The organism is Allobosea sp. NPDC055594 (assembly GCF_053618995.1).
The window spans coordinates 65,297-120,691 of record NZ_JBSHIO010000012.1 but is presented as its reverse complement, the minus strand read 5'-3'; the positions used below and the strand labels follow the sequence as shown (position 1 = coordinate 120,691).

The 55,395-nt window shown below is 67.3% G+C and carries 49 protein-coding genes and 2 pseudogenes; 32 read left to right on the top strand and 19 right to left on the bottom strand.

Annotated features, from left to right (window positions below; all coding sequences use genetic code 11):
* The 3 genes and pseudogenes from ACWGRX_RS21300 to ACWGRX_RS21290 all read right to left on the bottom strand — a co-directional run.
* Positions 1–140, bottom strand: a pseudogene (locus ACWGRX_RS21300) (UDP-glucose 6-dehydrogenase); the annotation flags it as partial.
* A gap of 92 nt (positions 141–232) precedes the next feature.
* A complete protein-coding gene (locus ACWGRX_RS21295) occupies positions 233–886 on the bottom strand; it encodes a HutD/Ves family protein (RefSeq protein WP_452119165.1) in 654 nt (217 codons plus the stop codon).
* Positions 855–1,610: a L,D-transpeptidase gene (locus tag ACWGRX_RS21290; RefSeq protein ID WP_291634037.1), complete on the bottom strand. Its 756-nt coding sequence runs from the start codon at positions 1,608–1,610 to the stop codon at positions 855–857. Before ACWGRX_RS21290 ends, ACWGRX_RS21295 begins: the two co-directional genes overlap by 32 nt.
* Positions 1,611–2,058: 448 nt before the next feature.
* On the opposite strand from ACWGRX_RS21290, the gene ACWGRX_RS21285 reads away from it, so the two are divergent.
* Positions 2,059–4,125 (top strand): methyl-accepting chemotaxis protein, encoded by a 2,067-nt coding sequence (locus ACWGRX_RS21285; RefSeq protein WP_452119164.1) that lies wholly within the window; start codon positions 2,059–2,061, stop codon positions 4,123–4,125.
* A 416-nt stretch (positions 4,126–4,541) separates the two neighbouring features.
* Here ACWGRX_RS21285 and ACWGRX_RS21280 read toward each other — a convergent pair whose 3' ends face one another.
* Entirely contained in the window at positions 4,542–5,954 is a 1,413-nt protein-coding gene (locus ACWGRX_RS21280) for an MATE family efflux transporter (RefSeq protein WP_452119163.1), read from the bottom strand.
* Positions 5,955–6,137: 183 nt separating this feature from the next.
* On the opposite strand from ACWGRX_RS21280, the gene ACWGRX_RS21275 reads away from it, so the two are divergent.
* The 3 genes from ACWGRX_RS21275 to ACWGRX_RS21265 all read left to right on the top strand — a co-directional run bounded on the left by ACWGRX_RS21275 (position 6,138) and on the right by ACWGRX_RS21265 (position 10,765).
* Positions 6,138–7,367 carry a M20 family metallo-hydrolase gene (locus ACWGRX_RS21275; RefSeq protein ID WP_452119162.1) on the top strand — a complete coding sequence of 410 codons (1,230 nt, stop codon included), beginning with the start codon at positions 6,138–6,140 and terminating at the stop codon, positions 7,365–7,367.
* Positions 7,368–7,536: 169 nt separating this feature from the next.
* Positions 7,537–8,949, top strand: a complete 1,413-nt coding sequence (locus ACWGRX_RS21270) for an amidase (RefSeq protein ID WP_452119161.1) — start codon at positions 7,537–7,539, stop codon at positions 8,947–8,949.
* Positions 8,950–9,166: 217 nt separating this feature from the next.
* The gene (locus tag ACWGRX_RS21265) at positions 9,167–10,765 is read left to right on the top strand and encodes an ABC transporter substrate-binding protein (RefSeq protein ID WP_452119160.1); all 1,599 of its coding nucleotides are present in this window, start codon (positions 9,167–9,169) and stop codon (positions 10,763–10,765) included.
* 45 nt (positions 10,766–10,810) lie between these two features.
* On the opposite strand, the gene ACWGRX_RS21260 is transcribed toward ACWGRX_RS21265, so the two are convergent.
* On the bottom strand, positions 10,811–10,936 hold the full coding sequence (locus tag ACWGRX_RS21260; RefSeq protein WP_291649996.1) for a hypothetical protein: 126 nt from the start codon (positions 10,934–10,936) through the stop codon (positions 10,811–10,813).
* On the opposite strand from ACWGRX_RS21260, the gene ACWGRX_RS21255 reads away from it, so the two are divergent.
* From ACWGRX_RS21255 to ACWGRX_RS21205, 11 genes are all read left to right on the top strand, one after another.
* Positions 10,890–11,831 carry an ABC transporter permease gene (locus ACWGRX_RS21255; RefSeq protein WP_291634049.1) on the top strand — a complete coding sequence of 314 codons (942 nt, stop codon included), beginning with the start codon at positions 10,890–10,892 and terminating at the stop codon, positions 11,829–11,831. The two genes, ACWGRX_RS21260 and ACWGRX_RS21255, sit on opposite strands and share 47 nt — an antisense overlap.
* Positions 11,828–12,745, top strand: a complete 918-nt coding sequence (locus tag ACWGRX_RS21250; RefSeq protein ID WP_291649980.1) for an ABC transporter permease — start codon at positions 11,828–11,830, stop codon at positions 12,743–12,745. The genes ACWGRX_RS21255 and ACWGRX_RS21250 overlap by 4 nt, the downstream gene beginning before the upstream one ends.
* A gap of 2 nt (positions 12,746–12,747) precedes the next feature.
* Complete coding sequence (locus ACWGRX_RS21245; RefSeq protein ID WP_291634052.1) at positions 12,748–13,737, top strand: ABC transporter ATP-binding protein; 990 nt, start codon at positions 12,748–12,750, stop codon at positions 13,735–13,737.
* Positions 13,734–14,768 (top strand): ABC transporter ATP-binding protein, encoded by a 1,035-nt coding sequence (locus ACWGRX_RS21240; RefSeq protein WP_452119159.1) that lies wholly within the window; start codon positions 13,734–13,736, stop codon positions 14,766–14,768. The genes ACWGRX_RS21245 and ACWGRX_RS21240 overlap by 4 nt, the downstream gene beginning before the upstream one ends.
* Before the next feature lie 32 nt (positions 14,769–14,800).
* A complete protein-coding gene (locus ACWGRX_RS21235) occupies positions 14,801–15,940 on the top strand; it encodes a diaminopropionate ammonia-lyase (protein ID WP_452119158.1) in 1,140 nt (379 codons plus the stop codon).
* Complete coding sequence (locus ACWGRX_RS21230; protein WP_452119157.1) at positions 15,937–16,872, top strand: N-carbamoyl-D-amino-acid hydrolase; 936 nt, start codon at positions 15,937–15,939, stop codon at positions 16,870–16,872. The genes ACWGRX_RS21235 and ACWGRX_RS21230 overlap by 4 nt, the downstream gene beginning before the upstream one ends.
* Positions 16,873–16,876: 4 nt before the next feature.
* A complete protein-coding gene (locus tag ACWGRX_RS21225) occupies positions 16,877–17,299 on the top strand; it encodes a WapI family immunity protein (protein ID WP_452119156.1) in 423 nt (140 codons plus the stop codon).
* Positions 17,296–18,462 (top strand): amidohydrolase/deacetylase family metallohydrolase, encoded by a 1,167-nt coding sequence (locus ACWGRX_RS21220; protein ID WP_291634060.1) that lies wholly within the window; start codon positions 17,296–17,298, stop codon positions 18,460–18,462. The genes ACWGRX_RS21225 and ACWGRX_RS21220 overlap by 4 nt, the downstream gene beginning before the upstream one ends.
* A 95-nt stretch (positions 18,463–18,557) precedes the next feature.
* Positions 18,558–19,064: a GNAT family N-acetyltransferase gene (locus ACWGRX_RS21215; RefSeq protein WP_452119155.1), complete on the top strand. Its 507-nt coding sequence runs from the start codon at positions 18,558–18,560 to the stop codon at positions 19,062–19,064.
* Positions 19,065–19,110: 46 nt separating this feature from the next.
* Complete coding sequence (locus ACWGRX_RS21210; protein ID WP_291634064.1) at positions 19,111–19,569, top strand: RidA family protein; 459 nt, start codon at positions 19,111–19,113, stop codon at positions 19,567–19,569.
* Complete coding sequence (locus ACWGRX_RS21205) at positions 19,566–20,645, top strand: D-TA family PLP-dependent enzyme (RefSeq protein ID WP_291634066.1); 1,080 nt, start codon at positions 19,566–19,568, stop codon at positions 20,643–20,645. The genes ACWGRX_RS21210 and ACWGRX_RS21205 overlap by 4 nt, the downstream gene beginning before the upstream one ends.
* 180 nt (positions 20,646–20,825) lie before the next feature.
* On the opposite strand, the gene ACWGRX_RS21200 is transcribed toward ACWGRX_RS21205, so the two are convergent.
* Positions 20,826–21,491 (bottom strand): GntR family transcriptional regulator, encoded by a 666-nt coding sequence (locus ACWGRX_RS21200; protein WP_452119154.1) that lies wholly within the window; start codon positions 21,489–21,491, stop codon positions 20,826–20,828.
* Positions 21,492–21,578: 87 nt separating this feature from the next.
* Between ACWGRX_RS21200 and ACWGRX_RS21195 the strand changes: the two genes are divergently transcribed.
* From ACWGRX_RS21195 to ACWGRX_RS21180, 4 genes are all read left to right on the top strand, one after another.
* Complete coding sequence (locus ACWGRX_RS21195) at positions 21,579–22,205, top strand: TRAP transporter small permease (RefSeq protein WP_452119153.1); 627 nt, start codon at positions 21,579–21,581, stop codon at positions 22,203–22,205.
* Entirely contained in the window at positions 22,205–23,473 is a 1,269-nt protein-coding gene (locus ACWGRX_RS21190) for a TRAP transporter large permease (RefSeq protein ID WP_452119152.1), read from the top strand. Before ACWGRX_RS21195 ends, ACWGRX_RS21190 begins: the two co-directional genes overlap by 1 nt.
* Before the next feature lie 32 nt (positions 23,474–23,505).
* Entirely contained in the window at positions 23,506–24,495 is a 990-nt protein-coding gene (locus tag ACWGRX_RS21185; RefSeq protein WP_291634074.1) for a TRAP transporter substrate-binding protein, read from the top strand.
* A 66-nt stretch (positions 24,496–24,561) separates the two neighbouring features.
* Entirely contained in the window at positions 24,562–25,518 is a 957-nt protein-coding gene (locus ACWGRX_RS21180) for a dihydrodipicolinate synthase family protein (RefSeq protein WP_291649967.1), read from the top strand.
* 231 nt (positions 25,519–25,749) lie between these two features.
* On the opposite strand, the gene ACWGRX_RS21175 is transcribed toward ACWGRX_RS21180, so the two are convergent.
* The 7 genes from ACWGRX_RS21175 to ACWGRX_RS21145 form a co-directional block, all read right to left on the bottom strand.
* On the bottom strand, positions 25,750–26,475 hold the full coding sequence (locus ACWGRX_RS21175) for a DUF1028 domain-containing protein (protein WP_291649966.1): 726 nt from the start codon (positions 26,473–26,475) through the stop codon (positions 25,750–25,752).
* Positions 26,476–26,593: 118 nt separating this feature from the next.
* Positions 26,594–28,396 (bottom strand): gamma-glutamyltransferase family protein, encoded by a 1,803-nt coding sequence (locus tag ACWGRX_RS21170; protein ID WP_452119151.1) that lies wholly within the window; start codon positions 28,394–28,396, stop codon positions 26,594–26,596.
* A gap of 24 nt (positions 28,397–28,420) precedes the next feature.
* Positions 28,421–29,308 carry an ABC transporter permease gene (locus ACWGRX_RS21165; RefSeq protein WP_452119150.1) on the bottom strand — a complete coding sequence of 296 codons (888 nt, stop codon included), beginning with the start codon at positions 29,306–29,308 and terminating at the stop codon, positions 28,421–28,423.
* Positions 29,308–30,252: an ABC transporter permease gene (locus ACWGRX_RS21160; protein ID WP_452119149.1), complete on the bottom strand. Its 945-nt coding sequence runs from the start codon at positions 30,250–30,252 to the stop codon at positions 29,308–29,310. The genes ACWGRX_RS21165 and ACWGRX_RS21160 overlap by 1 nt, the downstream gene beginning before the upstream one ends.
* 184 nt (positions 30,253–30,436) lie before the next feature.
* Positions 30,437–31,942 (bottom strand): ABC transporter substrate-binding protein, encoded by a 1,506-nt coding sequence (locus tag ACWGRX_RS21155; RefSeq protein WP_452119148.1) that lies wholly within the window; start codon positions 31,940–31,942, stop codon positions 30,437–30,439.
* A gap of 25 nt (positions 31,943–31,967) precedes the next feature.
* Positions 31,968–33,065 carry an ABC transporter ATP-binding protein gene (locus tag ACWGRX_RS21150; RefSeq protein ID WP_452119147.1) on the bottom strand — a complete coding sequence of 366 codons (1,098 nt, stop codon included), beginning with the start codon at positions 33,063–33,065 and terminating at the stop codon, positions 31,968–31,970.
* Positions 33,062–34,108: an ABC transporter ATP-binding protein gene (locus tag ACWGRX_RS21145; protein WP_452119146.1), complete on the bottom strand. Its 1,047-nt coding sequence runs from the start codon at positions 34,106–34,108 to the stop codon at positions 33,062–33,064. The genes ACWGRX_RS21150 and ACWGRX_RS21145 overlap by 4 nt, the downstream gene beginning before the upstream one ends.
* Before the next feature lie 293 nt (positions 34,109–34,401).
* Between ACWGRX_RS21145 and otnK the strand changes: the two genes are divergently transcribed.
* The 3 genes from otnK (at position 34,402) to ACWGRX_RS21130 (ending at position 38,688) form a co-directional block, all read left to right on the top strand.
* Positions 34,402–35,667: a 3-oxo-tetronate kinase gene (gene otnK / locus ACWGRX_RS21140; protein ID WP_291649955.1), complete on the top strand. Its 1,266-nt coding sequence runs from the start codon at positions 34,402–34,404 to the stop codon at positions 35,665–35,667.
* 136 nt (positions 35,668–35,803) lie between these two features.
* Positions 35,804–37,138, top strand: a complete 1,335-nt coding sequence (locus ACWGRX_RS21135; RefSeq protein ID WP_452119145.1) for a malonyl-CoA decarboxylase — start codon at positions 35,804–35,806, stop codon at positions 37,136–37,138.
* Between the two features lie 38 nt (positions 37,139–37,176).
* Complete coding sequence (locus ACWGRX_RS21130) at positions 37,177–38,688, top strand: malonate--CoA ligase (protein ID WP_452119144.1); 1,512 nt, start codon at positions 37,177–37,179, stop codon at positions 38,686–38,688.
* Positions 38,689–38,801: 113 nt separating this feature from the next.
* On the opposite strand, the gene ACWGRX_RS21125 is transcribed toward ACWGRX_RS21130, so the two are convergent.
* Positions 38,802–39,572, bottom strand: a complete 771-nt coding sequence (locus ACWGRX_RS21125; protein ID WP_452119143.1) for an MBL fold metallo-hydrolase — start codon at positions 39,570–39,572, stop codon at positions 38,802–38,804.
* Positions 39,573–39,817: 245 nt separating this feature from the next.
* A complete protein-coding gene (locus ACWGRX_RS21120) occupies positions 39,818–40,372 on the bottom strand; it encodes an NADPH-dependent FMN reductase (RefSeq protein ID WP_452119142.1) in 555 nt (184 codons plus the stop codon).
* A gap of 74 nt (positions 40,373–40,446) precedes the next feature.
* Here ACWGRX_RS21120 and soxR point away from each other — a divergent pair, with 74 nt between their 5' ends.
* Complete coding sequence (gene soxR / locus ACWGRX_RS21115; protein WP_452119141.1) at positions 40,447–40,908, top strand: redox-sensitive transcriptional activator SoxR; 462 nt, start codon at positions 40,447–40,449, stop codon at positions 40,906–40,908.
* A gap of 189 nt (positions 40,909–41,097) precedes the next feature.
* Here the strand turns inward: soxR and ACWGRX_RS21110 are convergent, their stop codons facing one another.
* On the bottom strand, positions 41,098–41,895 hold the full coding sequence (locus ACWGRX_RS21110; protein WP_452119140.1) for a creatininase family protein: 798 nt from the start codon (positions 41,893–41,895) through the stop codon (positions 41,098–41,100).
* 285 nt (positions 41,896–42,180) lie between these two features.
* Between ACWGRX_RS21110 and ACWGRX_RS21105 the strand changes: the two genes are divergently transcribed.
* The 3 genes from ACWGRX_RS21105 to ACWGRX_RS21095 all read left to right on the top strand — a co-directional run bounded on the left by ACWGRX_RS21105 (position 42,181) and on the right by ACWGRX_RS21095 (position 45,070).
* The gene (locus ACWGRX_RS21105) at positions 42,181–43,209 is read left to right on the top strand and encodes an ABC transporter substrate-binding protein (RefSeq protein ID WP_452119139.1); all 1,029 of its coding nucleotides are present in this window, start codon (positions 42,181–42,183) and stop codon (positions 43,207–43,209) included.
* Positions 43,210–43,373: 164 nt separating this feature from the next.
* A complete protein-coding gene (locus ACWGRX_RS21100) occupies positions 43,374–44,189 on the top strand; it encodes an ABC transporter ATP-binding protein (protein WP_452119138.1) in 816 nt (271 codons plus the stop codon).
* Positions 44,186–45,070: an ABC transporter permease gene (locus tag ACWGRX_RS21095; protein ID WP_452119137.1), complete on the top strand. Its 885-nt coding sequence runs from the start codon at positions 44,186–44,188 to the stop codon at positions 45,068–45,070. Before ACWGRX_RS21100 ends, ACWGRX_RS21095 begins: the two co-directional genes overlap by 4 nt.
* Positions 45,071–45,088: 18 nt before the next feature.
* On the opposite strand, the gene ACWGRX_RS21090 is transcribed toward ACWGRX_RS21095, so the two are convergent.
* Positions 45,089–45,979, bottom strand: a complete 891-nt coding sequence (locus tag ACWGRX_RS21090; RefSeq protein ID WP_452119136.1) for a hypothetical protein — start codon at positions 45,977–45,979, stop codon at positions 45,089–45,091.
* 102 nt (positions 45,980–46,081) lie between these two features.
* Between ACWGRX_RS21090 and ACWGRX_RS21085 the strand changes: the two genes are divergently transcribed.
* Genes ACWGRX_RS21085 through ACWGRX_RS21060 form a run of 6 tightly spaced genes read left to right on the top strand, consistent with a single transcriptional unit; the run spans position 46,082 to position 51,531 of the window.
* Entirely contained in the window at positions 46,082–47,293 is a 1,212-nt protein-coding gene (locus tag ACWGRX_RS21085; RefSeq protein WP_452119135.1) for an MFS transporter, read from the top strand.
* Positions 47,294–47,299: 6 nt separating this feature from the next.
* Positions 47,300–48,445, top strand: a complete 1,146-nt coding sequence (locus ACWGRX_RS21080; RefSeq protein WP_452119134.1) for an MlaE family lipid ABC transporter permease subunit — start codon at positions 47,300–47,302, stop codon at positions 48,443–48,445.
* Positions 48,446–48,480: 35 nt separating this feature from the next.
* Positions 48,481–49,293 (top strand): ABC transporter ATP-binding protein, encoded by an 813-nt coding sequence (locus ACWGRX_RS21075; RefSeq protein WP_452119133.1) that lies wholly within the window; start codon positions 48,481–48,483, stop codon positions 49,291–49,293.
* Positions 49,294–49,302: 9 nt separating this feature from the next.
* Positions 49,303–50,436 (top strand): MlaD family protein, encoded by a 1,134-nt coding sequence (locus ACWGRX_RS21070; RefSeq protein WP_291634121.1) that lies wholly within the window; start codon positions 49,303–49,305, stop codon positions 50,434–50,436.
* A gap of 4 nt (positions 50,437–50,440) precedes the next feature.
* The gene (locus tag ACWGRX_RS21065) at positions 50,441–51,049 is read left to right on the top strand and encodes an ABC-type transport auxiliary lipoprotein family protein (RefSeq protein ID WP_452119132.1); all 609 of its coding nucleotides are present in this window, start codon (positions 50,441–50,443) and stop codon (positions 51,047–51,049) included.
* A 29-nt stretch (positions 51,050–51,078) separates the two neighbouring features.
* Positions 51,079–51,531, top strand: a complete 453-nt coding sequence (locus ACWGRX_RS21060) for a hypothetical protein (RefSeq protein WP_452119131.1) — start codon at positions 51,079–51,081, stop codon at positions 51,529–51,531.
* An 88-nt stretch (positions 51,532–51,619) separates the two neighbouring features.
* Here ACWGRX_RS21060 and ACWGRX_RS21055 read toward each other — a convergent pair whose 3' ends face one another.
* Together ACWGRX_RS21055 and ACWGRX_RS21050 are read right to left on the bottom strand one after the other, a co-directional pair.
* Positions 51,620–53,095, bottom strand: coding sequence for a protein adenylyltransferase SelO (locus ACWGRX_RS21055; protein ID WP_452119130.1), 1,476 nt, complete (start codon positions 53,093–53,095; stop codon positions 51,620–51,622).
* Positions 53,096–53,224: 129 nt separating this feature from the next.
* Positions 53,225–55,395: pseudogene (locus tag ACWGRX_RS21050) on the bottom strand (hypothetical protein); the annotation flags it as partial.

Genomic DNA, 55,395 nt, shown 5'->3' with positions numbered 1-55,395 from the left:
AAGATCGGGATCTCGCCGCGGTTCAGCGCCGCGATCTTGCCGGCGTCCAGGTCGACGCAGATCACCTCATGGCCGAAATCAGCGAAGCACGCCCCGGAAACAAGGCCGACATAGCCCGAGCCAATCATCGTAACGCGCATAAGGCACTCTTATCCTGTTGCCCGGCGGGCCTGCCGGATGGCGCAGCCCCTATAGCAAATCGGTCGCCAGGCAAATTCGCGACGCGCTTGGCTCAGGCCGGAAGCGTGTCCGGGGTTGCCGGATAGATCGAGGCGATCAGCCCGCGTCCGGCCTCGCCGCGCAGCTTCAGCGGGCGCGCGGCCTCGATTCGCAGGCCCTGGTCATGAGCGAGCGGTGTCGCCGCGCCCTCGACCTCGAGGGCCAGCGGGCCGGCCGCCGCGTAGACGATATGCGTTCCCGGCTGGAGGAAGAGGGCCGAGCCTTCCTGCAGCACGCCGAGCGCGATTCTCGCTATGCTGCGGTCGGCGATCAGGTTGACGACCTCGACCGGGCCGTCCTCGAGCCGGCTGACGATGCTCAAGCCCCCGTCATAGCCGATCGGGCGAAAGGGCTCGCGCAGGGAGAGCTCACCGTCAGGCGTCTCCAGCACCAGGCCGCGACCGGTCACGACCACCTGCTGGCGATCATGGCCCGCATAATCCGAAAAGGGGGCCGCGGCCGAGATGGACGTACGGCCGAGCCGCCAGACCAGTCCTTCCTCGGAGCCCATGGCGGCGAAGTCACGGTAGCGCGCGGCGATGTCGATCGAGATACCGCCGCCATTCTTCCAGGGCGCCCGGCCGTACTCGGCCGGATCCAGCAGCGTCAGCGCGAGGCCGTCGGGCCCCGAGCTATCAGATGTAGTCGTCTTCGGGGGCGGGGGCATCCGTCTCCAGGAGCGGCTCGTTCGAGGGATTGCGGTTCAGCACGACGACCGGGGTGCCGGTCGGTACGCGGCTGTGCAGGTCGATGATGTCCTGATTGAACAGGCGGATGCAACCCGAGGACACCGCCTTGCCGATCGACCAGGGCTCGCTGGTGCCATGGATGCGGTAGAGCGTGTCCTGGCTGCCCTGGTAGAGATAGAGCGCGCGCGCGCCGAGCGGGTTCTCGAGCCCCGGCTTCATGCCGCCGGCCCAGGGAGCATTCCGCTCGGGCTCGCGCTTGATCATCGCGGCGGTCGGCGTCCAGCGCGGCCAGGCCGCCTTGCGCGCCACGGTGGCGCGGCCACGCCAGGACATGCCCTGCTTGCCGACGCCGATGCCGTAGCGGATGGCGCGGCCGTTCTCGCGCACGAGGTAGAGATAGCGCGCGGAGGTGTCGACGACGATCGTGCCGGGCGCCTCATTGGTGCGGTAGTTTACTTCCTGCCGCAGGAAACGCGTTTCGACCTCGGAAATGTCAGTGGCCGGCAGCGGGAACGTCTCCTCCGGCCGCTCGTCATACATCGAAAGGAAAGCGGCGTTCTGATGGATCGGCGCCCGCACCTCATAGGGCTGCTGCGCCGTGCTGATACAGCCGGTCAGCGCGACCGGTGCGAACGCGGAGGCGAGGGTGACGAACCGGCGGCGGGAGAGCTGGTCGGGGGCGGCAGGCTGGCGGGAGGGCATGAACTCGGCTCGTGAATAGGGCAACTGGCGGCGAAAACGATTGGAGGGCCGGTCGGTTCCAAAGAGCCGTGTCCGGCGGACGGCTTTTCACTTCGCGGTTTGGCATGGCGCTCGGGTGAAGACGATATGGCGAAAGTAAGGCCGCCGCAGAGCGTTGCCTGGATGCAACAGTTTTTCATGCGCCGCGCGCATGACGAAATTCGGCGGCTCGCGCTTGCGCGGGCGGCCCGCCCGGCCGCCCTACCGGGAAATTCGATCAGAATGTCGTGATATGCTCAGTTTAACAGCAGTTTAAGCGAGTTTTAAAGGTTGCTCGGCAAATCTTTCTTCAATCTTCGGGTTTCCGGCGGCGCGCGGCCATCGGACGGAGGCAGTTGACCCGCGGCCGCGTGCCCGGGGCTGGGGAGCGCGGGACGCGATGAAATCGATTCGCTTCAAGATTTTGGCGATGCTGGGGATTATTGCCGTCGGCGCGGTTCTGTCGGCCGGGCTTGGCCTCTATGCGCTTTCCCGCTCTCATGATCTCAATCTCCGCTCTGACGTGCAGGGCGAGATCACCTTGCTGACCGAGCGACTCAACACGCAGGTCTTTGCTGTCGTGATGGATTCGCGCGGCATCTACATGTCGAAGACCCCGCAGGAGGCCGAGCCCTTCGCCAAGACGAAGGAGGCGCGCTTCCCGGTGATGCGCAAGCTCGCGGCCGATCTCGTCGCACGCGTGCCGGTGGCGGAGCGCGAATCCGCCCTGAAGGTCCAGAAATCGGTCGATGAGTTCATCGCCTTTCGCGCCGAGACAATCAGGCTCGGCCGCGAGATCTCGACCGCTGCCGCCGACGAGCAAGGCAATAACGATCTCAACCGAGCCAATCGGCGCGCCCTGAACGACAATCTCGTCGCCTTCGCCAAGCGCAACGAGGCCGTCGGCGATGCGCTCGCCGAGGAGGCCGCCAATTTCACCCGGCAGGTTCAGTGGATTCTGCCGCTCTTGCTGTTCTCCACCCTGATCGCCTCGTTCGCTGCCGCCATGCTGTTCGCCCAGCGCTCGATCACGCGCCCGCTGCTCGATCTCGGGCAGGCGATGGACCGCGTCACCGCGGGCGACACGCAGATCGAGGTTCCCCACACCAAGCGCGGCGACGAAATCGGCGCCATGGCGCGCGCCCTCGCCGTGCTGCGTCAGAGCACGGAGCAGGTCGCGCTGCTGCAGGCCCAGGAGCGGGCGGCGGCGGAGGAGCGGTTGGCGCGGGCCGAATCCATGGCTCTCGTGGTTTCCGATGTCGGCACGGTCGTTGCCGCCGCCGCAGCCGGCGATTTCTCGGCACGACTGGCGCTCGACGGGGCCGATGCCGAGATGGCGAAGCTGGTCGCCGGCATCAACGAGATCAATCGCGTCGTCGACGCCGCCACCACCGAGTTCGCCGAGGCTCTCCAGGCGATCGCGGCCGGCGATCTCACGCATCGTATCGACAGCGCCTATCGCGGCCGCTTCGCCGATCTCAAGGGCGCGATCAACGACACCGCCGACAAGCTGTCGCTGACGCTGCGCACCATCCAGGCGACCGCCGGCGATGTCGGGCTTTCGGCGCGCGAGATCGCGACCGGTGCAGACGATCTTTCGAAGCGCACGGAGGAGCAGGCCTCCTCGCTCGAGGAGAGCGCCGCCACGACCGAGGAACTCGCGGCCTCGGTCAAGGCGTCGGCGCAGGCCGCGCAGCAGGGCGTCGTTCTGGCCGGTGAGGCCATGGCGGTCGCGCAGACCGGCGGGGGCATCGTCAACGAGGCGGTTTCCGCGATGGCCCGTATCGAGGACGCCTCGCGCAAGATCTCGGACATCATCCGGGTGATCGACGACATCGCCTTCCAGACCAATCTTCTGGCGCTGAACGCGGCGGTCGAAGCGGCGCGCGCCGGCGACGCCGGCAAGGGTTTCGCCGTGGTGGCGAGCGAGGTGCGTACGCTGGCACAGCGTTCGGGCGAGGCGGCCAAGGATATTTCCGGGCTGATCTCCTCCTCGAACACCGAGGTCGAGGCGGGCGTGAAGCTGGTCCGTCAGGCCGGCGATGCCCTGACCCGGATCGTCGATGCCTCGCGCAAGGTCCAGACCACGGTCTCCGAGGTCGCAGCCGCTTCGGCGGAGCAGGCCAACGGCATCGAGGAGATGAGCCAGACCGTGGCGCATATGGACGAGATGACCCAACAGAACGCCGCATTGGCCGAGCAGAGCGCCGCTTCGGCGGGGTCTCTTTCGGGCAAGATCGGCGAGCTCAATACGCTGGTGGCGAGCTTCCGCACCGGTGGCACCGCTTCGGCCGCGCCGCTCGCCGCTGCGCCGCAGTCGCGTGCGGCCGCCCCTGCCGCGAGCGAGGCCGACAGCGAGCCGCGGCGCCTGCGCCAGCTCGCGGAGGCCGCCTTCGCCCAGCAGAAAGCGACGCCGCGCCGCGAGCCGCGTCCGGTCGCGCCGATGCGCAAGGTCGCCAATTCCCGCCAGGGCGATGCCGGTTGGGAGGAGTTCTGAGGCACGGGAAAGGCCGGCTCCTGATCGAGCCGGCCCGGGCTCTACGCCAGGCCGATCCGAGGGCCGCTCCTGCCGGGAGCGGCCCTTTTCGCATGTCCGGCAGCCCTGTCGGGCGGCAGAAACTGCAGCGGGAGGCTCTGACTTGATCGTCGCTCCGGACAAGCGGCGAAGCTTCGCAGCTCCGGAAGCCATCGTAGAGCACCGGAGGCTTGCGATGGCTTCCGGCATTCCGCGGCGTTCATCCTCGGCTCCGCCCAGAGGCCGGAGCCGAGGGCTCCAGCCGGATGACTGAGCAAGCTGATTGGAGCCGGTCTCATAGCATCGGACCGAAGAGTGGACGCCACTTTTCGGGAAACTCCGATGCTATAACAATAAGATAGATCACCGTGACAGCGTCCGAACGGACGCGCGACGATCTAGGCGGCGTCGGTGGCTGCCGGCCTCCGGATCAGGCCGAGCCGTTCGCGGGCGAACCAGCGCGTCAGCATCAGCACGGCGACGATCGCAAGACCGGTGGCGAGCCCGATCCAGATGCCGACGCCGGCGAGCGGCGTCAGGAAGCCGAGTGCCGCCGAGAGCGGCAGGCCGATGCCCCAATAGCCGAGGCCCGCGAAGAACATCGGCACGCGCGTGTCGCGCAGGCCGCGCAGGATCGAGACGCCGACCACCTGGATGCCGTCGACGATCTGGAAGATCGCCGCATAGAACAGGAACAGCATGGCAAGCTGCGCCACCTCGGCTGCGCGCGGCTTGCTGGCGTCGAGGAACGGCACCACCAGCCAGTGCGGGATCAGCAGCATCAGGAGCGCGGTGAAGCACATGAAAGCGGTCGCCAGCATGAGCGCGGTGGCGCCGGCCCGGGCGATGCCCTCCCTGTCGCCGGCGCCATAGGCATGCCCGACCCTGACCGTTCCGGCCTGGCCGATGCCCATCGGCACCATGAAGCACAGCGAGGCGATCTGGATCGCGATCGCATGGGCGGCGAGCGAGGTCGGGCCGAGCAGGCCCATCAGGAAGGCGGCGCCGTTGAAGATCCAGACCTCGAAGCTCACCGTCGTGCCGATCGGCAGGCCCATGCGCCAGAAGGCGCGATAGCGGCTCCAGTCCGGTCGCCAGAAGCGCCCGAACAGGCGGTAGCGCCGGAAGCGTCGGTCGAGCGAGACCACGATCGCGAGGCCGGCGAACATCAGGGTCGAGGCCAGCGACGTCGCCAGCCCCGAGCCCGGCAGGCCGAGCGCCGGGAAGCCGAGCCGCCCGAACATCAGCACCCAGTTGGCGAAGGCGTTGAAGACGACCGCGAAGAGCACGGTCACGAAGACCCAGAACGGCCGCTGCAGAGCAGCGAGAAAGCCGCGCAGGACGAGATAGATGTAGAAAGGCAGCAGACCCCATTGCAGCGTGTGCAGATAGGAGGCGGCGGCTTCCGCCAGCGCCGGGTTCTGGCCCATCGCCTTGAGGATCGCTTCGGCCTGCCAGAGGAAGAGCCACATCGGCCCCGCCAGGGTCGCCGCCACCCAGAAGCCCTGGCGTACGGTGCGGCGCACATCGCGAACCGAATGCCGGTTCCGTCCGAGCTCGATCGCGACCATCGGCGCGACTGCCGCCATCACGCCGATGCCGAAGATCAGCACGGCCATGTAGAGATTGGTGGCGAGCGCACCCGCGGCCAGCGCATCGGGCCCGAGATGGCCCATCATGATGACGTCGGTCGCCGTCATCGCGGTCTGTGCGACATTGGTCAGCACCATCGGCCAGCTCAACGCCAGCATGGCCTTGACCTCGGTGAGCCAGGGGCTCGCCGGCCGCATGTGAAGCGCGATCTGTGACATGGCTGCTTTTATCTGGGCAGGCAGCCACTTAACAGCCCCCATGCTGTCGTGGCAGGCGGTGCATTGCGCATGGAGCGCCCTCGCTCCGCGTCGGGTCGCCATTCTGCCTCTTGCGCGGGCGGCCTGCTTCCTGCCTGCTGCGTATCCGAACCGAAGCCATGCCTGCCAAGGAGCGCCTGCGAGATGAGCACCAACCTGCGGATCGATGGGGAGCGACTGGTGTCGCGGCTGGCGGCGCTCTCGCGCATCGGCGCGACGCCGGAGGGCGGTTGCCGGCGCCTCGCCCTGAGCGATGAGGACAAGCAGGGGCGCGACTGGCTGGTCGGCCAGATGCAGGCGCTCGGCCTGACGGTGAAGGTCGACGCCATCGGTAATATCGTCGGCATCCTGAAGGGGCAGGAGGACGGCCCGGCCGTGGTGATGGGCTCGCATATCGACACGGTCGGCACCGGTGGGCGCTTCGACGGCGCGCTCGGCGTGATCGCCGGGCTGGAGGTGCTTGCCGCCCTGCGCGATGCCGGCCTGCAGCCGAAGCGCGACATGGCGGTGATCGCCTTCACCAATGAGGAGGGCGCGCGCTTCCATCCGGACATGCTCGGCTCCTATGTCTGGGCCGGCGGCATGAGCGTCGAGGCCGCCCATGCCGAGAAGGACGCCGACGGCGCCGTGCTCGGCGCCGAGCTGGGCCGCATCGGCTATCACGGTCCGGAACAGCCCGGCTTCCTGCCGGCGCATACCTATCTCGAACTGCATATCGAGCAGGGCCCGATCCTGGAGAGCGAGGGCGGCGGTCTCGGCGCGGTCACCGGCATCCAGGGGATCTGCTGGCTCGAACTGACCCTGACCGGGCGGCCGAGCCATGCCGGCACCACGCCGATGCGCTATCGCCGGGATCCCGGCCTCGCGGCCGCCAGGATCAACATCTTCGCCAATGAGCTGACCAGGACGATCCCCGGACAGCTCGCCAATTGCGGCGTCATTCGCGTCCAACCCGGCAATGTCAACGTCGTGCCCGAGACGGTGGTGATGACGCTCGACCTGCGCAACCCGCTGGATGCGCCATTGGCCGAGGCTGAGGCGGCAGTCCGCAAGTTCTGCGCCGAATTGTCGGAGCGCGACGACATCGCGATCAGCTTCCGCGATCTCGCCCGCTTTCCGGCGACGCCCTTCGCCGAGGAGCTGATCGCCAACGTCGAGGCGAGCGCCGCCGAGTTCGGTCTGCCGATCCGCCGGATGATTTCCGGGGCCGGCCATGACGCCCAGATGATGTCGCGGCTCTGCCCGACGGCGATGGTCTTCATCCCCTCGATCGGCGGCCTCTCGCACAACCCGGCCGAGCTCAGCACCGACGAGGACATGGTCGCCGGCGCCAATGTCCTGCTCAGCGCCGCCTGGCGCGCGGCGAATGCCTGATATCCAGAGTGTTCACGCCCCTTCTCCGTCATCCCGGACGCAGCGAAGCGGAGTTCCGGGATCCATCTCAGGGTGCGGAGCCCTACGATGGATCCCGGGTCTGCGCGGCTGGAGCCGCTTGCCCGGGATGACGGTGAGTTCCGATCACATCTTCCGAATGGGTGCCGCCATGACCGCCATCGCCTCGCTTTCCGCCGCCGAGCTCGCGCCGCTCTACGCCTCCCGTGAGCTCTCGCCGCTCGAGGTCGCCAAGGATGCGCTGGCGCGCATCGAGCGCTTCGAGCCGCAGGTCAACGCCTTCGTCGTCCGCGACGACAAGGTGCCGCTCGCCATGGCGCAGGACGCCGAGGCTCGCTGGTTGAAGGGCGCGCCGCTCGGGCCTCTCGACGGCGTGCCGGTGACGATCAAGGACAATCTCGGTGTCGCCGGCTGGCCGATGCGACGCGGCTCGGCGGTGGCGTCCGATGCGCCTTTCGCCGCCGATTCTCCGGCGGTGGCGCGGCTGCGCGAGGCCGGCTGCGTCTTCCTCGGCAAGACGACGATGCCGGAATACGGCTGGAAGGGCGTCGGCGATTCGCCGCTTACGGGCATCACCCGCAATCCCTGGGACGTCGCGACCGGGCCGGGCGGTTCGTCCTCCGGAGCCGCGGCCGCGGCAGCGCTCAATCTCGGCTGCATCCATCTCGGCACCGACGGGGCCGGCTCGGTGCGCATCCCCGCCGCCTTCACCGGGGTTTTCGGATTGAAGCCGACGTATGGCCGCGTCCCGGCCTGGCCGATCTCGACCATGGGCTTTCTCGCCCATCTCGGCCCGCTGACCCGCACGGTTCGCGATGCCGCGCTGGCGATGAACGCCATCGGCCAGCCGGATGAGCGCGACATGACGGCGATGACCGATGCGCCGCCCGATTTCACTGCGGGCCTCGATGCCGGGGTGCGGGGGCTGCGCATCGCCTGGTCGGCGACGCTCGGCGGCGATGTGCCGGTCGATCCCGAGATCGCGGCGCTGACGCGCGATGCCGCTCTGGCCTTCCGCGAGCTCGGCGCCCGTGTCGAGGAGGTCGATCCGGGTTTTGCTGATCCGCTCGACACGCTGATGACGCTCTGGTCGGCCGGCGCGGCCCTCGCTTTGCGCAGTGCCGGCCCCGAGGCGAGGGCGCGGATGGACCCAGGCCTCGTCGCGGTGGCGGAGGCCGGCGAGCGCATCGACGGTGCGACCTATGTCGATGTCCTGCTCAATCGGCGCAACGCGCTGGCTCTGCACATGGCGCAATTCCATGCACGCTTCGATCTGCTGCTGACCCCGACCCTGCCGCTGCCCGCCTTCGCCGTCGGCCGCAACACGCCGGCCCATGGCGGCTATGGCGAGGACTGGACCCGCTGGACCCCGTTCACCTACCCGTTCAATATCACCCAGGCCCCCGCGGCTTCGGTGCCCTGCGGGTTGACCAGGGCCGGCTTGCCTGCCGGTTTGCAGATCGTCGGACCTTACGGAAGCGATTATCGGGTGTTGCAGGCGGCGGCGGCTTTCGAGGCCTTGCGACCCTTCCCGCGTGTCGATGCACCGATTGAAACGATTTAGGTAGGCCTTGCGCAATTTTTTGCCGGATTTTCTCCGGATTGCGCATCATTCCGCGATCTCGGCTCCGCTGGGCGCCGATATCTGCCTTCTGGCACGAACCCTGCAAGCTCTTCTGCCGTCGCGGACGGTTCGCGGAGCGTGTTGTCAGAGCGGATTTTTCCGCCCACACTCGCCCCAAGGTCGCCCGCAAGAGGTGGCCGTTTCAGGGGAGAGATTGATGGACCGCAGAAGTTTTCTGAAGTCTGCCGCAGGGACGGGCGTGCTTGCAGCTTCCGGCGGGCTGGCGATGCCGGCCCTTTCTCAGGGAGCCGCCGCCAAGACCCTGCGCTTCGTGCCGCAAGCCAACCTCGCCAATTTCGATCCGATCTGGGGAACGCAATACGTCGTCCGCAACGCTGCGGCGCTGGTCTGGGACACGCTCTACGGCATCGATTCCAAGTTCCAGCCGCAACGCCAGATGGTCGAGGGCGAGGAGGTCTCCGCCGACGGCCTGACCTGGACCTTCAAGCTCCGTCCCGGCCTCAAATTCCATGACGGCACCCCCGTCCTCGCCAAGGACGTGGTGCAGAGCCTGAAGCGCTGGCAGGCCCGCGACCCGATGGGCCTGATGATCCGGGCGATCGAGAACGAGCTGACCGCCGTCGACGACCGCACCTGGAAATGGGTGCTGAAACAGCCCTATCCGAAGATGCTGCTGGCGCTGGCCAAGAACAATGCGCCTTGCTCCTTCATCATGCCGGAGCGCATCGCCAAGACCGATCCCTTCACGCAGATCACCGAATATGTCGGCTCGGGCCCGATGAAGTTCGCCCGCGGCGAATGGGTCCCGGGTGCCAAGGCGGTGTTCGAGAAATTCGCCGACTATGTGCCGCGCTCGGAGCCGGCGGACTGGCTCGCCGGCGGCAAGAAGATGCTCGTGGACCGCATCGAATGGGTGATCATGCCCGACGCCGCGACGGCCGCCGCCGCGCTGCAGAACGGCGAGGTCGACTGGTGGGAGACCCCGCTCTCCGATCTCGTCCCGGTGCTCAAGAGCAACGCCAACATCAATGTCGATATCGGCGACCCGCTCGGCAATATCGGCTCCTTCCGCATGAACCACCTGCATCCGCCCTTCAACAATGTGAAGGTGCGCCAGGCGGTCCTCACGGCGATGAACCAGGAAGACTATATGCGCTCGATCGTCGGCGACGACGACAAGCTCTGGAAACCGTTGCCCGGCTTCTTCACCCCCGGCACGCCGCTCTACACCGAAGAGGGCGGGGCGATGCTGAAGATGAAGAACATCGAGGCCGCCAAGAAACTCCTCGCCGAGGCCGGCTATAAGGGCGAGCCGGTGATCTGCGTGGTCGCGCAGGACATGTCGGCGACCAAGTCGATGGGCGACGTCACCGCCGAGCTGTTGAAGAGCATCGGTATGAAGGTCGAGTTCGTCGCCACCGATTGGGGCACGGTCGGGGCACGGCGCGCCCAGAAGACCCCGCCGGGGCAGGGCGGCTGGAGCATGTTCCACACCTGGCATGCCGGTGCGGACTGCCTCAACCCGTCCTCCTACACCGCGATCCGCGCCAATGGCGACAAGGCCTGGTTCGGCTGGCCGGATGTCCCGGCGGTCGAGACCGAGGTCACCAACTGGTTCAACGCCAAGGACATGGCCGAGGAGAAGGCCGCGATGGCCCGCCTCAACAAGGCCGCCGTCGAGAACGTCGTCTTCGCGCCGACCGGCTTCTATCTCGGCTATCAGGCCTGGCGGAAGAACGTCACCGGCGTGACCAGCGGCCCGCTGCCGTTCTTCTGGAACGTCGCCAAGGCCTGACACGGATGAGATCGACGCCCGGGCCGCTGCCCGGGCGTCGGCTTTTCAACGACGCCCGTCGCGCGGCTTCGGATTGTTCCAGTCCGAAACGATGCGGCGCCCACTTTCCAGCAAAAGGCTGCGGATGCTCGCTTTTATCGTAAGACGCATCATCACGACGATACCCGTCATGGCCTTCGTGGCGCTGTTCGTCTTCTCGCTTCTCTACATCGCACCGGGCGACCCCGCCGCCATCATCGCGGGCGACCAGGCCTCGCCGGCCGATGTCGAACGCATCCGCGCCAGCCTGGGCCTGGACCGGCCCTATCTCGTCCGCTTCGGCGAATGGTTCTTCCGGGTGCTCCAGGGTGATCTCGGCACCTCGATCTTCACCTCGCTGCCGGTGACGCAGCTGATCGCGCAGCGCATCGAGCCGACACTCTCGCTGATGGTGCTGACGCTGATCCTGGCCGTCAGCGTCGCCGTGCCGCTCGGCGTCGTCGCTGCCTGGAAGGCCGGGACCTGGATCGACCGCGCCGTCGTCGCCTTCGCCGTCTTCGGCTTTTCGGTGCCGGTCTTCGTCGTCGGCTACCTGCTCGCCTATGTCTTTGCGCTCAAGCTCGACTGGGTGCCGGTGCAGGGCTACACGCCAATTTCGCAGGGGCTCTGGCCCTGGTTCCAGAACCTGATCCTGCCGGCGGTCACGCTCGGCCTGGTCTATGTCGCGCTGATCGCCCGTATCACCCGCGCGACCATGCTCGACGTGCTGCAGCAGGACTATATCCGCACCGCCCGGTCCAAGGGCGTCGCGCAGAACAGCATCCTCTTCCTGCACGCGCTGAAGAATGCGGCGGTGCCGATCATCACCATCATCGGCATCGGCGTCGCGCTGCTGATCGGCGGTGCCGTGGTGACGGAGAGCGTCTTCGCCATTCCCGGGCTCGGACGCCTCACGCTCGATGCGATCCTGCGCCGCGACTACCCTGTCATCCAGGGCGTCGTGCTGATCTTCTCCTTCGTCTATGTGCTGGTGAACCTGGCCATCGACCTGATCTACACCCTCGTCGATCCGAGGATACGCTATTGACCGTGCAGCATCCCGCCCCGGTTCCGGGCGACCTCGCGGTCGCTCCTGAACTTCCCGACGTGCTGAAGGCCCGGAAGCCGCTGACAGGCTTCACCGGCTTCCTGCGCAAGAACCCTTCGATCGCGATCGGCGGCGTCCTGCTGCTGATCATGTTCTTCATCGCCCTGTTCGCGCCCTGGCTCGGCACAGTCGATCCGACCGCGATCTCGACCGCGCGGCGCACCCGCGTGCCCTCCGAGCTCTACTGGTTCGGCACCGACATGCTGGGGCGGGACATCTATTCACGCGTCATGTACGGCGCGCGGGTCTCGCTGCTTGTCGGCTTCAGCGTCGCGATCCTGGCCTCGATCGCAGGCCTGGTCATCGGCCTGTTCTCCGGCTTCGTGCGCTGGTCGGACGGCATCATCATGCGCGTCATCGACGGCATGATGTCGATCCCGCCGATCCTGCTCGCCATCGCCCTGATGGCGCTGACCCGCGGCTCGGTCCAGAACGTCATCATCGCCATCACCATCGCCGAGATCCCGCGCGTCGCGCGCCTCGTGCGCGGCGTCGTGCTGTCGCTGCGCGAGCAGCCCTATGTCGATGCTGCGATCGCCGCCGGCACGCGCACGCCGATGATCGTCTTCCGCCACATCCTGCCCAATACGCTGGCGCCGATGAGCGTGCAGGCGACCTATATCTGCGCCAGCGCGATGATTGTCGAGGCGATCCTGTCCTTCATCGGGGCGGGCGTGCCGCCGGCGACACCGTCCTGGGGCAACATCATGGCCGAGGGCCGTGCGCTCTGGCAGGTCAAGCCACACATCATCCTCTTCCCCGCCATCTTCCTGTCGCTGACCGTCCTTGCCGTGAACATGCTCGGCGACGGCCTGCGCGACGCGCTCGACCCGCGCATGGCGAAAAGGCTCTGACCATGGCCCTGCTCGAAATCGACAAGCTCCAAACCCATTTCCGCACGCCCGACGGCATCAACCGCGCGGTCGACGGTGTCTCCTTCTCCATCGAGGCGGGCCAGACGCTCGCCGTAGTCGGCGAGTCCGGCTGTGGCAAGTCGGTCACCGCCATGTCGATCCTGCGGCTGATTCCGGAGCCGCCCGGCAAGATGGCCGGCGCCATCCGCTTCCAGGGGCGGAACCTCCTGGAATGCTCGGATGCCGAGATGCGCCAGATCCGTGGCAACGAGATCTCGATGATCTTCCAGGAGCCGATGACCAGCCTCAATCCGGTGCTGACCGTCGGCCGCCAGATCGGCGAGACGCTCAGGCTGCACCAGAACATGTCGAAGGCGCAGGCGACCGAGCGCGCTGTCGAGATGCTCCAGCTCGTCGGCATTCCCGAGCCGCGCCGGCGCGTCGCGGAATACCCGCACCAGCTCTCCGGCGGCATGCGCCAGCGCGTGATGATCGCGATCGCGCTCGCCTGCTCGCCCAAGCTGCTGATCGCCGACGAGCCGACCACCGCGCTCGACGTCACCATCCAGGCCCAGATCCTCGACCTGATGCGCGACCTCAAGGCCCGCGTCGGTGCCGCGATCATGCTGATCACCCATGATCTCGGCGTCGTCGCCGAGGTCGCCGACCAGGTCGTGGTGATGTATGCCGGCCGCAAGGTCGAGGAGGCGCCTGTCGGCGAGCTCTTCGCCAATCCGCGCCATCCCTATACGCAAGGCCTGCTCGGCGCCGTGCCGAAGCTCGGCTCCTCGCTCTCCGGGCATACCGAGCGCCTCTCCGAAATCCCCGGCCTGGTGCCGAGCCTGAAGAAGCGCATCGACGGCTGCGTCTTCGCCGGCCGCTGCCCGAAGGTGACCGATCTCTGCCGCCAGGTCGCGCCCGGCCTCGAACTCAAGGCCGCCGGTCATATCGCCGCCTGCCATTATGCGCCGAAGGACGCGGTCGCGGCATGAGCACGACCCAGCCCATCCTCCAGGTCAACGACCTCAAGAAGCATTATCCGATCCGCGGCGGGCTGCTCTCGGGCATCACGGCGAATGTCTACGCCGTCGACGGCATCTCCTTCGAGATCGCCAAGGGCGAGACGCTGTCGCTGGTCGGCGAATCCGGCTGCGGCAAGTCGACCGTCGGCAAGGCGATCCTGCGCCTGTTCGATATCACCTCTGGTGAGGTGGTGCTCGACGGCCAGCGCATCGACCAGCTTTCCACCGGCAAGCTCCGGCCGCTGCGCCAGCGTGTCCAGGTCGTGTTCCAGGACCCGTTCTCCAGCCTGAACCCGCGCATGCGCGTCCGCGACATCCTCGCCGAGCCGATCACCAATTTCGGCATCGTCCAGGGCAAGGAGGCGGTCACCGAGCGCACCATGGCGCTGATGGACAAGGTCGGCCTGCCGCGAGACGCGGTGAATCGCTGGCCGCACGAATTCTCCGGTGGCCAGCGTCAGCGCATCGGTATCGCCCGGGCGCTCGCGGCCGAGCCGGAGCTGATCATCTGCGACGAGGCGGTCTCGGCGCTCGACGTCTCGGTCAAGGCGCAGATCGTCAACCTGCTCTGCGATCTGCAGAAGGAACTTGGCCTGGCCCTGCTCTTCATCAGCCACGACCTCGCCATCGTCGAGCACATGACCCACCGCGTCGCGGTGATGTATCTCGGCAAGATCGTCGAGATGGGCACCAAGGAGCAGATCTTCGGCGCGCCGCGCCACCCCTATACGGTGGCGCTGCTCTCGGCGGTGCCGGTGCCCGATCCAAAAGTCCGGCGCGAGCGCATCCTGCTCAAGGGCGACGTGCCGAGCCCGATCAACCCGCCCAAGGGCTGCCGCTTCAATACGCGTTGTCCCTACGTCTTCGATCGCTGCCGTACGGAGGAGCCGGCTTTGCGCCCAATGGCGCAGGGCCATGTCGCCGCCTGCCATCTGCACGATCTGCCGGCGGAGGATAACCCGCTCCTGAAGCAGGCCGTGCCTGCGCTCGCCGACGCTTGACCAGGGGGCCGAGCGAGGTCGACGATCAGCCCATGACAGACGCCAATTCAGATAGCCGCGGTCCGGACTTCATCCTCAATCCGCGGCTCGACCGGAACGCGCCCTATGGCGACGATCTGCGCACCATCCTCTCCCGCGACAAGGGCCGCAGCGCCCATGCGGCGATCGCCGCATGGGACGGTTATGCGCCGACGCCATTGCGCGATCTTCCGGCCATCGCCGACGCGCTCGATCTCGGCCAGGTGCTCTACAAGGACGAGGGCGGCCGCTTCGGCCTGCGCAGCTTCAAGGCCCTCGGCGGCGCCTACGCCGTCGACAGGCTGGTCGCGGCGCGTGGTCGGGAGGGGCTGACCGTCGCCTGCGCGACCGATGGCAACCACGGCCGCTCGGTCGCCTGGGGCGCAAGGCGTGCCGGCGTCAAGGCGGTGATCTACATCCACGAGAACGTCAGCGAGGGCAGGGCGGAGGCGATCCGCTCCTATGGCGCCACCGTCGTCCGCGAGGGCCGCAATTACGACGACAGCGTCCGCGCCTGTGCGGCGGCAGCCGAGGCCAATGGCTGGCAGATCGTCTCCGATACCTCCTGGCCCGGCTATGAGCAGGTGCCGAAGGACGTGATGCAGGGCTATTCGGTCCTGTCCAACAAGGTCGAGACGCAAGGCGCGCAGCCGACCCATGTCTTCGTCCAGGGCGGCGTCGGCGGCATCGCTGCGGCCGTGCTCTCCGATAGCTGGGAGCGCCATGGCGCGGCGCGGCCGATCTTCGTGGTGGTCGAGCCGGAGAATGCCGCCTGCCTGTTCGAATCGGCCAAGGCCGGGGCGGTCACGGCGGTCGGCGGCGATCTCGAGACGATCATGGCCGGCCTTGCCTGCGGTGAGCCGTCGATCCTGGCCTGGCGCATCCTCCAGCCCGGCGCCGACGCCTTCATGACGGTGCGCGACGCCGCCGCCGCCGATGCGATGCGCCAGCTCGCGACGCTCGGCGTGGTCGGCGGCGAATCCGGCGTCGCCGGGCTCGCCGGTCTGTTCAAGGCGGCGCGCGATCCGGCCTTGCGCAGCGCGCTGCGCCTCGACGCCTCGTCCCGCGTGCTCTGCTACGGCACCGAGGGCGCGACCGATCCGGAAGTCTATCGCGGCATTGTCGGCCGCTCCGCCGAGGACGTGCTGAAATGAGTCGTATCCTGACCGTCGCCGCCGCCCAGCTCGGGCCGATCCACCGCGAGGAGAGCCGCGCCTCGGCCGTCGCCCGTATGATCGAGCTGATGCGCCAGGCCAAGGGCAATGGCTGCGATCTCGTCGTCTTCCCGGAGGCGGCGCTGACCGCCTTCTTCCCGCATTGGTGGATGGAGGACGAGGCCGAGATCGATTCCTATTTCGAGAGCGCCATGCCCTCGAACGAGACGGCGCCTCTCTTCGCCGAAGCTGCGAAGCTCGGCATCGGCTTCCATCTCGGCTATCCCGAGCTCGCTTTCGAGGATGGCCGCAAGCGCCGCTTCAATACCGCTATCCTGGTCGACAAATCCGGCGCGATCGTCGGAAAATACCGCAAGATCCATCTGCCCGGCCATCCCGAGAACCGCCCCGACGCAGCCTTCCAGAATCTCGAGAAGCGCTATTTCGAGACCGGTAATCTCGGCTGGCCGGTCTGGGAGACCATGGGCGGGCGCCTCGGCATGATGATCTGCAATGACCGGCGCTGGCCCGAGAGCTACCGCGTCATGGGGCTCCAGGACGTCGAGATGATCGTGCTCGGCTACAACACGCCCAAGCACAACCCGCCGGCGCCCGACCATGACCGGCTCGGCAATTTCCACAATCAGCTCGTCATGCAGGCCGGCGCCTACCAGAACGCGACCTGGGTCGTCGGCGTCGCCAAGGCCGGCCTCGAAGCCGGCGTCGACCAGATCGGCGGCTCCTGCATCATCGCGCCGACCGGCGAGGTCGTGGCGCAGGCGGTGACCGAGGGCGACGAGCTCGTCATCGCCCGCTGCGATCTCGACCTCGGCAAGAGCTACAAGAACTCGACCTTCAACTTCGCGAAACACCGCGAGCCGCAGACCTACGGCATGATCATCGAGCGCAAGGGCGCAGTGGGGCCAGCATAGGACGATGGAACCCACTGCCGAACATGCCCGGATCGGCTCCGTCGGGGACTACCTGACGCTCGGGCCCATATTGGAAGTGGACGAGTTTGGTTGGGGACACATGGAACTCCGCGCCCGTAGCGGCAGGTTTTCGGCCGAGATCGTTTGCCATACCTCCCCGCATGACCTCCGCGCTCTCAGCACAATTTTGCGGGCCCAGCACGCGCAGACGACGCTTCAGCAGAGCTGGAATTCGTTTGGCGGTGAGTTGCGACTTGAGTTTAGCGGGGACATTCGCGGCGGTGTTTGCGTCGCCATCAAGCTTGCCGATATCGGCGAGTGCGAACGGGTGCTCTCGTACAATCTCGATATCGATCAGAGCTATCTCCCGGCCCTGATCGAGCAGTTATCCCAGATTATTGCCAGTATGCCGGAGGCGACCACATGACCCACGATCTCATTCTCAAGGGCGGCCGGGTCATCGACCCCTCGCAGAAACATGACGGCGTCCTCGACGTCGCTTTCACCGACGGCAAGGTCTCCGGCTTCGGCAAGGATCTGAAGGGCGCCAAGGAGATCCGCGACGTCTCCGGCTATATCGTTACGCCGGGCCTGATCGACCTGCACACCCATGTCTATTGGGGCGGCACCTCGCTCGGCATCGATGCCGACGAATTCTGCCGCGTCTCGGGCGTCACCACCTCGGTCGATACCGGCTCGGCCGGACCCGGCAACTGGGCCGGCTTCCGCAAGCATGTCATCGAGAAGAGCCAGGCGCGCATCCTCGCCTATCTCCATGTCTCGCATGCCGGCATCTACGGCTTCGACCACCGTGTCATGGTCGGCGAGAGCGGCGACCTCAGGATGATGAACCCGATCGACTGCGTCGAGGTCGCCGACAAGAACCGCGACCTGATCGTCGGCATCAAGGTCCGCGTCGGCCTGCACGCCTCCGGCAATTCGGGCACCGTGCCGCTCAACATCGCGCTGCAGGTTGCCAACGAGGTCGGCATGCCGCTGATGTGCCATATCGACCATCCGCCGCCATCCTATGAGGAGGTCATCGGCATGCTGCGGCCGGGCGACGTGCTGACCCACGCCTTCCGCCCGTTCCCGAACGCGCCCTCGACCGCGCAGGGCACGGTGAAGCCCGAGGTGCTCGCAGCCCGCAAGCGTGGCGTCATCTTCGATATCGGCCACGGCAAGGGCTCGTTCTCCTTCAAGACCACGCGCGCCATGCTCGCCAACGGCTTCGAGCCGGACGTGATCTCCTCCGACGTGCACAAGCTCTGCATCGATGGGCCGGCCTATGACCAGGTCACCACGATGTCGAAGTTCCTCTGCATGGGCATGAGCCTCAACAACGTCGTCGCCGCCTCGACGCTGAATGCCGGCATGGCGCTGAAGCGGCCGGAATATGGTTCGCTCAAGGTCGGCTCGCTCGGCGATGCGACGATCCTGACGGTGAAGGAAGGCAAGTTCGACTATGTCGACGTTACCGGCGAGCATCTGATCGGCGACAAGAAGATCGTCTCCGAGGGCGTCGTGCTCAAGGGCGCCTGGTGGCACCCGAAGCGCAGCAACAAGTTCAGGAAGGTCGAGGCGGCGTAGCCGCCGCCCGAACGTTTCTGCTACACCCGGCACGACTTCCCCGGGCGCGGCGCTGAGTGGTGCCTGCGGGGGATCGTTCCGGGTAGAAGAAGACGATGACTGCGACCGCTCTCCTTTGGCGCCCCATGGTGCCAGCCGATCTGCCGGGCGTCATGAACGTCGCGGCGGAAGTCCATCCCGGCTTTCCCGAGGACGAGGCGGTCTTCGCCGAGCGGCTGGTGCTGTCGCCGGCCGGGTGCCTGTCGCTTGCCGGCGCCGATGGCGGCCTCGCCGGCTATGTCGTCAGTCACCCGTGGCCGCTGCTGCAGGCGCCGGCGCTGAACAGCCGGCTCGGCGCGATCCCGCCGAATGCCGACGCCTACTACATCCATGACCTTGCTCTGCTGCCGCGTGCGCAAGGCAGCGGCGCGGCGTCGCGTGTGGTCGCGCTGCTGGAAGAGGAGGCGCGCAAGGCCGCGCTTCGCCGGATGGCGTTGATCGCGGTCAACCGCTCGGCCGGCTTCTGGCAGCGGCATGGCTTTCGCCTGACGCATGACGCATCGCTTGATCGCAAGCTGGCGAGCTATGACGATGACGCCCGCTACATGACGCGCGAACTTTGATCGTCGGTGCCGAGACGGCGCCGGAAACTGCCTGGAGGAAATGCGAATGAGTGCTGATCAGAAGCTCAAGGATCTCGGATTGAGCCTGCCGGACGTGCCGAGCCCGGTCGCGACCTATGTCAGCTTCAAGCGGGTCGGCGACATGGTCTATCTCTCGGGCCAGGGGCCCAAGCGTGCCGACGGCACCTATCCGACCGGCAAGGTCGGCGCCGACGTCTCGATCGAGGAAGCCTATGAGCATGCCAAGCAGACCGGGCTCGGCCTGCTCGCGGCGATGAAGAAGGCGGCCGGCTCGCTCGACAAGGTCGAGGTCGTCAAGCTGCTCGGCATGGTCAATGCCGCGCCTGATTTCTCGGATCACCCCAAGGTCATCAATGGCTGCTCGGACCTGTTCGTCGCCGTGCTCGGCGAGAATGGCCGCCATGCCCGCTCGGCCGTCGGCATGGGCTCGCTGCCGAACCGCATGACGGTCGAGATCGAAGTCATCATCCGGGTACTGCCATGACGACTGCGCTCGCCGAGGAAATCGCCCGCGTCTACGGTACGCCGGCCGTCGTCATCGACCTCGACAAGGTCGAGGCGAACATCGCCAAGCTCCAGGCGGCCTGCGATGCCGCGGGCATCGCCAACCGCCCGCACATCAAGACCCATAAATCGCCCGAGCTGGCGCGGCTGCAGATCGCGGCCGGCGCGCGGGGCATCACCTGCCAGAAGCTCGGCGAGGCCGAGGTCATGGCCGATGGCGGCATCGACGACATCCTGATCTCCTACAACATCCTCGGCGAGGAGAAGCTCGGGCGTCTCGGCGCGCTTCAGCGCCGGGTGCGCATGATCGTCGCCGCCGACAATCCGGTCACCATCGCCGGCCTGCCCAAGGCAGCCGAGATCGCCGGGCGCGATCTCGAAGTGGTGGTGGAATGCGACACCGGCCGCGAGCGCGCCGGCGTCGTCACGCCGGGCGAGGCGGTCGAGCTCGCCAAGCTTATCGCTGGCTCCAAGGGGCTGACCTTCGCCGGCTTCATGATGTACCCGCCCGAGGATGGCTGGGAGCGCACGCAGGTTTTCCTCGACACCGCCAATGCCGGCCTGCGCGAGGCCGGGCTCGAGGCGGGGATGGTCTCGACCGGCGGCTCGCCCAACGTGCCCAATATCGGCAAGCTCAAGGGCGCGACCGAACACCGCGCCGGCACCTCGATCTTCAATGACCGCATGCAGATCGCAGCCGGGGTCGCCTCGCTCGAAGAATGCGCGTTGACGGTCTATGCAACGGTGGTCAGCCGTGCGGCGCCCGAGCGTGGTATCCTCGATTCCGGCTCGAAGACGCTGACCAGCGATATTGGCGGCCTCGACGGGCATGGGCTGATCCTCGAATACCCTTCCGCAAAGATCGCCAAATTCGCCGAGGAGCACGGCTTCCTCGATCTTTCCGCCAGCAATGAGCGGCCCAAGGTCGGCGAGGTCGTGCGCATCGTGCCGAACCATGTCTGCGTCGTCGTCAACATGGTGGACCGTCTCGTGACGGTGCGCGGCGACAAGCTGATCGGCGAATTGCCGGTGGCGGCCCGCGGCAAGCTGACCTGAACGGCTCTCGTTCAGGTACCACACCGTCATGCTCGCCCTTGTGGCGAGCATCCACGTCTTGAACTCCGCACGCGATCAGTGAAGCGAAGGCGTGGGTGGTCGGGACAAGCCCGACCATGACGGCAGTGCGCCGGTAATTCGGATTTGTGCCGCTTCGCCGCTTGTCCGGCGGGGAGAGCTTCACTCTTTGCCGCCGGCCTCCAGAAACTCGACCAGGTCGCGCCGGACCATCTCGATATGGTCGACCAGCAGGCGCTCGGCCTCGGCTAGCTGCCTATTGCGGCACAGGCTGATCAGCTCATTGTGCTCGGCCTGCGCTCGCTCGATCGAGGAGCCGCGCTGGAGCTGCAGCCGCGTATAGCGGTCGCTGGTCTGCAAGAGGCCTGCGACGATCGACAGCGTGCGCGGCTGGGTGGCGCGGGCATAGAGCGCGAGATGGAAATCCGCGTTGAGCAGGCCCCAGCGGCTGATGTCGCCGGCCGACATCGCCTCCTCGAAGGCGGCCTCCATGCCCGCCACCGCCTCGAAATCGGCAGCCGTCATCGCCGGGATCGAGCTCGCCAAGAGCCGGGGCTCGAGCAGTTTGCGCAGCTCGAAGACGTCGTTGATCTCGTCGAGCGACAGCCCCGAGACGATCGCGCCCTTGTGCGGCACGATCTTCACGAAACCTTCCGCCTCGAGCTGGAACAGCGCCTCCCGCACCGGGATGCGGCTGACCGCATAGGCTTGCGCCAGTGCGTCCTGCCGCAATTGCGAGCCGGCCGGATAGCTGCCGTCGAGGATGGCTTGGCGGAGCTGGTCGACGATCGCCGAGGACAGCGTCCGATGCTTCAGGGTGGTTGACATGGCCGGGGCATCCTAGCGGGCCGCGTGGCGAAAAGCCATTGACATGTAGATTTTATACAATCTACAAATCCTGCAAGGGGACAAGAAATGATCGACCAGGCGATGGCGGCGAAAAGTCGTGCGATGGCTGTTCCGGAGGTGGTGGTCGCGCTCTCAGGGCGCTGGCTGCGGCTTGAGCACAGGGCGATCCAGGGATTGATGTTCCTGCTCTCGGCCCTGATCCTGCTCAATGTCGCGACGCGCTATGCCGGGCGACCGATCTACTGGATCGATGAATCGGCTGTTTACAGTGTGGTCTGGCTGACTTTCATCGGCGCCTCGGCCATGACCCGCATGCGGCTCGATTTCGCGGTGACCATGCTGACCGAGCGCTTCTCGGAGCGCGGTGCCGCGATCTTCCGGATTATTGCGACGCTCGGCGTGCTTCTCTTCGGCATCGGGCTTCTGGTGATGTGCTGGCTCTGGCTCGATCCGGTGGGCATCGCCCAGGCCGGCTTCGACGCCAGGGAATACGCCGGCCAGTCCTTCAATTTCATCTACACCGAGCGGACCCAGACGCTGAACTGGCCGACCTGGGTGATCTATCTGATCATGCCGCTTTTCGCCCTGTCGATGAGCCTGCACGCGCTCGCCAATCTCTTCGAGGATCTCGGCCTCGTCGAAAAGCAGAAGCTGCCCGGCTTTGCCGCCAATGCAGACGGGGTGGTGAACTGATGGCACTCACGGTCGGAGCCTTCTTCGCGATCATGCTGGCGGGAGTGCCGATCGCGCTCTGCCTCTGCCTCGGCGCGCTGGTCTTCATCGCCGCCACCGGCAGCCTGCAGCTGCTGCCCAACTACCCGCTGCAGATGTTTGGCGGCGTCGACAGCTACGGGCTGATCGCGATCCCGCTCTTCATCCTGATCGGCGAGATCATGAATGGCGGCGGCATCACCCGGCGCATCGTCGACCTCGCAATGGCCTTCGTCGGCTCGCTCCGCGGCGGGCTGGCCTATGTCAACATCCTCGCCAACATGTTCGTCGCCTCGATCCTCGGCTCGGCCACGGCCCAGGTCGCGATCATGGCGCAGGTCATGGTCCCCGAGATGGAGCGCAAGGGATACGACAAGGACTTCGCCGCCGGCCTCACCGCCTATGGCGGCATGCTCGGGCCGATCATCCCGCCCTCGGTGATGTTCGTCGTCTATGCCGTGCTGGCCCAGGTCTCGGTCAGCGACATGCTGATCTCCGGCATCGTGCCGGGCGTGCTCCTGACGATCCTGTTCTTCCTCATCATCGCCGCCATGGGCTTCGTCTACAATTACCCGGCCGGCGACAAGCTCTCCCTGCGCGAGCGCGCCAGGATCGTGCTGAAGTCGGCGCCGACGCTGCTGATCCCGATCGTCATCGTCGGCTCGATCCTCGGCGGGCTCGCCAATGCGACCGAGGCCGCGGCCGTCGGCTCGGTCGCGGCACTGCTGATCGGCCGCTATTGGACCAGGCAGCTCAGCTTCGACCAGCTGCCGCAGATGATGCTGCGCGCCGGTGTCTATTCGGCGATCGTGCTCTTCCTCGTCGCCGCCGCCGCCGTGTTCTCCTGGGTGCTGGTCTACGGCAAGGTCCCGCAGAGCGTCGCAGCCTCGATCCAGGCGATCGCCAAGGATCCGGTGACCTTCATGCTGCTGGTCAATGTCATCCTGCTGGTCATCGGCACGGTGATCGACGGCATCCCCGGCCTGATCATGACGGTGCCGATCCTCCTGCCGATCGCGACCGAGGTCTACGCCATCGACCCCCGCCATTTCGGCGTGGTCGTGGTGATCAACCTCGTGCTCGGCCTGCTCTCGCCGCCGGTCGGCCTGTGCTTCTTCGTCGCCGCCGCGGTGACGGGAGCCAAGCCCGGCAAGATGTTCCTGGTGACGCTGCCCTTCTTCATCATCTCCTGCGTCCTCCTGGTCCTGCTCTCGATCTACCCATGGCTCTCGCTGGCCTTGGTGAAGTGAAACCGCCTGCCATCCATAAGGGGAGTTCCGTCATGACCATCTCACGCCGTCATCTGCTCGCCGCCGCCGCCGTCCTGCCCGTCGCCAAGCCCGCGCTGCTACGGGCCCAGAGCAAGGAGCTGCGGCTCGGCATCCTGACCCCGAACGGTCATCCCTGGAATCGCGCGGCCGTGAAGGTTGGCGAAGTGCTCAAGGCCGAGACCAATGGCCGGCTGAATCTGACGGTCTTCCACTCCGGCCAACTCGGCAACGAGGCGGCGATGCTGCAGCAGATGCAGTCGGGCGCGCTCGATATGGGCTGGATCATGGCGGCCGAGCTCGGCTCGCGTGTCCCGGCGATCGGCGCGATCACCGCGCCCTATATAGTCGACTCCACCGCCAAGATCGCCAAGCTCGTCCGCCACCCCGTGGCGATGAAGCTCTTCGACGTGCTGCCGCGCGAGACCGGCTGCGTCGGCCTGGCCTGGGGCATTACCGGCATGCGCGCCGTCTTCGCCGCCAAGGAAATCGACGGCGTCGCCGGCATCAAGGGCATGAAGCTGCGCATCAACCCGACCCCGGTCTATCGCGACTTCTACCAGCTGCTCGGCGCCGCCCCGACCCCGATCCCGACGCCGCAGGTCTTCGACGCGATGACCAACGGCCAGGTCGACGGGCTCGAGGCCGATCTCGAATTCTCCTGGAACCAGCGCTTCGACAAGGTCTCGAAGACCATCCTCCAGATGAACGCCATCTTCATGCCGGTGATCGCGCTCGCTTCCGGCCGCGTCTGGCAGGGCATGCCGGCCGCCGACCGCGAGCTGATCACCAAGACCATCAAGGCGGCGCTCGACCAGCAGATCGACGAGCTCGCCGTCAACGAGCCCAAGCTCGTCGAGCAGTTCAAGGCCGCCGGTGCCAATTTCAAGCTCGCCAATCCGAAGGATGCGGAGGCCGTTGTCGCGGAGTTCGACAAGATCTGGCTGCCCAAGGCGCCGGTGCTGGCCGAACTGCGCAAGGCCGGCCAGTCGATCACGGCCTGATCCCACGATATCATCGCGGCCGCCGCGCTCGGCGGCCGCCTGCCTCCTCCAAGCGGACCTTATGTCATGACCCAGAATATCTTCAGCGGGACGATCCCCGCTCTGATGACCCCTTGCACCCCCTCGCGCGACGTCGACTATGACGAACTCGTCCGCACCGGCCGCCACCTGATCGGCTCCGGCATGTCGGCCGTGGTCTATTGCGGCTCGATGGGCGACTGGCCGCTGCTCACCGACGAGCAGCGCATGGAAGGCGTGCGGCGCCTGGTCGAGGCCGGCATCCCGCTGATCGTCGGCACCGGCGCGCAGAACCCGAAGCGCGCTGCGGCGCTCGCCGCCCATGCCAAGCAGGTCGGAGCCCAGGGGCTGATGATCATCCCGCGCGTGCTGTCGCGCGGCTCCTCGGTCCCGGCCCAGCGCGCCCATTTCGAGGCGGTGTTGGAAGCGGCCGTCGACCTGCCTTCGGTGATCTACAACAGCCCGCATTACGGCTACGAGACCCGGGCCGACCTGTTCTTCGCCCTGCGCGAGCGCTATCCGCATCTGCGCGGCTTCAAGGAGTTCGGCGGCGGCGAGGCGCTGTCCTATGCGGCCGAGCACATCACCAGCAAGGACCGCGCCCTGACCCTGATGGTCGGCGTCGACACGCAGGTGACGCATGGCTTCATCCGCTGCGGAGCCACCGGCTCGATCACCGGCATCGGCAACGCCCTGCCGAAAGAGGTGCTCCACCTCGTCGCGCTCAGCGAGAAGGCCGCGGCCGGCGATCCGGAGGCCGAGCGCCGGGCGCTCGAGCTGGAGCGCGCGCTCTATGTGCTCTCGAAATTCGACGAGGGCGTCGATCTCGTGCTGTTCTACAAGCACCTGATGGTGCTCGAAGGCCACTCGGCCTATGCGCTGCATTTCAACGAGAGCGACGCGCTGTCCACGGCCCAGCGCAATTTCGTCGAGGCCGAATGGCGCCGCTTCAAGAGCTGGTACGCCAACTGGGCCGGCGAGGGCAGGGCCGCGAAGGCGGCTTGAGGCACGTGCTTCTCTTCTCCCCCTGCGGGAGAAGGTGGCCCGAAGGGCCGGATGAGGGGTCGCTCAGGCCTCTGCGTCATGCTCGCCCTTGTGGCGAGCATCCACGTCTCGAACGCCGCAGTCGTCACAGGAAGACGTGGATGGTCGGGACAAGCCCGACCATGACGATGAAGCGTCGCGCGACCCCTCACCCTAACCCTCTCCCGCAAGGGGAGAGGGGACAGGTTGCGCCTATTCCGGATGCCGCTCGTTCCACGCTGCGGCATAGTCCGCGCACAACCGATCGAGCTCCGCCCGGTCGGTCACTCCCGTAGGCCGCGTCCGTGAGGGCGAGGCCTTCTGGTACGGCACATAGCGCTGATGCGCGACACGCCAGACCCGCCGGAGCTCGCCGAGCGGATCGGCATGATCGTCGACGCGGATATCGAAGCTCGGCACAGGGTCGTCGGCCCAGATCCGGATGGCGCAGGATTGCCGCCCGCGCTTGTCGCCGCCGGCCTTCTCGCCGGCTTCGAGCGCGACTAGCAGGCGTTCGTCGAAATCGAGGCCCGAATTCTGGACATAGGCCTTCAGCGTCTCCTGGACGACCTCCGGCCCGGCCAGCATGTTGCCGGCGACCGAGACCTGCGGCCCGTCGACGGCGCCGCACCAGTCGATGCAGGCATTGCCGGTATAGGCGGCGATCTTGCCGTTGCGGTCGATCAGGTGGAGCTGGCGATGCGCGCGCCCCTCATCGGCTGCGGTGAGGCTGGCGATGATCTCGACCGCCGAGCGCCCCTCCTGCAACAATCTCAGCCCATCCACGCCATAGAGCGGATTGGTGTAGGCCTGCGTCGCGATCGCGCCGACGCGCCCGCAGCCATAGGGCACGCGCGCGCCCGCAGCGAAGGCGCAGGTCGAGACAGCGACGCCATAGGCGCCGGTCGCGGCGTCGCGGGCGACGATTGACCATGTCATGGATGCAGAACTCCTGGATCACGCTGCATTCGGACGGAATCGTCCGAATGCAGCGTGATCGATTCTCATAGTTTAGAACATGCTGCGAAAAGCCGTGGCTGCTTTTTCGCAGCATGTTCTAGCGCCCGGCTGCGTAGGCTTGCATCAGACGCGGGGTCGCAGCCGCGCGCAAGAGCCCGTTGGCGCTGCGTTCGGCTGCGGTCAGCCGCCCGACGGTCCAGGCCGGAGCCCGCTCGACCGCATGGCCGCGCCGGACGAGCTCGGCCAGCGCCGCCTCGCCCAGACTCTCCTCGACGGTGATCTGCCCCGGCCGCGCCTCGCGCGGATAGAAGCTCGAGGGGAAATGCTGGGTGTGGAACAGCGGCAGGTCGATGGCCTCCTGCAGGTTGAGGCCATGATGGACCCGGCGCAGGAACATGCCGAGTTGCCATTGCTCCTGCTGGTCGCCGCCCGGCGTGCCGAAGACGAGCCGCGGCTCGCCGTTCTCGAAGGCGAGGCTCGGCGTCAGCGTCGTGCGCGGTCGCTTGCCTGGCGCCAGCGACGAGGGCAGTCCCTCCTCAAGATAGAAGGACTGGGCCCGCGAATTCAGCGGGAAGCCCAGTTCGGCAATGACGGGCGAGGATTGCAGCCAGCCGCCGGATGGCGTCGCCGCGATCATGTTGCCCCAGCGGTCGATCACGTCGATATGCACGGTGTCGCCGCGGCGCGAGGCGGCGACCATCGAGGCCAGGGTCGGCTCGCCGACGGTCGCGCTGGCGGGCTTGCCGTTCTGGCCGGCGATGCGCAGATTGCCGAGCATCGCCTCGACCTGGGCCTCATAGCCGGCGACCATGCCGGGGCGCAGCTCATGCGAGGCCTGTTCGCCGATCAGCGCGCGACGGCCGCCGGCGTAATCCTCCGAAAGCAGCGTCGTCAGCGGCACTTTCACGAAATCGGGGTCGCCGTAATAGGCCTCGCGATCGGCGAAGGCGAGCTTCATCGCTTCGGTGACGTGGTGGACGTATTCCGGGCTGGCCGGGCCCATCCCGGAAAGGTCGATGCCCTCCAGGATCTTCAGGGTCTGGAGAAAGACCGGTCCCTGACCCCAGGGCCCGGTCTTGAAGACCTCCCAACCATGATAGGTCGCGCTCGCCGGTGCCTCGTAGCGTGGCTGCCAGCGCGCCATGTCGTCGGCGGTGAGCAGGCCCTTATGGCGCCGGCCGGAGGAATCGAGGACGGCTTCGCCACGGCAGAAGGCATCCATTGCCTCGGCGACGAAGCCTTTGTACCAGGCGTCATGGGCCGCCTGGATCTGCTCCTGTCGGTCGCTGCCCGCGGCCTCCGCCTCGGCGAGGATGCGCTTGTAGGTCCGGGCGGCCGCCGGGTTGCGGAAGAGCTCGCGGCCCTTCGGGACGGTCCCGCCCGGCAGATAGACCGCGCCGGAGCTCGGCCAGCCGCCGCTGAACAGCTCGGTCAGCCCGGCGATGGTGTCGGAGACGCGCGGCAGCATCGGGTGGCCGTTCTCGAAATAGCCGATCGCCGGCTCCAGCACCTCGCGCAGCGAAAGCCGGCCATGGTCGCGCAGCAGCGCCATCCAGCCGCCGAATGCACCGGGCACGACCGTGGCGAGCAGCCCGTCGCCCGGGATCATCTCGAGGCCCAGCGCCTTGTAGGCCTGGATCGTCGCCGCTTGCGGTGCCGTCCCTTGCGCGCACAGCACCTCGACCTTCTTGCTTTCCGCCGAATAGAACACGGCCGGCATGTCGCCGCCGGGGCCGACGAGGTGCGGCTCGACCACCTGCAAGACGAAGGCGGCAGCGGCGCAGGCATCGAAGGCGTTGCCGCCCTTCTCCAGCATCGCCATGCCTGAGGCGGTGGCGAGCCAGTGCGTCGAGGTGACGACGCCGAAAGTGCCGAGGATTTCGGGACGGGTGGTGAACATGGGGGGTATCCTTGGAGAGGCGGATCAGGATTCCTTCGGATCGAGCGCGTCGCGCAGCCCGTCGCCGAGGAGGTTGAAGCCGAGCACGGCGAGGAAGATGGCGGCGCCGGGCGCCACCGACATCCAGGGCGCCTGCTCCATGAAGTTCTTGGCGACGTTGAGCATCTGGCCCCAGGACGGGGAGGGCGGCTGCTGGCCGAGGCCGAGGAAGGAGAGGGCGGCTTCCAGGATGATCGCCTGCGCCATGAACAGCGTCGACTGCACCACGATCGGCGGCAGCGTGTTCGGCGCGACATGGCGGAACAGGATGACGGAATCGCGCACGCCGACGGCGCGCGCCCCCTCGACGAAATCTTCGGTCTTGACGCTGATCACCTGGCCGCGGACCAGCCGGATGAAGATCGGCACCGCCGACAGGCCGATCGCGATCATCGCATTGGTCAAGGACGGGCCGAGCACGGCGGCCAAGGCGATGGCGAGGATCAGGAAGGGGCAGGCGAGCAGTGCCTCGGTGATCCGCGAGATCACGGCATCGACCCAGCCGCCATACCAGCCGGCAGCGAGCCCGACCGGCACGCCGACGCCGAGCGCGATCAGCACCGAGACTATGCCGGCGAGCAGCGAGGCCTGCGCACCGAAGAACAGGCGCGAAACCTGGTCGCGGCCGAGCTCGTCGGTGCCGAACCAATGCAGCGCCGAGGGCGGCTTGCGGATGGCGAGGAAGTTCGATTTCAGGGGGTCGGCGAGCGGCAGCAGCGGCGCCAGCACGGCCATCAGCACGAACACCAGCACGATCGTGCCGCCGATCAGCGCCGCCCGGTTGCGCCGGAGCTTGCGCCAGGCCCGGCGCAGCGGCGTTTCGGCGCTGGCGGGGCGGCCGGCGGCGCCGGCAGGAAGTGCGGCATCCGCCATCAGGCCGTCCTCAGGCGCGGATTGACCAGGACATAGAGCACGTCGGCGACGAGGTTCATGAAGATGAAGCCGATGGCGGTGCACAGCACCACGCCCTGGACGACGCCGTAGTCGCGGTTGAAGACCGCATCGACGATCAGCTTGCCGAAGCCGGGAATGGTGAAGATCTGCTCGGTCAGCACGGCGCCGGCCAGCAATTCGCCGAACAGCAGGGTCGAGAGCGTGATGATCGGCACCAGCGCATTGGCGAGCGCATGCTTGTTGACCACCTTGCGCTCGTCGAGCCCCTTGGCGCGGGCGGTGCGGATATAATCGGAGCGCAGCACCTCCAGCATCGCCGAGCGGGTATGGCGCATGATGAAGGCAGCGAGCCCGCCGCCGAGTACGAAGGCGGGCATAATCAGCCGCTCGATCGCCCCCCAGGGATTGCTGAAGATCGCTTCATAGCCCGAGGGCGGCAGCAGCTTGAGCTCGACCGAGAACAAGAGGATCAGCATGATGCCGAGCCAGAAATTCGGGATCGACAGCCCGGACAGCGCCAGTGCGCTCGTCGAGTAATCGACAAAGGTGCCCTTGCGCCGCGCCGCCAGGATACCGGCCGGGATGCCGATGCCGATCGCGATGATGATCGAGGCGGTGGCGAGCTGGATCGTCACCGGCAGCTTCTGCAGGATCAGGTTCAGCACCGGCTCGCCTGTGCGCAGCGAGCGGCCGAAATCGCCCTGCACGACCTGCCCGAGCCAGGCGAAGAACTGCACAACGATCGGATCGTCCATGCGGTAGATTTCGCGCAGTCGCGCGATCACTTCCGGATCGCGTTCCTCGCCGGCTATGACCAGGAACGGGTCGCCCGGCAGCGCCCTCTGCAGCGCGAAGACGAAGAGCGACACCAGGAACAGCGTGGGGATGGCGATCAGGACGCGCCGGCCGATCAGGGCGAGCATGGGACGCTTCCGGATTCGCCGTCATCCCGGCCGCAGCCCTCGGGACCGACCTTGGGTCGGCCCAAGGGCAAGCGCCGCGGAGCGCCGGGATCGATTATCGAGCACGACGCCCTTCGATGAATCCCGGAGCGACCTTCGGTCGTCCGGGATGACGGGGCGGTTGGTGCGAGCTGGAGCAAGGCCGTTACGACCGCTTAAGCCCGGAAAGCCGGATCATCCCGTCCGGGTTGATCACGAAACCCTCGATGTTCGAGCGCAGGGCGAAGAAGACGGTCTGGTTGTAGAGATAGACGATCGGCAGCTCGTCCTGGAGGATCTTCTGCGCCGCGTCATAGCGCTTCTTGCGTTCGGCGACGTCATAGATGGTGCGGGCCTCGTCGAGCAGTTTGTCGACCTCGGCGTTGGAGTAACGGCCGTCGTTCTGGTTGCCCTTGGTGGTGACGAACGGGTGGATATTGCCGTCTGGGTCGATGCGGCCGGACCAGCCGATCCGGCTCATCTGGAACTTGCCCTGCTGCTGGTCGCGCAGCTGGCTGGCGAATTCGGTCGAGCGGATCTGAATGTCGATGCCGGCCTCCTGCGCCATCGCCTGGATGACCTGGCCGAGCTGCGCGTCGACGGGGTTGTTGGTGACGAAGAGCTCGACCGAGACTTTGCTCTGCCCGGCCTCCTTGAGCAGGGTCTTGGCCTTGGCGACGTCGCGCTCGGGCACCGGAAGATTGGCGTCGACGAAGGTGCTGGTCGGCGGGAAGGGCTGGATGATCGGGGCATAGAGCCCCTCGAACACCACCTGGCTCAGCACCTTGCGGTCGATCGAGAGCGAGAGCGCCTGGCGCACGCGCTTGTCCTTGCCCATGGGCTGGTTGGCGGCGTCGCCATGGTTGGTGTTGATGGTGATGCCCTGGTAGCCGAGATTGGGCATGCTCGCGACCTTGAGCGTCTTGTCGCCCTGCGCCGATTTCACGTCGGTCGGCGCGAGCCGTTCCAGCATGTCGAGCTCGCCGGCGCGCAGGTTCGCGAGCCTGACCGTGGTGTCGGGGATGGCGCGGTAGATCACCCGGTCGAAATGGTAGTTCGCCGCCTCCCAATGGCCCTTGAACCTGTCGAGCACGATGCGGTCGTTCTGGACGCGCTCGACGAACTGGTAGGGGCCGGAGCAGACCGGCTTGGCGCCGATATCGGCGCCGAGGCTCTTCGGCGAGAGCATCATGCCGGCCCGGTCGGTGAGCTGCGCGAGCAGGGTCGCGTCCGGCCGCTTCAGCTTCAGCGCGATCGTCGTTGGATCGACTACGCTGATGCTCTCGATCGAGGCGAGCTCGGATTTGCGCAGCGAATCCGGCAGTGTCATAGCCCGTTCGAGATTGGCCTTGGCGGCGGCGGCGTCGAAGGCCTCGCCATCATGGAACTTGGCATCCGAGCGCAGCTTCATCGTCAGAGTCAGCCCATCGGCCGAGAACGACCATTCGGTGGCGAGCCGCGGGATGATCTTCAGCTCCGGCGTGATGTCGAGCAGCTTGTCGCAGAGGCCCTTGAAGACGATGCGGCCGACGAAGGTGCGTGCCTTGTGCGGGTCGAGAATGTCCGGGTCTTCCTGCAGGCCGATGCGCAGGGTCGAGGGCGACTGGGCCAGCGCCGGCAGGGCGGAAAGGCCGATAAGGGCGGCGGAAGCGAGCAATGCGAAGCGTTTCATCGTAACGTCCCCTCTTCTTGTCGTTCTATGGCGGTGGTGCTGCGCCTCCTGCCGCCTGCGCGGCGGCGAACAGCGCGATCCGGCGGCGGCGGTTCTGGCTCTCCGGCGGCAGCGCTAGCCCGGCGGGCTGGCTAGCCGCGATCTCCTCGGCGAAATGGCAGGCCACGGCATGACCGACCGCGCGGTCCCGCAGGGCCGGATGCTCCTGCCGGCAGCGCGCGCGGGCATGCGGGCAGCGCGGATGGAAGCGGCAGCCGGGCGGCGGAGCGGTCGGGCTCGGCAGGTCGCCCTCCGTGACCGGCTCGGGGCTGCGGGCGCGCGGATCCGGCACCGGGATCGCCGCCATCAGCATGCGCGTGTACGGGTGGAGCGGCCGTGCAAACAGCGTCGCCGCATCCGCCAGCTCGACGATCTCGCCGAGATACATCACCGCCACCCGGTCGCTGGTGTGGCGGATCACGGCGAGGTCGTGCGCGACCAGGATGATCGTCAGCCCGAACGCGGCCTTGAGGTCCTCGAGCAGGTTGATCACCTGGGCCCGGATCGAGACGTCGAGCGCCGAGACCGGCTCGTCGCCGATCAGCAGGCTCGGGCCGCAGGCCAGCGCCCGGGCGATGCCGATGCGCTGGCGCTGGCCGCCCGAAAACTCGTGCGGATAGCGATTGGCATAATCCGGCAAGAGACCGACCTTGGCGAGCAGTTCGGAGACGCGCGCCGCCTTCTCCTTGCCGCTGGCGATGCCGTGTACGGACAGCGGCTCGCCGATCAACTCGCCGACGCTCATGCGCGGATTGAGCGAGGCGTAGGGGTCCTGGAAGATCATCTGCATGCGCCGCCTGAGCCGGCGCATCTCCTCGGCGGGGAGGACGGTGATGTCCCGGCCCTCGAAGCGGATCGCGCCAGCGGTCGGCTCGATCAATCGCAGCAGCAGGCGCGACAGGGTCGACTTGCCGCAGCCGGATTCGCCGACGATGGCGAAGGTCTCGCCGCGTCGGACCTGGAAGGAGACGTTCTCGACTGCCCGCACCAGCGGCGCCTTGGCGAAGAGCGAGGGCTTCTTCGCCTTGAAATGACGGGTGAGGCCGACGGCCTCGACGATCGGTTCCGCGCCGGCTCCGCTCATGCCGCCACCATGGCGAGATCTTCGACCGGCGCCCGGAAGCAGGCGGCGCTGTGTCCGCCGCCGAATTCGCGCAGCGGCGGGCGGCTTTCGGTGCATTGGGGCGCGACAAAGGGGCAGCGCGAGGCGAAGCGGCAGCTCTGCGGCCAGCGCGCCGGCGGCGGCACCGCGCCGGGGATGGCCGCGAGCTTGCCTTGGCGCGGCCCGAGCGATGGCAGCGAGCCCATCAGCCCGAGCGTATAGGGATGCTGCGGGTCCTCGAAGATGCGCTCGACCGGGCCCTGCTCGACGATGCGGCCGGCATACATCACCGCGACTTCGTCCGCGACCTCGGCGACGACGCCGAGATCATGCGTCACCAGAATCATCGCCGTGCCGGCCTCCTTCTGGAGGTCGCGGATCAGCTTCAGGATCTGGGCCTGGATGGTGACGTCGAGCGCCGTCGTCGGCTCGTCCGCGATCAGCAGCTTCGGGCTGTTGGCAAGCGCCATCGCGATCATGGCGCGCTGGCGCATGCCGCCCGACATCTGGTGCGGGTAGGCGTTCATCCGCGCCTCCGGCGCCGGAATCCGCACCTTGCGCAGCATCTCGATCGCCCGGCGGCGGGCTTCCTCGGATGAGACCTGGTGATGGCAGAGCACGGCCTCGGTGAGCTGGTTGCCGATGGTGAAGGCCGGGTTCAGCGAGGTCATCGGCTCCTGGAAGATCATCGCCATCCGCTCGCCGCGCAGCTGCATCAGCCGTTCTGCCGGGGCGCCGAGGATCGCTTCGCCCTCGAGGATGACGGAGCCCGAGGTGATGCGGGCCGGGGGCGAGGCGAGGAGGCCCATGATCGCGAGGGAGACCAGGCTCTTGCCGCAGCCGGATTCGCCGACGAGACAGAGCGTGCGCCCGGCCGCGACCGAAAAACTCAAGCCGTCGACCAGCGAAAGCCCTTCGGGCAATCCGTCGAAGCGGATCGACAGGTCCTCGACAGCAAGCACCGGGGCTCCGGCCGGGGCCGGCCGGCCTGAGGCTTCCTGTTCGGCATTGCTCCGGTCAACCATGCGGATTGGTCCCACGCGGAACCAGCGTGGCGCATTTCACGGTCTGCGTCGATAGCATCGCCGCCAACAGCACCGCCCCGACCCCTCGCGCTTTTCTCAAGCTTGCATGCATCCTGCCCCGCCTGCGGCGCCGGGTGCAAGTAAGCGGCCATTCCACGGGATTGCCCTGGCATGCATGGCTGAGGCGCGGTCAGGTCTGTCGCATCGCCGAGGAACTCTGTTATTCAGGCGCGCGTCCGGCGATCCTGCGGACGAGCCAACGATCTGAAGAGCCGACGAGGAAGCGCGAGACCATGCTGCTGGGAGTGATCGCCGACGACATGACCGGGGCGACCGATGTCGCGCTGATGCTGAACCGCGCCGGCATGCGCACCCTCCAGGTCATCGGCGCGCCCGCCAAGGGCGCTGCGCTGCCGGAGGCGGACGCCGTCGTCGTCGCTCTGAAGTCGCGCACCAATCCGGTCGCCGAGGCGGTCGCCGATTCGCTCGCAGCCTGCGAGGCCCTGCTCGCCGCAGGCGCCCGCCAGATCCTGTTCAAGTACTGCTCGACCTTCGATTCGACGGCTCAGGGCAATATCGGCCCGGTGGCCGACGCGCTGATGCAGCGTCTCGGCGCCAGCCAGGCGATCATCTGTCCGGCTTTTCCGGCCAATGGCCGCTCGATCTTCCAAGGCTATCTCTTCGTCGGCGCCGTGCCGCTGCACGAAAGCTCGATGAAGGATCACCCGCTGACGCCGATGCGCGATTCCAATCTGATGCGCTTGATGGGCGCGCAGACGCAGCATCCGGTCGGCCTCGTCGCCTATTCCGCCGTCTCGCAGGGGGCGAGCGCCGTCCGCAAGCGCCTGGCCGAGCTCGCCGCCGAGGGCGTGCGCTATGTCGTCACCGACGCGCTCGACAACGGTCATCTGATGGTGCTTGGCGAGGCCATTTCCGACCATGTCCTGCTGACCGGCGGCTCGGGCATCGCGATGGGCCTGCCCGAGAACTTCCGCAAGGCCGGGCTGCTGCCGCGGCGCGAGACGGCGACCCATCTTTCCGCGCCGGCCGGCCGCGCCGGCATCATCTCGGGCAGCTGCTCGACCGCGACACGCGGCCAGATCGCGACGGCACGCGCCGCCGGCATCCCGGCGCTGAAGGTCGATCCGCTCGCTCTGGCCGCGGGCTCGCAGAAGGCTGCCGATCTCGCCGCCTGGGCGCTCGCCCAGCCGGAAGACAAGCCCTTCCTGGTCTATTCGAGCGACGATCCGGCAGAGGTTGCCGCAGTCCAGGACAAGCTCGGCCGCGAGAAGGCGGGCGAGACCGTCGAACATGCCTTCGCCGAAGCGGCGCGGCTTTTGATCGCGGGCGGCGTTTCCCGCCTGCTCGTCGCGGGCGGCGAGACCTCTGGCGCGGTGGTGCAGGGGCTCGACGTGCGCACCCTGGAGATCGGTCCCGAGATCGATCCGGGCGTGCCCTGGACCCGCGTGGTCGACGGTCCCGAACTGGTCGTGGCGCTCAAATCTGGGAATTTCGGCGCGCCGGACTTCTTCCTCAAGGCCTGGAGCCTGCTGCGCTGACCTGCCGCGGCGCTCGCGTTTGCTCCTTGGGAAACTCGTATAGGATGCCGGCGAGGCTGGAGCAGGATGCGAGCCGGGCGGGAATTCGTTCCCGCTTGAACCTGCCCCGGCTCCCGGATGAGAGGCAGGCACGGGAATGGACATGGCGTTTCTCGGCGATCTCCTGACGACGGTTGCCGATCGCGGACGGGCGCTGATCAATTTCGAGCGCTTTTCGTCAGGCCGGCGCGAGCCGTTGGCCAAGCTCTGCGAGCATCTGCTTTCAGGGCGCGGCGAGGCCTCCGGCATGGCGCTGGCGCAGGCAGTGCTCGAGGAATGGGAGCGGCTCGACCCTGCCGGCCGGCTCGGCTTCTTCCGGATGCTGCAGGAGCGTTTCGGGCCGGATCACGACCGGCTCGAAGCCGCGATCGCGCGTTATCGCGAGGCGCCGGACGCCAGCGCGGTCTCGGAGCTGCATCTCGCCTCCGAGCCGCGTCGGCAGGAGCTTTTCCGCCGGCTCAACCTCGCGCCGGGGGGGACTCATGTGCTGGTGAGGATGCGCGAGAGCCTGCTGCGGGAACTCGAAACCGAGCCGGGGCTTTCGGTGGTCGATGCCGATTTCCGGCATCTCTTCGCCTCCTGGTTCAATCGCGGCTTCCTGGTGCTGCGCCGGATCGACTGGCACACCCCGGCCAATGTGCTGGAAAAGATCATCCGCTACGAGGCGGTGCATACGATCGAGGACTGGGACGAATTGCGCCGCCGGCTGGAGCCGGCCGACCGGCGCTGCTTCGCCTTCTTCCATCCCCAGCTCGTGGACGAGCCGCTGATCTTCGTCGAGGTGGCGTTGACCGGCGAGATTCCGCGGCGGATCGACGATCTGCTCGGCGAGCAGCGTGAAATCCTGCCGGCTTCGGCTGCGACCACGGCGGTGTTCTACTCGATCTCCAACTGCCAGGAGGGCCTGCGCGGCATCTCCTTCGGCAATTTCCTAATCAAGCAGGTTGCCGAGGACCTGAAGCGCGAATTGCCGGGGCTCGACGTGTTCGTCACGCTCTCGCCCGTGCCGGGTTTCGCGCGCTGGCTCGCCAGGGAGCTGGCCGAGCCTGCGGCGCTCGGCCTCGGCAACGAGGAGGCTTCGGCCCTGATGGCAAAGCCCGCCGAGGTCGCGGCGCTCGACGAGGCCGGCCGCGCCCGGCGCGACAAGCTGCTCGGCCAGATGATGGCGCAGTACATGCTGCGGGCCCGGACCGGCTCGGGCCGCGTGATCGACCCGGTAGCGCGCTTCCATCTCGGCAATGGCGCGAGACTGGAGCGCATCAATGTCGGCGGCAACCTGGCAGAGCGGGGCCTGCGCGAGTCGCATGGCGTGATGGTCAATTACCGCTACGACCTCGCCGACATCGAAGCCAATCACGAGGCCTTCGCCAGCCGCTCCACCGTGGTCGCCTCGTCCTCGGTCAAGAAGCTCCTGCGCCCGGCCGGCGCCTGAACCACACGAACCGACACTGCCTGAAAGGACCCGCAATCATGGGTAACCATCTGTTCGATCTCATCCGGGCGCGGATTCCGGCGCCGGACGCCCGCTTCGCGCTGATCGATGACGGCCGGGTCTTCAGCTATGCCGACATGGTCGCGACTTCCGGCCGCTATGCCGGGGCGCTCGTCGCCCTCGGCGTCAAGCCGGGCGATCGTGTCGCCGTCCAGGTCGAGAAGAGCATCGAGGCGCTGATGCTCTATCTCGGCGCGGTCCGCGCCGGTGCGATCTTCCTGCCGCTCAACACCGCCTATACCCCGGCCGAGATCGAGTACTTCCTCGGCGACGCCGAGCCGGCGGTCTTCGTCTGCGACCCCGCCAAGGCGCAGGCGCTGCGCCCCTATGCCGAAAAGGCCGGTGCCAAGCTGGAGACGCTCGGCGTCGGCACCGGCAGCCTGATCGAGAAGGCTGCGGCGGCCCCCGCCGACTTCGCCGATGTCGCGCGCGGCGCCGACGACCTCGCCGCCATCCTCTACACCTCGGGCACGACCGGTCGCTCCAAGGGGGCGATGCTCAGCCATGACAATCTCTCGTCGAATGCCCTGGCGCTGGTCGACTATTGGCGCTTCGGCAAGGAGGATGTGCTGCTGCACGCCTTGCCGATCTTCCACACGCACGGCCTGTTTGTCGCCACCAATACGGTGCTGTTCTCCGGCGCTTCGATGATCCTGCTGCCGAAATTCGACCCTGACCAGGTCTTCAAATACCTGCCGCAGGCGACCTGCATGATGGGCGTCCCGACCTTCTATGTCCGCCTGCTCCAGGATCAGAGGCTGACGCCCGCAGCGACCAAGCATATGCGCCTGTTCGTCTCCGGCTCGGCGCCGCTGCTGGCCGAGACCCATCGCGAATGGCGCGAGCGCACCGGCCACGCCATTCTCGAGCGCTACGGCATGACCGAGACCAATATGAGCACCTCCAACCCCTATGCGGGCGACCGGGTCGCCGGCACGGTCGGCTTCCCGCTGCCGGGCGTCTCGGCCCGGGTGGTCGATCCGGAGACGGGCAAGGAACTCGCCCGCGACGAGATCGGCATGATCGAGGTCAAGGGCCCGAACGTCTTCAAGGGCTATTGGCGCAACCCCGAGAAGACCAAGGCTGAGTTCCGCGAGGACGGCTTCTTCATCACCGGCGACCTCGGCAAGATCGACCCCGACGGCTATGTCCATATCGTCGGACGCGGCAAGGACCTGATCATCACCGGCGGCTACAATGTCTATCCGAAGGAAGTCGAGACCGAGATCGACGAGATGCCGGGCGTCGTCGAGAGCGCCGTCATCGGTGTGCCGCATCCTGATTTCGGCGAGGGCGTGACGGCGGTGGTCGTCGCAAAGCCCGGTGCGGACATCACGGCACAGGGCATCGCCAAGGCGCTGGAGCAGAGGCTGGCGAAGTTCAAGCAGCCCAAGCAGGTCTTTGTCGTCGCCGAACTGCCGCGCAACACCATGGGCAAGGTCCAGAAGAACCTGCTGCGCGACACCTACAAGGACATCTACGCCAAGTAGCTGAGAACGGGGAAATCCCGGATCCAAGCCCGGGATCCATGCCGGAACGGTTCAGGTATGGATCCCGCATCGGTGCCGCTGGCGCGGCTCGTCCGGGATGACGAAAATTCCGTTCAGCTGCCCGCCGGCGCCGGACACCTGATCGCGATCATCTCGCCATCGCTCGGGATACGCAGCCGCTTTGCCCCGATGCCGCGCGCCTCGGCTGCCCGGCGCAGGGTGGCGCGATCGACCGTCGCATGGTCCAGCGCCTCCATATGGGTCGCGATCACGATGGCTTCGGGGTGTGCTTCGCAAAGTTCCAGCGTCTGTTCCGCGTCCATCACGATCAGCGTGTCGTCCCATTTCGCGCCGCAGGAATGGGTGACGATCACGTCGGGGGCGGTCGTCGCGACGGCGTCGCGCAAAGGCGGATAGAGCACGCTGTCGCCGCCCCAATAGAGCGTCGGCTCACCGGGCGCCTCGAAGACCAGCCCCATCACCGGCCCCATTTTTTCGACCACCGCGCCGGTGCCGTGCTGGGCCGGCTGCCGGGTGATCACGATCGGGCCGAGCCGTAGGAAATGCTCGAGCGGCGTCACATTGCTGAAGCCCGCGGCTCGGATCGTCTCCTCGTCGCCAGGCTGGCAGAGCAGTGGCAGCTCCTTCGGGATGCGCTCCTTCGCGACCGCGTCGAAATGGTCGGCATGCAGATGCGAAACGATGACCTGCTCGACCCCGGCAAGGATGCTCTCGATCGGCTCCGGCAGCGCGACCATCGGATTCTGCGAGCGGCCGGTGAAGGAAGGCCGGCTGTGCTTCGAGCCCAGATCCGGGTCGATCAGCAGCGTCCTGCCGGCATAGGTGAGCTTGAGCAGGGCGTTGCGCAGGAGCTGAAGCTGCATGGCGGTTCCTAGGCAGATGGATCGGACCCCGCCGATCCTTCCGCCAAAGCCGCGCCGCGACCAGTTCCGATTTGTGAAGGAAACTGCATCGCGGCGTTAGACCCCGCCTTCGATCTTCCCCAGCCCTCATCCTGAGGAGCGCCCGTAGGGCGCGTCTCGAAGGACGGTCCAGCTCTCTCCCGAGCTCCCTGAAGCATCCTTCGAGATGCCGCTGCGCGGCTCCTCAGGATGAGGTCGAGAGGGGGCTAAGCGGCGAACTGGCCATAAGGCACGTCGGCGCGAGCGCTGCGCAGGGCGCTCGCCCACCAGTGCAATTGCCCGAGCATCGTCGCCATCGCCCGTTCGGCCCGCTCCGCATCGGCGAGCCGGCCTGCCTCGTCGAACTGGTTCCAGGCATTGGCGAAGCAGACGCCGTCGCGGATCGTCGCGGCATGCAGCTCGGCGAAGACGAGCCGGAGCTGCTCGACGGCCCGCAAGCCTCCCGAGACACCGCCATAGGAGACGAAGGCGACCGGCTTGCCGCGCCATTCGGGGCCGGTATCGTCGATGATCGCCTTCAGCGGCGCTGGAAAGCTCCGATTGTATTCCGGCGTCACCACGATGAAGGCATCGGCGCGGCCGAGCCTCGCCTTGACCTCGGCGAGGTCGTGCGCGGCCGGATCGACCGCTTCCACCGAGAATGGGCCTTCGCCCTCGACCTGCGCCAGAGTCCAGCCGGCGATCTTGTCGCAAAGGCGGCCTTCGCGGGAGCTGCCGTAGATCACGGCGAGCTGGATGGCGGGGGTGAGCCGGCGATGCATGGGAGCGCTCCTTGGGCTGGTGAACCAGCGGAGCACACCGTATAAGACCTCAACTAAGGTTGAGGTCAAGCACCGTGGTCGCAAAGGCACGCAGGGTTTTCGCGGAGGATCTGAGCGTCGGCGAGGTGGCGCGGCGCAGCGGCCTTGCCGTCTCGGCCCTGCATTTCTACGAGGCGGAAGGGCTGATCCGCAGCCGCCGCAGTGCCGGCAACCAGCGCCGTTATGCGCGCGAGGTCCTGCGCCGGGTCGCGATCATCAAGGTCGCCCAGCGCACCCGCATTCCGCTCAAGACCATCCGCGAGGCCTTCCAGACCCTGCCGGCCGAACGCACCCCGACGGCCGAGGACTGGAGTCGACTCTCCGCGGCGTGGAAGCTCGAGCTGGAGCGTCGGATCGACCGCCTGACCCGGCTGCGCGACCATCTCACCGACTGCATCGGCTGCGGCTGCCTCTCGGTGAAGAGCTGTCCGCTCCACAATCCCTGGGACGAGCTCGGTCAGCAGGGGCCGGGGCCGCGCCTGCTCGATCCGGATTGAGATTGCTGCGGTGGCGCAGATGCCGTGCGCCACCGTCACGGTCGGCTTGTCCCGACCATCCACGTCTGCCTTTTTGCAATACGGCGTTCAGGACGTGGATGCTCGCCCCAAGGGCGAGCATGACGCGCTGGAGCAATGTCGCGCGGAGAGTCCGGGCGCTTCGCTACGCAGCACCCCGGAAGGACGGGTTCACCCCGCCTTGTAGAGCTTTTCCAGCGGGAATTTCGCGACATCCGCCAGAAGTTCCACGAATCCCTTCGCCTGGAACTCGGCCGTCGCCTTGCCCTTTTCTGCCGTCGCGAGGCTGGCATCGCCGACCGCGCCAGACGGATTCACGTCCTGTGCCATCCAGGCGAAGGGGTGTGCCCCGGTCGGACGCAGCCACTTGTAATCCTCGGCCATGGTAACCGTCAGCGGCTCGAAGCGGCCGGCCTTGCTCATGTCGACGAGGTCCGGCCTGAAATGCAGCATCAGCGCGGTCTCGACATCGCCGCCATGGATGCCGTGCAGCGCGTCCAGCGGCGCGAACAGGCCCGGCGGCAGGCCGAAATTGCTCCAAGAGGTCGAGACGGCGAGCATGCCGTGGGCGACGCGCAGTTCGCGGGCGACGACCTTCATCGGGTCGACATTGCCGCCATGCGAGGTGACGAGAACGAGCTTGCGAAACCCGGCGCGCTTCACGCTCTCGCCGATCTCGATCCAGCTGCGGATCGCGCTTTCCCAGGAGAGGGTGAGCGTGCCCGGCGAGTGCAGGTGCTCGTTCGACTTGCAGATCGCCAGCGTCGGCAGCACGAGCACGTCGAGCCCGGCCGGAACCTGCGGCATCGCCAGCGCCAGCATCGCGTTCATCACGGTGGTGTCGACCGAGACGGGCAGATGCGGACCATGCTGCTCGATCGCCGCCAGCGGCAGCACGGCAATGGTGGTTTCGGGCGCGAGACCCTGGAAATCGGTGGTCTTCAGATCGCCCCAGAAGCGCGCGCTCATCTCGTCTGGTCCTCGCTAGGCCGGGTCAGGTCCCGTCGCTGTCTTCTACATTGCAAAGACCGCGCTGGAACCCGCCTTTGCACCATGGCAGCGAGGCAGGGCGCGAAGGCTTAGCTGTGGATCGCGCCGGATCGGGCGCCGCCATGCATGGACAAGCGCTGCCGAAGCCGCTGTCTGGCGCTTGTGCGCCGGCTGAGCCGGGGGCATTCTCCGCCGGTCGCCGCCCAGCGCTCGTGCGTCGCCCACCGCGAGCCGCCACCATCAGTTGCGGAAAGGGTTTCAGACATGACGATGAAGTATCGCCTTGATCGGCGCGCCGCGCTCGGGCTGATCGGTGGTTCGGCCGCTTCGGTGCTGATCCCGGTTCCCGGCGCGCGCGTCAACGCGCAGACGCTCGACAAGGTCAGCTACCAGACCAATTGGCGCGCCCAGGGCGAGCATGGCGGCTTCTACCTCGCCGCCGCCAACGGCATCTACAAGAAGTACGGGCTCGACGTCGACATCCGCCCGGGTGGCCCGCAGCAGAACCCGACCCAACTCCTGCTCGGCGGCCGCGTCGACATGATCATGGGCAATTCGCTGGAAGCGCTGCATTTCGCCAAGGAAGGCATTCCCTTCCTCTGCATCGCCTCGATCTTCCAGAAGGACCCGCAGGTCCTGATCTCTCATCCCGGCCAGGGCAATGATTCGCTCGCGGCCCTGAAGGACAAGCCGATCCTCATCGGCGCGCAGGGTCGGGTCGCTTTCTGGCCCTTCCTCAAGCTGAAATTCGGCTATCGCGACGAGCAGGTGCGGCCGTACACCTTCAACATGGCGCCTTTCCTGGCGGATAAGCGGCTTTCACAGCAGGGTTTCCTCTCCTCCGAGCCCTTCGCCATCCGCAAGGCTGGGGTCGAGCCGGTGGTGCATCTCCTCGCCGATGCCGGCTTCGAGAACTACAACACCACCATCACCATCTCGAAGAAGATGGTCGACGAGAAGAAGGATCTGGTCCAGCGCTTCGTCACCGCCTCGCTCGAGGGCTGGGCCGAGTATCTGAAGGGCGGACCGGGCATCGCCGCGGCCAATGCCCGGATCCTGAAGGACAATCCGGACATCGACCAGGAGAAGCTCGACTACGCCCTCAAGGCGATGACCGAGAACGGCATCGTCCTCTCCGGCGACGCGCTCACTCTGGGCATCGGTGCCATGACCGATGCGCGCTGGGAGCGCTTCTACAACAGCATGACGCAGGCCGGGGTCATTCCGGCCGGAGTGGATTTCCGCAAGGCCTACAGCCTGGAATTCGTCAACAAGGGCGTCGGCAAGGCCTGATCGTCGCGACCGCCCGGTTCCGCCGCCATCGGCCATCGTCGGCGGATGTGCGGGGAACCCTCCTGGGGATGGGTAGCCCGGAATGACCGCAGCGCGCTTTGCGCCGCGGCCCATCCGGGTTATCGCCATTCCAGACAAGCCCTAAGCGATTGGACCATCAGGCTTTGGACACGGCCTATCTGAGCACATCCCCGGCGACATCGGCGAGCGGCACGAGCCCGCTGGTCAGCGTCCGCCGGGTCTCGAAGCAGTTCGCCAACGGCACGCTCGCCGTGCGCGATGTCGATCTCGACCTCGGCGCCGGCGAGTTCATCAGCCTGCTCGGCCCCTCCGGCTGCGGCAAGTCGACCTTGCTGCGCATGATCGCCGGCCTCGCCAGTCCCAGCACGGGCGCGATCGAATGGCGGGGCGCCGGACAAGACGGTGCAGCGGGCGCGCGGCCCGATCTCGGCTTCGTCTTCCAGGACCCGACGCTGATGCCCTGGGCCAATGCTCTGGCCAATGTCATGCTGCCGCTCAAGCTCAAGCATGTTCCCAGGCGCGAGGCGGCCGAGCGTGCCGCCGAGATGCTGGCTCTGGTCGGCCTCAAGGGCTTCGAGAACTCCTATCCGCGCGAGCTCTCCGGCGGCATGAAGATGCGCGTTTCGATCGCCCGTGCGCTGGTGATGCGGCCGAAGATCCTGCTGATGGACGAGCCCTTCGCCGCGCTCGACGAGATCACCCGCCATCGCCTGAACGACGACTTGCTCCAGCTCTGGTGGAAGGAGCGCTTCACGGCGGTGTTCGTCACCCATTCGGTATTCGAGTCGGTCTACCTCTCGCAGCGCATCGTCGTGATGGCGGCGCGTCCCGGCCGGGTCATGGCCGATTTCACGGTCGACGCGCCTTATCCGCGTGACGATCTGTTCCGTACCTCCGCCGACTATGCCAGCCTCTGCAGGCTCGCTTCCGGCCGGCTCAAGGAGGCCATCGGCTCATGAGCGCCCCCGCCACAGCGACAGCCTCCCAGGCCCATGACGGCACCGATGCCGAGGCCCGTCCGATTCTCGATCGGGAGCCGCATCTCTTCGGCCTGCCGGCCAGCGCCTGGCCGCGCTTGCTGGCGCCGCTCTGCATCGGCGCCCTGGCGCTCGGGCTCTGGGAGTTTCTCGTCCGCTGGAACGAGGTGCCGTCCTATGTCCTGCCCGGGCCGCTGCTGATCGGGCAGACGCTGGTCGAGGACTGGGCGACGCTTTCCGGCTCGCTCTGGATCACCTTGCGCATCACCTTCATGGCGCTGGCGGCGGCGGTGTTCTTCGGCGTCACGCTCGCCGTGTTGTTCACCCAGTCGAAATGGCTGGAAATGGCGCTCTTGCCCTATGCGGTGATCCTGCAGGTGACGCCGATCGTCGCGATCGCGCCGCTGATCATCATCTGGGCCGGCGATATCGATCTTTCGCTCTTGATCTGCGCCTGGATCGTCGCCTTCTTCCCGATTCTCTCCAACACCATCCTCGGGCTGAACTCGGCCGACCACAATCTCGTCGACTATTTCAAGCTGCATGGCGCCACGCGCTGGCAGACGCTGCGCTATCTCAAGCTGCCGGCGGCCCTGCCGTATTTCCTCGCCGGGTTGAAGATTTCGGGCGGGCTGGCGCTGATCGGCGCGGTCGTCGCCGAATTCGTCGCCGGTACCGGCGGCAGCGCTTCGGGGCTCGCCTACCGGATCCTGGAATCCGGTTATCAGCTCAAGATCCCGCGGGTCTTCGCGGCGCTGATCATGATCTCGCTGACGGGTGTCGCGATCTTCCTGGCGACGAGCTGGATCTCGCATCTCCTGCTGCGGCGCTGGCACGAGAGCGCACTGAAGCGCGAGAACTGAAAGACGGAAACGGCCGGCTCAGGCGAAGAAGCGCAGCCGTTCCCCGACCGGCAGCGAGCCGATCGCCCGCAGATCCGCCTCGGAATAGCTGATCTCGAGGCGCGCCGAGCTGCTCGGCGGCACGGCGGGAAACGCCTCCGCGGGCGCGCCGATATCGCTGAAGACGATGTCCTCGTCGACCATGGAACGGCCGGCCAACCGGCGCAGGCGCTGCCTGCCGGGCTGCGGCCCGTCCTGTGCCAGCGGTGCGCGCCTTTGCGTGTCGACTTCGACGATGTCGATATCGCCGGGATCGGTGAGCGGTTGGCGCAGTTGCAGCGGGGGGCGTAGCTCCGGGCTTTCCACGATCACGGCGGCTGGCGTGGCCTCGAGCGGAACGGCCGTGCCCTCGACCAGGGCGCGCAGGCTGGAATCGAGCATGGCGACGGTGGCGGTCATCTTCTCGATCTGGTCCGCCGCCGCTTCGACGGTCGCCGTGGCGCCGTGGATCTCGGCGGCGCGACGGTCGAGCTTGTCGCAGATATCGGGGGCTGCGCCGCTCTCGCGCAGCGTCCAGGCCGCTTCCTGAATGGCTTCGGCGGCGCCGATGATACCGGAGGCGGCCTCCTGGATACGGCCGGACAGCCGCGACGGCGCCGCGCTGCCGACGCGTTCGAGATCCTCGCGCAGTTCCGCGATCGCGCGCGCCGCATCCGGAAAGCCGAGATTGGCTTCGAGCACGGCAGCGGGGGCAACTAGGAGCCGTTCGAGCCGGCCAATGGCCGAGAGCACCATTTCGGTGTCGGACTGGCGGTTGCGCTTGGCGTATTCCGCGAGGAACCAGCGGCCACGCCCGGTTTCCATGACCGCGGCCGAGATGGCTTCATAGTCCACCTCGCTCAGAGGCGTCAGCGAACGCGCATCGCTCATGGCAAGGCTGCTCTCCACGGGCTGGTCAAATCGAGTCGAGCCGATCGAAGATGCCCATCCGGCAATCTGCTGATGATTCTTTAAGAAATCGCTGCCACGGCCATGTCCTCCTCGCCTTATTCCGGGTTTGGTTCCGGGCGCTGGCTCGCTGCGCGCCTCTCCCTGATGCATGGGCTGAACTTCGTCGGCATCGGCTTCTATCTGCCGTTCTTCCCGATCTGGCTCGGCGCGAAGGGGCTGAGCGATGTCGAGATCGGCTATGTTCTCGCCGTCCCCATCCTGGTGCGCGTCCTGGCGGCGTCATGGATCACCGGCCTTGCCGACCGGCGCATCGCCCCGGTTCTGCTGCTGGCGCTGCTGAACGCCTGTGCCGCGGCGGCCTATTACACGCTGTCGAGGCTCGAAGGGCTGGTTCCGATCGCGCTCGTCACCACGCTCGCCGCGGTCGCACTCTCGGGCGTCGTGCCGCTCGCCGATATCCTGACCACGACCCAGGTCCGCGCCGGCCGCCTGCGCGACTATGGCCGGGTTCGCCTCTGGGGCTCGATCACCTTCGTGGTCGGCAATCTCGCCGGAGGCTACCTCGTGGCACGCCACGGTGCCTGGCCGATACCGCTCGTTCTCGCGGGCTGCAGCCTGATGGCGGCACTGGCGGCCTTGCAGGCTCCGCCGCCCCCGGCGGCGGCCGAGGCGAGCGGGCGGGATATGCCCATCCGCGGCTTCTCGACGAGCTTCTGGCTGGCCATCATGGCCGCGGCCTGCGTCAACGCCACCCATGCCGCGCTCTATGCCTTCGGCTCGCTGCACTGGCGCAGTCTCGGCTTCAGCGACGAGCGCATCGGCTTTCTCTGGGCCATCGCGGTGGTCGCCGAGATCGGCGTCTTCCTCTTCGCCGGTGGCATTGCCGCCCGTGGCGTCGGCGGACTGCGCTGGACCGTCATCGCCGCCATGGCAGCAGCGCTCCGCTTTGGTCTGATGGCCCTAGACCCCGGTTTCGCCTTCACCATCGGGCTCCAGCTCCTGCACGGCATCAGCTTCGCCTGCGCGCATCTGGGCGCGCTCGCCGCGGTCTCGGCCCTGGCTCCGGAGGCGCGCCGGGCGGCGGCGCAAGGGCGTCTCGTGGCTGTCGGCGCGCTGGCGATGGGAACCCTGACCGTGCTCGCCGGCTATCTCTACCGGCTTCTCGGCCCTGGCGTCTTCCTGGCCATGGTTCCGGTCGCGCTGGTCGGGGCCGGGCTCGCGACGCTTGCCATTGCGGGGTTGCGCGGCGATACAGGCCGGGGGGCGACAGATTCGATCGCAAGAGGCCGGTAAACCCTCATGACCGCCGTCGACGACGTTGAACCGCAAGCGGTCTATCGCGATGAGGGCGGAGTCCTGGCTGTCGCGCTCACCGGCAATTGGAGCGCCGATCGCGCCCCGCGTCTGGAAGCGCTCGCTGCCGAGATCGGTGAGCGCGTCGCAGCGGTCCGACAGGCGCAGCTCGATCTCTCGGCTATTTCCCGTCTCGATACGCTCGGCGCCTACCTCCTCGCCCGCCTCAAGGACATCGGCGAGACCAGTGGCGCGAAGGTCGAGCTCGCCAGCCGCCGCCCCGAGCACGGCGTGTTGCTCGGCGAGGTCGCTCTGCGCTCCTCCGACTACAAGGCGCCGGGTAAGCCGATCGGGCTCGTCACCGTCCTCGTCAATGTCGGCAAGGCCATCACCAATTTCGGCCGTGACCTGGTCGGAGGCGCCGTTTTTCTCGGCGAGGTGATGATCGCCTGCGGCGGGGCGCTGTTCGGGCCGCGCAAGTTTCGCGGCCCGTCCCTGATCAACCAGATCGAGCTGATCGCCTTCAGCGGCGCGCCGATCATCATCCTGATTTCGTTCCTGGTCGGCTGTATCGTCGCGCAGCAGGGCATCTTCCAGCTGCAGCAGTTCGGCGCCGCCGCTTTCGTGGTCAACCTGACCGGCATCCTGATCCTGCGCGAGCTTGCCGTGCTCCTGACCTCGATCATGGTCGCCGGGCGCTCGGGCTCGGCCTTCACCGCCGAGATCGGCTCGATGAAGATGCGCGAGGAGATCGATGCGCTGCGGGTGATGGGTCTCGAGCCGATCGAGGTCCTGGTCGTGCCGCGCATCCTGGCGCTGATGATCTCGCTGCCGATCCTGACCTTCATCTCCGCGATGGCGGGGCTGGTCGGTGCCGGGCTCGTCGCCTGGCTCTATGGCGGCATCGGCCCCGACACCTTCCTCGCCAGGCTGAAATCGGTGATCACCTGGCAGCATTTCGCTGTCGGCCTCATCAAGGCGCCGTTCATGGCCTTCGTCATCGGCCTGATCGCCTCGATCGAAGGGCTCGCCGTGAAGGGCTCGGCCGAATCGCTCGGGCGCCAGGTCACGGCCTCGGTGGTGAAGGCGATCTTCATGGTCATCGTCGTCGACGGGCTCTTCGCCATGTTCTTCGCCTCGATCAGTTTCTGAAGGGCAGGGCGATGGCGGAGCAGGGGGATCTGGCAATGCCGATGGCCGCGAGGGAGCCTGCCTCTGCCGGCGCCGGCGAGGCGGTTATTCGCGTGCGCAATCTCAAGGTCGCGTTCGGCGAGAAGGTCATCATGGATGGCTTGAACCTCGAGGTGATGCGCGGCGAGATTCTCGGCTTTGTCGGCGGTTCCGGGCAGGGTAAATCGGTGCTGACGCGCACCATTCTCGGTCTCGTCGGCAAGCAGCGCGGGACGATTGAGGTCTTCGGCGAGGATGTCGACCGGCTCGACGCACGTGGCCGCCGGACGCTCGAGCGGCGCTTCGGCGTGATGTTCCAGCATGGCGCGCTGTTCTCGGCACTGAGCGTCAAGCAGAACATCCAGCTGCCGATGCGGGAATATCTCAAGCTTTCGCCGAAGCTGCTCGACGAGCTCGCCATGCTCAAGATCGAGATGGTCGGCCTGCCGCGGGACGCCGCCGACAAGACGCCCTCGGAGCTCTCCGGCGGCATGATCAAGCGGGCCGCACTCGCCCGCGCGCTCGCCCTCGACCCCGAGATCGTCTTCCTCGACGAGCCGACATCCGGGCTCGACCCGATCGGCGCCGCCGATTTCGACGAACTGATCATGACGCTGAAGCAGACTTTGGGACTGACCGTGTTCATGGTAACGCATGATTTGGACAGTCTCTTCGTCGCGTGCGACAGAATAGCCGCCCTGGCGGATAAGCGTGTCATCGCGGTCGGTTCGCTCGCTGACATGCTGGCCTGCGACCATCCCTGGCTGAAAGCCTATTTCGGCGGCGAGCGGGCCCGGGCCCGATTGCCGCAAGACAGTATGAGGACCTGACGGAGCAACATGGAGTCTCGCGCCAACTATGCTCTGGTCGGTCTTTTCACGCTCGCGGTGATCGCGGCGATGTTCGGCTTCGTCTATTGGTTCGGCAGCGGCGGCTCCGGCCGCAAGCAGGATGTCCGGGTGATCTTCACCGGGTCGGTGACCGGGCTGGCGCGCGGCTCGAGCGTGCTCTTCAACGGCCTGCGCGTCGGCGAGGTCAAGCAGATCGGGCTCCAGCCTGACGATCCCAGTCGCATCTACGGGGTGATCGAGGTCGAGAACACGACTCCGCTGCGGATAGACACGCGCGCCCGCATCGAGGCGCAGGGCTTGGCCGGCGTGGTCGCGCTGCAATTGATCGGTGGCCAGCAGGACGCGCCGGTCCTCCAGGCGAAGCAGGGGGAGGCGCTGCCGACGATCTACGCCGACCGCTCGGAGTTCCAGGACATCATCGAATCCGTGCGTAATGTCGCGCAGAAGGCGGACGAGGTGCTGGGCAGCCTCGACGGCCTGATCAAGGAAAACGCCGGTTCGATCACCGCGACCGTCCGCAATGTCGAGAGGTTCTCTGCAGCGCTCGGCAACAATGCGGACGGCATCGACAAGCTGATGGCGAGCTTCGGGCAGATCGCCGAGACGATCTCGCCGCTGACCCAGAAGCTCGGCGTGCTCAGCGAGGAGCTGACCCTGGTCGTCCGCTCGGTCGACGAGCAGAAGATCTCCAACATCATCGGCAATATCGACAAGTTCACCGCGGCGCTCGGCGGCTCCAGCAACGACGTCTCGAAGGTGGTCAGCGACGTCGCCTCGATCACCGAGAAGCTTAATCGCGCCGCCGATCAGGTCGAGGGCGTGCTGAAGGCGGCGCAGTCCTTCCTGAATGCGGAAGACGGGCAGGGCGCCCTCGCCGAGGTCGGCAATGCCGCGAAGTCGATTCGCGTTCTCGCCGACAATCTCGATAAGCGGACGGCGGAGATCACCACCGGGATCAACCGCTTCACGGGTCCCGGCCTGCGCGATCTCGAATCGCTGGCCGCCGACGGCAAGCGGACTTTGGCCGATGTGAATCGAACTTTGCGCAGCTTCGAGCGTAATCCCCAGCAGTTCATCTTCGGCGGCCGCCCGCCGCTTCCCCAATACGGTGGATCGCGCTAGTTCGATGCTGATGCCCAGCCCGCTTTCGTCGTTCTCCGTTCGCGCGCGTGCCGCCTCCGGCGCGATCGCGATCGCCTTGCTGCTGACCGGCTGCGGTGCTGGCCCGACACCGACGACCTTCGACCTCTCGGCCCCGCGCGATTTCGGCCGGGTCGGAGGCTCTCAGGCTGCCCTCGTCGTCGCCGAGCCGACGACAGTGCTGGCGCTCGATTCCGATCGGCTGATCGTCAGGGACTCGGCCGGCGCGCTCTCCTTCCTCGGCAGCGCGCAATGGGCCGACCGCGTGCCGCGCCTGGTTCAGACCCGACTGATCCAGACCTTCGAGAACGGCAGCCGGATAGCTGCGGTCAGCCGGCCGGGCGAGCGGATGGTGCCGGATGTCCAGCTCAACACCGACATCCGCAGCTTCAACATCGATGCCGCGAGCGGCCAGGCCGTGGTCGAGATCACCGCCAAGCTGGTCGGCGACCGCACCGGCAAGATCCAGCGGGCCAAGCTGTTCTCGGCGCGGGTGCCGGCCGGCACGGTCGACGGGGCTGCCGCGGCCCATGCGCTCGACAAGGCGCTGTCGCAGGTGCTGATCGAGATCGTGCGCTGGGCCGGCCGCGGCTGACACCGATGCGTGGGGCGGCGCCTGTCGTCTTGCCCGAGGCCCTGCATGAGACGCTCGCCGCCGCCGCCGGCATTATGGCCGTCGCACGGGAGCCGTGGTGGGTCATCGCCAGCGCAGCCATCGCTTTGCATGGCGGGCGCGTGAGCGACGTCGCCGACGTCGATATCCTGGCCAGCGTCGCGGATGCGAGGCGCGTCGCGCGCCAGCTCGGTCTTGAACTGCGTGCTCCCGCGCCGCATCCCCGGTTCCGCTCCGAGGTCTATCTCTCCTGGGGCGGTGCTCCGCTTCCCGTCGAGGTCATAGCCGGCTTCGCGGTCCGCTCCGGAGATGCCTGGCGTGAGGTCGTTCCCGCGACGCGGCAGGTCGTCCGGGTCGGCGGCATCGCGCTCCCTGTCCCCGAACGCGAGGAGCTGCGCGCGATCGTCGAGAGCTTCGGGCGGGCCAAGGACTTGCGGCGCGCCGACCTCCTGCCGCGAGATTGAGCGCGAAGCGGGCACCGGTTCGCGTGAGGAAAAAGGCGATAAAACAAACAGATAGAGAATTTCCGCGGCCCGGGGTCGCGGAAACGCTCTAGGTGCCGCAGAATGTCGCCAGAACGCGCTCATGGGCGGCCGGCGGCAAGGCATAGCTCTCGCGCCCCGGCTGCTCCTCATAGGGCTTCGCCAGCACGGAAAGCAGTTCCTCGAAGGGGGCGAGGTCGTCCCGTTCCTCGGCTGCCTGGATCACCGCCTCGATACGGTGGTTGCGCGGGATGAAGAGCGGGTTGACGGAGCGCATTGCCGCCAGCCGCGCCTCGGCCGCGAGCGCCTCCTTCTGCAGCCGCTGGCGCCAGCGGCTTTCCCAGCCATCGAATTCGGCGGGGTTCTCGAAAAGGTCGCGGCAGGCCTCGCCATCGGCGGGAGAGGTGCTGTTCTGGCCAAGCCGTCGGAAGGTCAGGGTGAAGTCGGCCTTGCCGCGCTGCATCGTTTCCAGCAGCGTCCTGATCAGCTCGATGTCCTCGGGCTCTTCCGTGGCGAGGCCGAGCTTGCGGCGGAAGCCGGCGACGAGCCCGCTCTGGAACAGGGGCTCGAAGCGGTCGAGCGCCGCCTGTGCGATCGGAATCGCCTGATCGACATCCTCGGCCAGCAGGGGCAGCAGCGCCTCGGCGAAGCGGGTCAGGTTCCAGCGCGCGATCGCCGACTGGTTGCCATAAGCGTAGCGGCCATGCTCGTCGATCGAGCTGAACACCGTGCCGGCATCATAGCTGTCCATGAAGGCGCACGGCCCGTAATCGATGGTCTCGCCGGCGATCGACATGTTGTCGGTGTTCATGACGCCGTGGATGAAGCCGATCAGCAGCCATTGCCCGATGAGGGCGGCCTGCGCCGCGATGACGGCCTCGAGCAGACAGAGATAGGGCGCCTCGCTGCCGGCGCAATCCGGATAGTGCCGGGCAATCACATGCTCCGCGAGCACGCGCAGGCCCTCGACGTCGCCGCGCGCCGCGAAGAACTGGAAGGTGCCGATCCTGATATGGCTGGCGGCGACGCGCGTCAGGATGGCGCCGGGCAGGGGACGCTCCCGTCTGACCCAATCCCCCGTCCGCACTGCCGCGAGCGCCCGCGTCGTCGGAATGCCGAGTGCGGCCATCGCCTCGCCGACGATGTATTCGCGCAGAACCGGCCCGAGCGCGGCCCGGCCGTCTCCCCGGCGCGAGAACGGGGTCGGGCCCGCGCCCTTGAGCTGGATGTCGCGACGGCGGCCCTCGCGGTCGACCACCTCGCCGAGCAGGATGGCACGGCCGTCGCCGAGTTGCGGGTTGAAGCCACCGAACTGGTGTCCGGCATAGGCGGTCGCGATCGGCATCGCCCCCTCGACGAGGCTGTTGCCGGCGAGCGTCGCAACGCCCTGCGGGCTGCTCAGCCAGGCGGGATCGAGGCCGAGCTCCGTCGCCAGCGTCTCGTTGAGCTTGATGAGACGCGGCGCGCTGACTGCCGTCGGCTCGACCGGCGCGAAAAAGCGCGGGGGGAGCCGCGCATAGGAGTTGTCGAAAGCGATCCTGCTCATTGCTCGTAGATAGTCCGGGCCACCGGCTTCGCAAAGGGATGGCCCCCGCGCGCTGCCAGCGCCCGCCGCCGACAAGAAAAAGGCCGCCTTGCGGGCGGCCTCTTCATTCTGTCGTCCCAGGCGCGCGGCTTACTCGAAGCGCCCGCTGGCATGGGCCAGCATGGTGTAGACCTTGCCGGTTTCCGAGGTCAGGTAGGTCTTGGCCACCATCGAGTCGCGGTCATCCTTGGCCGCCTCGCCGAGCAGGCGCTCGAACTCCTCGATATAGCGGTCGACCGTCTCCTTGAACTCCGCGTCGCGGCGGTATTTGCGCCGGATCTCGTCGAAGGTCTGCTGGCCCTGCAGCGTGTAGAGCCGGCGCGTGAAGACGTTGCGCTCGCCGCGCTTGTAGCGGTCCCAGAGCTCGACGGCGGCGTCATGGTCGATCATCCGGGCGATGTCGACCGAGAGCGAATCGAGCTTCTCGATGCTGTGGGCGGTCGGCTTGGGTGTCTCCGGTGCGCGGTCGTCGCGCGAGGCCCGGTTGAGCAGATCGGAAAGCCAGCCGGACTTGGCCGGAGCGGGCTCCGGCTGCCGGCGCACCGCTTCCGTGCGCGCCACTTCCTGGCGGACCGGCTCGGCCGCCGGGCTGCGCGCCGGCTCCGGCCGCGCCGGTTCCGGCGTCGGGTCGATCGAGGCGCGCAGCGGCTCCATCAGGGCCGGCATGCGCGGGCTCGGCACCGTCGCCACGACCTGCGCCGGAGCACTCGCGGCACCGGCCGCGGCACGGCGGCCGGCGGCATCGCTCGACGGGCGCGCGACGTCGCTGCTGCGGCCCGACCGGGTCACGATCTCGGTCAGCTCGTTCAGCGCCTTGATCTGGTCGGCGACGACGCGGCGCATGGCGGCTGTCGATTCCTGCGTCTCGCGCGGCAGATCGAGCACGCCGCGCTTCAGTTCGGAACGCGTCGCTTCCAGCTCCTGCTGGATCTCGGCCGACATGGTGCGCATGTCCTCGGCCGCACTCTGGAAGCGCTCGGTGACCTTGGCGATCTCCGCGCCGACTTCGTTGACGACCTGCTCATAGGAGGCACGCAGCGCTTGGGTGATGCGCTCGCGCTCGCGGCCGCTGGCGGCGCGGATCGTGTCGAACTGCGCGGTGATCGCATTGGTCGTCGTCTCCGCGGATTCGCTGAGGACGCCGCCGATCTGGCGGGTACGCGTCTCTGCTGCGCTGAGCGACTCGTCGAGCGTCGACGAGAAGGAGCGGGTGATCTGCTCGATGTCGTCGGTGCGCGTGGCGATCAGCCCGTGCAGATGCTCGAGCGCCTCCTTGCGGTCGGCCAGCGCATTGCCGACGCGGGCTTCGACCTGCTCGAGCCGGGCCGCGACCGCGTTCAGCGCCGCGGCATTGGTCTGCGTCGCCTCGGTCATCGAGGAGCCCTGCTCGTCGATCCTGGAGATCAGGCCCGCGGTCTCGCGCAGCGTGCCTTCCGAGAAGCCCTTCAGCGCCTCGATCTGGCCCGCGACCTGCATCGAGGCGCGGCCGGTCTCCTCGACCACGCTCGAGAGCACGTTCTGCAGCTCCTCCACGCGGCCGGACAGGCTACCCTCGATCGCGACGAGGTTCTTGTTCGCGCCGGTGACGATCTGCTGCATCAGCTTGTTCGCCTCGCCGAGGCGGCCGAGCATGCCGCCGAGCTCGCCGCGCAGCTGCTCATTGGTCTTGAGCAGGGCCTCGACCGACTGGCTGGTGCCGCTTTCGAGCGTCTCGCGCAGCTGGCTGGAGGCCGTCTCGAGCGCGCCGGCGATGTCGGCACCGCGCTCGCGCAGCCCTTCGATGATCGAGCTGCCGCGGCTGGTGAGGGTCCGCACCACCGCTTCGCCGACATTGGCGACCTCGCTGGCGATCGCTTCGCCCTTCTGGCTGAGCGCCTCGATCATGCCGCCGCCGGTCTGGGCGAACAGCGCGCGCAGTTCCTCGGTCCGGGCACCGAGCGTCGCGGCGAGCTCGCCGGACTTAGTGTCCAGCGTCTGCGCGATCTGGGCACCGCGCTGGTCGAGGGTGCTGATCACGCTGCCGCCGCGCTCGTCGAGCAGCGTCCGCAGCTCTTCGGTGCTGGTACCGAGCGCCGCGGCGAGTGCGTCCGATTTCGACTGCAGGGTGTGGGCGATCATCGCGCCGCGCTGGCCGAGCGCGCTGATCATGCCATTGCCCTTCTCGTCGAACAGGGCGCGAAGCTGCGCGTCGCTGGCGCCGAGCGTCGTGGTGAACTCGTCCGACTTGCTCTGCAGCGTGAGCGCGATCTGCGAGCCGTACT

Bases quoted from the DNA above. Each gene is read 5' to 3' on its own strand.
- ACWGRX_RS21295 (WP_452119165.1), bottom strand. From the start codon at position 886: ATGCCCCCGCCCCCGAAGACGACTACATCTGATAGCTCGGGGCCCGAC.
- ACWGRX_RS21290 (WP_291634037.1), bottom strand. From the start codon at position 1,610: ATGCCCTCCCGCCAGCCTGCCGCCCCCGACCAGCTCTCCCGCCGCCGG.
- ACWGRX_RS21285 (WP_452119164.1), top strand. From the start codon at position 2,059: ATGCTGGGGATTATTGCCGTCGGCGCGGTTCTGTCGGCCGGGCTTGGC.
- ACWGRX_RS21280 (WP_452119163.1), bottom strand. From the start codon at position 5,954: ATGTCACAGATCGCGCTTCACATGCGGCCGGCGAGCCCCTGGCTCACC.
- ACWGRX_RS21275 (WP_452119162.1), top strand. From the start codon at position 6,138: ATGAGCACCAACCTGCGGATCGATGGGGAGCGACTGGTGTCGCGGCTG.
- ACWGRX_RS21270 (WP_452119161.1), top strand. From the start codon at position 7,537: ATGACCGCCATCGCCTCGCTTTCCGCCGCCGAGCTCGCGCCGCTCTAC.
- ACWGRX_RS21265 (WP_452119160.1), top strand. From the start codon at position 9,167: ATGGACCGCAGAAGTTTTCTGAAGTCTGCCGCAGGGACGGGCGTGCTT.
- ACWGRX_RS21255 (WP_291634049.1), top strand. From the start codon at position 10,890: ATGCTCGCTTTTATCGTAAGACGCATCATCACGACGATACCCGTCATG.
- ACWGRX_RS21260 (WP_291649996.1), bottom strand. From the start codon at position 10,936: ATGACGGGTATCGTCGTGATGATGCGTCTTACGATAAAAGCGAGCATC.
- ACWGRX_RS21245 (WP_291634052.1), top strand. From the start codon at position 12,748: ATGGCCCTGCTCGAAATCGACAAGCTCCAAACCCATTTCCGCACGCCC.
- ACWGRX_RS21240 (WP_452119159.1), top strand. From the start codon at position 13,734: ATGAGCACGACCCAGCCCATCCTCCAGGTCAACGACCTCAAGAAGCAT.
- ACWGRX_RS21235 (WP_452119158.1), top strand. From the start codon at position 14,801: ATGACAGACGCCAATTCAGATAGCCGCGGTCCGGACTTCATCCTCAAT.
- ACWGRX_RS21230 (WP_452119157.1), top strand. From the start codon at position 15,937: ATGAGTCGTATCCTGACCGTCGCCGCCGCCCAGCTCGGGCCGATCCAC.
- ACWGRX_RS21225 (WP_452119156.1), top strand. From the start codon at position 16,877: ATGGAACCCACTGCCGAACATGCCCGGATCGGCTCCGTCGGGGACTAC.
- ACWGRX_RS21220 (WP_291634060.1), top strand. From the start codon at position 17,296: ATGACCCACGATCTCATTCTCAAGGGCGGCCGGGTCATCGACCCCTCG.
- ACWGRX_RS21215 (WP_452119155.1), top strand. From the start codon at position 18,558: ATGACTGCGACCGCTCTCCTTTGGCGCCCCATGGTGCCAGCCGATCTG.
- ACWGRX_RS21210 (WP_291634064.1), top strand. From the start codon at position 19,111: ATGAGTGCTGATCAGAAGCTCAAGGATCTCGGATTGAGCCTGCCGGAC.
- ACWGRX_RS21205 (WP_291634066.1), top strand. From the start codon at position 19,566: ATGACGACTGCGCTCGCCGAGGAAATCGCCCGCGTCTACGGTACGCCG.
- ACWGRX_RS21200 (WP_452119154.1), bottom strand. From the start codon at position 21,491: ATGTCAACCACCCTGAAGCATCGGACGCTGTCCTCGGCGATCGTCGAC.
- ACWGRX_RS21195 (WP_452119153.1), top strand. From the start codon at position 21,579: ATGATCGACCAGGCGATGGCGGCGAAAAGTCGTGCGATGGCTGTTCCG.
- ACWGRX_RS21190 (WP_452119152.1), top strand. From the start codon at position 22,205: ATGGCACTCACGGTCGGAGCCTTCTTCGCGATCATGCTGGCGGGAGTG.
- ACWGRX_RS21185 (WP_291634074.1), top strand. From the start codon at position 23,506: ATGACCATCTCACGCCGTCATCTGCTCGCCGCCGCCGCCGTCCTGCCC.
- ACWGRX_RS21180 (WP_291649967.1), top strand. From the start codon at position 24,562: ATGACCCAGAATATCTTCAGCGGGACGATCCCCGCTCTGATGACCCCT.
- ACWGRX_RS21175 (WP_291649966.1), bottom strand. From the start codon at position 26,475: ATGACATGGTCAATCGTCGCCCGCGACGCCGCGACCGGCGCCTATGGC.
- ACWGRX_RS21170 (WP_452119151.1), bottom strand. From the start codon at position 28,396: ATGTTCACCACCCGTCCCGAAATCCTCGGCACTTTCGGCGTCGTCACC.
- ACWGRX_RS21165 (WP_452119150.1), bottom strand. From the start codon at position 29,308: ATGGCGGATGCCGCACTTCCTGCCGGCGCCGCCGGCCGCCCCGCCAGC.
- ACWGRX_RS21160 (WP_452119149.1), bottom strand. From the start codon at position 30,252: ATGCTCGCCCTGATCGGCCGGCGCGTCCTGATCGCCATCCCCACGCTG.
- ACWGRX_RS21155 (WP_452119148.1), bottom strand. From the start codon at position 31,942: ATGAAACGCTTCGCATTGCTCGCTTCCGCCGCCCTTATCGGCCTTTCC.
- ACWGRX_RS21150 (WP_452119147.1), bottom strand. From the start codon at position 33,065: ATGAGCGGAGCCGGCGCGGAACCGATCGTCGAGGCCGTCGGCCTCACC.
- ACWGRX_RS21145 (WP_452119146.1), bottom strand. From the start codon at position 34,108: ATGGTTGACCGGAGCAATGCCGAACAGGAAGCCTCAGGCCGGCCGGCC.
- otnK (WP_291649955.1), top strand. From the start codon at position 34,402: ATGCTGCTGGGAGTGATCGCCGACGACATGACCGGGGCGACCGATGTC.
- ACWGRX_RS21135 (WP_452119145.1), top strand. From the start codon at position 35,804: ATGGACATGGCGTTTCTCGGCGATCTCCTGACGACGGTTGCCGATCGC.
- ACWGRX_RS21130 (WP_452119144.1), top strand. From the start codon at position 37,177: ATGGGTAACCATCTGTTCGATCTCATCCGGGCGCGGATTCCGGCGCCG.
- ACWGRX_RS21125 (WP_452119143.1), bottom strand. From the start codon at position 39,572: ATGCAGCTTCAGCTCCTGCGCAACGCCCTGCTCAAGCTCACCTATGCC.
- ACWGRX_RS21120 (WP_452119142.1), bottom strand. From the start codon at position 40,372: ATGCATCGCCGGCTCACCCCCGCCATCCAGCTCGCCGTGATCTACGGC.
- ACWGRX_RS21110 (WP_452119140.1), bottom strand. From the start codon at position 41,895: ATGAGCGCGCGCTTCTGGGGCGATCTGAAGACCACCGATTTCCAGGGT.
- ACWGRX_RS21105 (WP_452119139.1), top strand. From the start codon at position 42,181: ATGACGATGAAGTATCGCCTTGATCGGCGCGCCGCGCTCGGGCTGATC.
- ACWGRX_RS21095 (WP_452119137.1), top strand. From the start codon at position 44,186: ATGAGCGCCCCCGCCACAGCGACAGCCTCCCAGGCCCATGACGGCACC.
- ACWGRX_RS21090 (WP_452119136.1), bottom strand. From the start codon at position 45,979: ATGAGCGATGCGCGTTCGCTGACGCCTCTGAGCGAGGTGGACTATGAA.
- ACWGRX_RS21085 (WP_452119135.1), top strand. From the start codon at position 46,082: ATGTCCTCCTCGCCTTATTCCGGGTTTGGTTCCGGGCGCTGGCTCGCT.
- ACWGRX_RS21080 (WP_452119134.1), top strand. From the start codon at position 47,300: ATGACCGCCGTCGACGACGTTGAACCGCAAGCGGTCTATCGCGATGAG.
- ACWGRX_RS21075 (WP_452119133.1), top strand. From the start codon at position 48,481: ATGCCGATGGCCGCGAGGGAGCCTGCCTCTGCCGGCGCCGGCGAGGCG.
- ACWGRX_RS21070 (WP_291634121.1), top strand. From the start codon at position 49,303: ATGGAGTCTCGCGCCAACTATGCTCTGGTCGGTCTTTTCACGCTCGCG.
- ACWGRX_RS21065 (WP_452119132.1), top strand. From the start codon at position 50,441: ATGCTGATGCCCAGCCCGCTTTCGTCGTTCTCCGTTCGCGCGCGTGCC.
- ACWGRX_RS21055 (WP_452119130.1), bottom strand. From the start codon at position 53,095: ATGAGCAGGATCGCTTTCGACAACTCCTATGCGCGGCTCCCCCCGCGC.